Genomic DNA, 50,061 nt, shown 5'->3' with positions numbered 1-50,061 from the left:
TCAGAGATGTGTATAAGAGACAGGTAGTGGTGTCGTACGCCTCCATGTGAGCGCTTGCCATCTGGGCGTAGACGCCGGCGAAGGTGGTTCCGCTCATCCGTTCCCACTCGGTCTCGCCGCTGACGCCGAGCCACCAGCGCGTGTGGTCGGAGCTGGCGTCGGTCATCACCTCGTAGCCGCCCGCCAGCGCGACGTCGGCCATCCCCGATCGCACGGCGGTCACCGCCTGGCGAAAGGCGTAGCCGCTGGCCGCGCAGGCGTTCTCGACCCGCGTGGTCGGGACGCCGTGGAGGCCGAGATGTTCGGTCACCGCCGGCCCCGAGAGGCCGATCTGGCGCCCGCCGACGCCGAGCGTGCCGAGGAACGCCTCGTCGATCTCGTCGGGTGAGAGCTCGCCGTCGACGCTGTCCACCGCCGCGTCAAACGCGTCGTCGAACAGCGAGAGGTACGATCGTTCGGGGAAGGAGCCGAACGCCGACTGTCCGGCCCCGAGTACGTATGCGTCTCGCATGGACCGAACTATCTGCCGGGGTAACTTATAACTACCCACCGCCGCTCGAGCGGCGACTCCCGACCGTACCGGACGTTTTTTATCGGGATGTCCACAACTCCCACTCGCATGAGCTACGACGGTCCGACAGACCTGTTTATCGACGGCGAGTGGACCCCCGCCGAGGCGGGCGAAACGTTCGAGACCGAGGACCCGGCGACCGAGGAGCGCTACGCGACCGTCGCCGAGGGAGCCGAGGCGGACGTCGACCGCGCGGTCGACGCCGCGGCCGAAGCCGTCGAGCGCAACGCCGAGTGGCGCTCGCTGGCGCCCAAGGAGCGAGCCGCGCACCTCCGCGCGATGGCCGACGCGATCGAGGACCGCAAGGACGAGATCGTCCTGGTCGAGTCCCACGACAACGGGAAGACCCCCTTCGAGGCGACGCTGGACGTCGACATGGTGATCGACACGTTCCGGTACTACGCGGGCTGGGCCGACAAGGTCGAGGGCGACGAGGTCCCCGTCCCCGGCGATCGGCTGAACTACACCGTCCGCGAACCCGTCGGCGTCACCGGCCACGTGATCCCGTGGAACTACCCGTTCCAGCTCGCGGGTCGCAGCCTCGCCCCGGCGCTGGCTTGCGGGAACACGGCGGTACTGAAACCCTCGAGCACGACGCCGCTATCGGCGCTGTACTACGCCGTCGCCGCCGAGGACGCCGGCCTTCCGGACGGCGTCGTCAACGTCGTTCCGGGCCGGGGAAGCACCGCCGGCAACCGGCTGGCCGAACACCCCGACGTCGACCACGTCGCCTTCACCGGCAGCACCGGGGTCGGCAAGGGCGTCATGGAGCGGGCCGCACAGAACGTCACCGGCGTCACCCTCGAACTCGGCGGGAAGGGGCCGAACGTCGTCTTCCCCGACGCCGACCTCGAGGACGCCGCGGCGGGCTGTCACTACGGCATCTTCATGAACGCGGGTCAGATGTGCTGGGCGGGGTCGCGGCTGCTCGTCCACGAGTCGGTCCACGACGAGGTCGTCGAGAAGGTCGTCGAGCGCGCCGAGGCGACGCCGCTCGGCAGCGGGATCGACGACGACGGCCGAATGGGGCCGACGGTTAGCGAGGACCAGCAACGGGAGGTCCTCGACTACATCGAGACCGGAAAGGCAGAGGGCGCCACCGTCGCCACCGGCGGGGGCGTTCCCGCGGACAGGGACGTCGGCCACTTCGTCGAGCCGACGGTTTTCACCGACGTCACCAACGACATGACGATCGCCCGGGAGGAGATCTTCGGGCCCGTCCTCTCGGTCATCGAGTTCTCGGACCGGGAAGAGGCGATCGAGATCGCCAACGACTCGCCGTACGGGCTGATGGCGGGGATCTGGACCTCCGACCTCGAGACCGCACACGGGGTCGCCGACCGCCTGGACTACGGGATGGTGAGCATCAACGAGTTCCCGGTCACGCAGCCCCAGACGCCCTTCGGCGGCTTCAAGGAGAGCGGCTACGGCCGCGAGCAGGGCACCGAGGCGATCCACGAGTACACCCAGACGAAAAACGTCAACGTCAACCTCGAGTGAGCCGTCCCGAGCGATCCCGGTAGCGAGCGCTCGAGAACTTTTATAGTGGTGTGTGCCCCGTGTAGGGGTGTATGACGCTCATCGAGAACGCCCTCTCCGAGGAACACCGGGAGTTTCGCGACCGCGCAGCGACCTTCGCCGAGGAGGTCGTCGAACCCGAGGCCGAACGGATCGAGAACGACGACGAGTTCCCCCGCGAGGTGATCGAGGCCGCGGGCGAGCGGGGGCTGCTCGGCATCCTGCTGCCCGAGGAGTACGGCGGCGAGGGATCCGATTTCCTCTCGTACTGTCTCGCGGTCGAGGAGATCGCGAAAACGAGCGGTGCGGTCGCCGAGACGATCCAGGGCCACACGTTCGCGGCGCTGCCGATCGCGAACGTCGGCACCGAGGCCCAGAAGGAGGAGTGGCTCGAGGCGATGGCCAGCGGCGAGTCCGTCGGCGCGATGTTGCTGACCGAACCCGACGCGGGAAGCTCGCCGACCGAGCTGTCGACGGTCGCACGGGCGGACGACGACGGCGGCTACCTCATCAGCGGCGAGAAGTCCTTCGGTACGAACGCGGGCGTCGCCGACGTCCACCTCGTCGTCGCGCGCAAGCGACCCGCTCCCGAGGAGGGCCACGGCGTGAGCGTGTTTTTGGCACCGAACGCCGACGAAGCCGACGGGTTCGAGTTCGACCGAACGGAGTTCATGGGGATGCGCGGCCACGTCACCGGCGACTCGACGTTCGAGGACGTCCGCGTCGGCGAGGGCGCGATGCTGGGCGAGGTCGGACACGGCTTCCGCATCGCCATGGGAACGATCGACATGGCCCGGACCGGACTGGGCGCCATCGGGACGGGGATCGCCCGGGCGGCCTTCGAGGAGGCCGTCGACTACGCCGGCGACCGCGAGCAGGGCGGCCAGGCGGTCGGCGAGTACCAGGCGGTACAAGTGCTGGTCGCCGACATGGACGCTCAGCTCGATTCGGCCCGTCACCTCGTCTACGACTCCGCGACGGCGATCGCCGACGGCGAGGGCGACACGCGCAAATCGAGCAAGGCGAAGTACGTCGCCAGCGAGGCCGCGGAGTTCGTCACGCGGAACGCGATCCAGATCTACGGCGGGAAGGGGTACCGGACCGATCTCCCCCTCGAGCGCTACTACCGGGACGCGAAGATCCTGAGCATCATCGGCGGCACGACCGAGATCCAGAAGACGACGGTCGCGGGCGAGGCGCTAGGGCTGTAGCCGTCCGGCGGTCGCGACTCGCCGCCGCGGGACCGTTATCACGCGACTATCGCGAACGCTCGAGGAACTACCGCTCTCGAGGCCGCCCTCGATCGCCTCCCTCGAGTGTCGTCCGATCCCGGCCGTATACGATCGCTGCATACGCTATCTGCTCCCGACGGTTGCCCGGAGACCGTTGCTGCTGGGGCGCGTAACCGGTTAGATGTGCGGTTTCACGGCGAACGCCGTCCGCGGACGATCCTACGTGGGCGACACGAAGTCCTCCGGCAGCGGAGAAGTATAGTCGGATCCCTCCGATGCGGCCTCGAACTCCCGGGTAGCGTTTTCGAGGATCGTTTCGTCCCGAAAGAGATCGATCGCGGTACTCGCCAACACTTTCGACGCGAAGCGCATCGCCTTGTATCCGATCTCGGAGCCGCTCGCCGCCGTCGATTGCCAGGAGTGAGCGGAGACCCCGATCGGCCACGCCGCCGCGGTGAACTGCCCTAGCGGGACGTTCCAACTCACGTCTCCGACGTCGGTCGAGGCGGGAAACTGCTCCCCCTCGTCGTAGATCTCGTCGACTGGCGTCCCGTGAAGCTCCGTCTCGATGATGTCGTCGGGGACTCCCTGTCGGCTCATCGCCTCCTCGACGTCGTCCACGGTTCGTCTGAGACCCCGGGCTAACTCGTACTCCTCCTCCGAGAACCCGACTTCGCCGATCTCCTGCATGTTCTCGAGGATCGTCGACCCGAGAACTCCGTTCGGAAGCGTGTCGTAACAGCCGGCGCGGTACTCGGTCTCGACGGTCGTCTCGGTCATCGTCGCCGCCCCCTCCGCGACCTTCTCGAGACGCTCCGTGACGGACTCGACTCGCTGCCGGCTCGGAGCTCTGACGTAGTACCAGACCGCCGCCTCCTTCGGGACGATGTTCGGCTTTCCACCCCTCTCGACGATCGAATAGTGGAGTCGCACGGGATCCGGAACGTGCTCCCGGAGGTAGTTCGCGCCGGTGTTCATCAGTTCGACCGCGTCGAGCGCGCTCCGTCCTCGCTCCGGTGCGGCGGAGGCGTGGGCCGAGGTGCCCTCGAAATTGAACTGAACGGAATTCATGGCCAGGCTCTCGGCCATCCACGGCGCGTTCGTGTTCATCGGGTGCCACGTTAGCGCGGCGTCCAGATCGTCGAACGCGCCGTCTTTCGCGAGCAGCACCTTGCCGAGCAGCGTTTCCTCCGCGGGACACCCGTAGTAGCGAACCGTTCCGGAACCGGTTCCGGCGTCGAGAACGCGCTTGACGGCTATCGCGGCCCCGACGCCGGCGGTTCCGAGGAGGTTGTGTCCGCAGCCGTGTCCGGCACCGCCTTCCTCGAGCGGTTCCTCCTCGGCCCGCACCTTCTGTGACAGCCCCGGCAGCGCGTCGTATTCGCCCAAGATTCCGATAGTCGGCTCGCCGGATCCCGCCTCCGCGACGAACGCCGTCGGGAGACCCGCAAGCCCTCTCGTCACGTCGAATCCCGCCCTTTCGAGGACGTTCGCCTGTAGCCCGGATGCGAACTCTTCCTCCAGTTCCACCTCCGGCCGCTCCCAGATCTCCCGGGCGACGTTTCGCAGGTCCTCGTAGTTCTCGTCGACCCACGCTCGAGCCTCGGTCTTACCCTTCGCCATATGTTCAGTAGTGTCATACGCTGGTTAGTTAAAGCTACTGGGGCGCCGGTGTCGCTCCGATTCGGCGCCGTCCGCCGTCCGGAAGTTACGGGAGAAACGACGCCGCTCGAACGCGTGCGTGGGATCGCCGTCCGTCGATTCCGGCACAGCCGCGACCCGGAGCGGTTTCGCCGGCGACTCGGAACGGCGGTCCGTCTCTCTCGACTTCCTCTAACGCCGTGCGCGTTGACCGTTGCGCCGGTCGCGCGTGCAAGACGGCTTCGCCGAGAGGCGGACGACGCGTCACGAGTCGGGTTCGATCATATCGTTCTCCCACATGACCTTTGCAGCGTATATCGTCCCGAACACCGAGACGAAGATCACTGCGTAGAGCGGGACGCCGGGGAGGAAAGCGAGAAGTCCGAACTCCATTAGCAGCGTCATCGCCAGCGCGATACAGAGTCCGACGGCGGCTACCTTGGGGTAGTCCCTGCCGAACTGGGCGAAGATGGCGCCGAAGATGGCCGGAACGAGGTAGGACTCGAGGGCGTTCCGACCGAATTCGGGAAGTGCCTCGAAGACGGGGACGAGCGCGAAAACGCCGACGGTCAGTATCGTGATGTTGACGAAAATCGACCCGGCGATCGCGATCGTGGAGATGATGCTCCCCTGTGGCGTTCCCGCGTCGACGTCGGCGCTCTCCTGTGCCGCGGCGGCACAGGGCAAGCGAAGGTTCGAGATGTTCCCCGAGAGGAACGCCATGTACGTTCCGGGAATGCCGAGCACGGGGTAGTACGAGATCGGCTCGATGAACCAGATGAGGCCGAACGTGACCGCGACCGACAGGAACCCGCCGACGATCGCCCCGGCCGGGGGAACGATATCGAAGATCGCGAGCAACGTCAGAGCCGGCCCGAACGAAAACGCCACGGCGAGCAGACTCGTTATCCTGCCCCACCTGTTGATGTACGGGATGAAGTTGGACTCGTACACGCTTTCGCTCGAGTCGGACGGGGACACGGTCTCCCCCGAACTGGACGGCGACGACACCGTTACCACCCCCCTCCAGCCGCCGCGTGAACCACCATCCCGACGACGAGACCGACGGCCATCGCGCTACCCAGCGCCCACTCGCGTATCCACTGCACGTCCCTCTCGTCGGCTAGCTTCAGCAGCGCGAGCATAACGAGTCCGCCGACCGCGGCGGATCCCGTTTCGGGCGCCCCGGACGTGATCTCTCCGGACACGAAGTACGCGAACGCGCCGAGCATCGCACCCGAGGTGACAATCGGGAGGAGCGTATCTCTCCCCCCGACGATTCGTTCCCTCGCCTTCTCCATGTGCGGCGTCCCGACGGCTACGACGAGCAACCAACCGATACCGCCGAGCGTCATCGTCCACACCGAGGTCGCGAACGCCGTTTCGGTGATGCCGTCGTCGCCGAAGCCGTATCCCAGCTGGGAGATACCGATCTCCGCGGCCGGCAGTTCGAAGGCGACCGATCCGATCACCGAGAGGCGCATCCACGCGACCGGTCCGCCGATGGTCGCGATCAGCGCCAACATCGCCGCGAGTACCGCTATCGCAGGCCCGATGGCCGAAATCACCCCCGTCTTCAGGCCGCTTCTGAGCTGGTCGTCCGACAGTCCCATCTCCTGTCCGTTTTTCCACGCTCGCCGAAGGAACAACCCCGCTTGAAGGAGGACCATCAGGACCACCGGCGTTGCGGAAATCCAAAGCCAGTTGCTGTTTGCGACGTCCATATAGGCCGGTGCAACAGCTGTATTGGAGTACCATTCCATGCTAACTGTTATCCTATGATGCAACATTATAAATATACGGGGTAAGGCGAACGGCCGATAGCGAGATCTCCGTCGTCGTGCCGATCGCTCGGCTCCGTGCGGGACGAGCCCCGCCTTCGGAGACTGAGAACCGGGGTATACAGCAAACGTGTACGCGTAGCCGGAGAACCGGCTTTAAGTAGAGTATGGGACAAGACGGAGTATGGAACCGAACGGAGGCGGCGATCGGAGGAAAACGACGGCGACGTCGCTCCGAGTGGTCGATGCCGTGGACGAGCTGGGCGGCGCTCGACTGACGGAGATCGCCGAGGAACTCGATCTGTCGACGAGTACGGTGTACACGCACCTCAACACGCTAACCGACCACGGGTACGTCGCCAAGATCGGCGATCGGTACGAACTCGGATTGAAGCTTTTCCACCTTGGGGAAGAGGCGCGGCGGCGGGACGATCGGTACGATCTCGCGAGGGAGAGCGCGCGGGAGTTGGCAAATACGACGGGCGAGGAGGTGAACTTTGCCGTGGAAGAGAACGGGAGAAGCATCATCCTCTTCGACGAGGTTAGCAACCCTTCGGTAGAGGGATTTCAGGTCGGTCACCAGTTCTACATGCACAACTCCGCCAGCGGGAAGGCGATGCTCGCCGAACTTCCCGACGAGTACATCGACGACGTGATCGACAGGTGGGGGTTGCCGAGGGAAACGGCGAACACGATTACCGATCGGGACCGGCTGTTCGACGAGATCGAGGAGATTCGTTCGCAAGGGTACGCAGTGAACGACCAGGAAGCCTTCGAGGGTCTGCATTCCGTCGCAATCGCCGTAGAGAACCCCGATGGGACCGTTTTTGGTTCGCTAGACGTTTCGGGGCCTCCCTATCGCCTCCCCTCCGATACCGAGTTGGTCGAACTCCTCCGACCGGTCGTCTCCGAGTTAGAGCGCGAGTTAGCGTCCTCCGAATCGAACTGAGAGGGCGTCTACGGAACGGTCCGCTATTACACCTGTACTCCTGTAACCCACAGGGGGCTGCTCCAGGAAACGCAACACGGCTCGTGGTCTCTATCGCCTCTCTCCCACCAGGAGCCGTCGTATCGCCCCACAAATCACGATACCGGTCGCGTCGATATCGATCTCGAGACGGCGAGCACCGCCTGGACGTAGTCATTAATTTTGGATCGACCCATCGAAATTTTCCCCACAATAGAAACAGCAGCTCGTCGTCGACCTCCGCCCCGAATTCGGAACACGTTCGGTCAGTCCGCGGCCGTCGAGTTGTGATCCGCCCTCGGCGTACTGAGTCACCGGAGTAGCCTGCTCCCGAAGCCGGGTAGTAAGACCTCGCCTATCGGCGTAGATCCGTTCGGGACTCTTCCGACTGCATAGTCCTTCAGTACGCATTCGTACGAATGGATCCCGCACTGAATATGCGGCTGGTCCGCCACTTCCTCGTTCCCCAGTACACGAACGATCCGACGGCGCGTTCTCTCGGACGATTCCCGATCCAGCACTAACGTTATTACGCACCAGTGACGGGTAGTGTACGAAGACACCGCAATGACCCGCGACAACCGAGCGCCGACCGTATCAGTTTCCGATATCGAGCGTGCGCGCGAGCGACTGGACGAATCGGTCGTTCAGCAAACGCCGATAGAAACGAGCAGATCACTCGAGGAAGAAACGGGTGCAGAGGTGCTGCTCAAGATGGAGCATCTCCAACGAACCGGCTCGTTCAAAACGCGCGGCGCGTACAACAAACTCGTCCAGGTCGTAGAGTCGGATCCCGAGGTCTCGCGCGCGGTTGCCGCGAGCGCCGGCAATCACGCCCAGGGAGTCGCGCTCGCCGCGACGAAGACGGGGCTGGATTCGACCATCGTCATGCCCCGGAACGCGCCGCAGGCGAAGATCGACGCGACGGCGGGGTACGGTGCCGACGTCGAACTCCACGGACGCGATTTTCAGGCGGCGATGAAGCACGCACAGTCGCTCGTCGAAGAGGGCTCGGTCTTCGTCCACGCGTACGACGACCCGGACATCGTCGCCGGACAGGGGACGCTCGGCATCGAGATTCTCGAGCAGGTCCCCGACGTCGATACCGTGATCGTTCCGGTCGGCGGCGGCGGGCTGCTGAGCGGAATCGCCACCGTCGTCGGCGAACGGGCACCCGAAACGCGAATCGTCGGCGTCCAGGCGACCGGGGCGGCGACGCTTCCGCGAAGCCTCGAAAAGGGCGAACCGCAGGGGACGGAGTCCGTCCAGACCATCGCGGACGGAATCGCGACCGGGGGGATCTCACAGCTCACGTACGACTGCATCGAAACCTACGTCGACGAGGTCGTCACCGTCTCGGATACGGAGATCGCCGAGAGCCTGCTGTTCACGCTCGAGCGGACGAAGCAGATGGTCGAGGGTGCGGGTGCGACGACGATCGCGGCCCTCCGCAGCGATCGGGTAGACGTCGACGGCGAGACCGTCGTTCCGGTACTGTCCGGCGGGAACCTCAGCATGACCGATCTGCAGACGATCCTCACCCACGGGCTGACGACCCGGGGTCAGCTCGTTCGGTTTCGGGTTCACATCGTCGACGAGCCGGGACGGCTCGAGCGGATCTCGGAGATCGTCGCGGAGCACGGCGCAAACGTCCGCAACGTGCGACACGAGCGATCCGTCGAAAACGTAGACGTCGGCGAGGCGTACCTCTACTTCCGAATCGAGACGAGCGGGACCGAGCAAACCGACCGTATCATGAACGCGATTCGCGATGCGGAGTTCTCGGTTACGCGCATCAACTAGCGTCGACCGCGGCCGTCTCGAACAGTGGACTTTATGTGATTCGTCCCGGATCGTACCAGACGTGACGTCTCACAAGCCACCTCTGTACCGGACTCATCGGAGCGCCGGGGCGGACTTCACCGACTTCGGCGGGTGGGAGATGCCCGCCTCGTTCGATTCGATACGCACCGAACACGGCGCAGTGAGGGACGCGGTCGGACGCTTCGATATCAGCCACATGAGCGAAGTGGTCGTGCGCGGACCCGACGCGGCCGCGCTGACGAATCGCCTGACCACGAACGACGTGCGCGAACTGGAACCCGGCGACGCGCAGTACTCGTGTATTCTGAACGACGAGGGCGTGATACTGGACGACATCGTCGTCTATCGCTACCCGGAGCGGGACGGGTACCTCTTCGTCCCGAACGCGGGGCACGGGGAGCAGATGGCGACCCGGTGGGAGGAGCGGGCGTCGACGCTCGAGTTCGATGCGACCGTCGAAGACCGGACCGAAGAAACGGGAATGCTCGCGGTTCAAGGGCCCGACGCCGTCGAGGCAGTCGAGTCCGTTACGGCCGACTCCGTGGCGGACCTCTCCCAGTTTACGGCGCGACGAACGGAAATCGACGGCGTGAGCTGTCTGGTCGCCAGAACCGGGTACACCGGCGAGGACGGGTACGAGATCGTCTTTCCGGCGGCCGACTCCGAGACCGTCTGGGCCGCGTTCGACGGGATCCAGCCGTGCGGGCTCGGCGCTCGAGACACGCTCCGATTGGAGGCGGGACTGCTCCTCTCGGGTCAGGACTTCGATCCCGATAGCGAGCCTCGCACGCCGCTCGAGGCCGGGCTGGGGTTCGTCGTCGACTTCGAGAAACCGTCGTTCGTCGGGAAAGCGGCGCTCCGCGAACTCGAGGAGACGGGCGTCGACGAGCAAATCGTCGGGCTCCGAATCGAGGACAGGGCGATCGCGCGACACGGGTACGCGATAACGGACGGCGACGACGAGGTCGGGCACGTGACAAGCGGCACGATGAGTCCGACGTTCGACGTGCCCCTGGCGCTCGGATACGTCGATACGGAGTACGCCGCGGACGGAACGGAACTCGGCGTCGAAGTTCGTAACCAAACCGTGGATGCGACGGTGGTCGACCAGCGCTTTCTGAACACACTCGAGGCCGATACCTGATACGATGGACTTCGAAATACCGACCGAACTACGATACGCCGAATCACACGAATGGGCGGACGAGCGAACGGACGCGGTGCGAGTCGGCGTCAGCGACTTCGCACAGGACGAACTGGGCGACATCGTCTTCGTCGAGCTTCCCGCCGAAGGGGCGGAGCTCGGAGCGGGCGAGGAGTTCGGCGTCCTCGAGAGCATCAAGGCGGTTTCGGATATCTACGCCCCCGTCGCCGGGACGGTCGTCGCCGCCAACGAGGCGGTCGTGGACAGCCCCGAACTCGTCAACGAGGATCCGTACGGCGACGGGTGGCTGATCGAGGTGGAACCGGCGGGGGATCTCGAGCACCTACTCGACGCGTCGGCGTACGAGGAGACGATCTGAACCGATGAGTTACCACACCCAACTGTCGCGGACGGAGGAAACGGAGACGGAATCGACCGGGAGCCCGTTCGCGCCCCACACCGAAGCCGACGTCGAAGCGATGCTGCGGGCCGTCGACGCGGAGTCCGTCGAGGAGCTCTTCGACGTTCCGAACTCGGTTCGGTTCGACGGCGAGTTCGGCATCGAAGCCGCGTCGGAACGGGAGGTCGTACGGAGCGTCGTGGAGACGCTCGGCCGGAACGAATCGGCTACCGAGTTTCTCGGGCGGGGACACTACGATCACTACGTTCCGTCGCTGGTCGACCACCTGGCCGATCGCTCGGAGTTTCTCACCTCCTACACCCAGTACCAGCCCGAGATCACGCAGGGCTTTCTGCAGGCGCTGTTCGAGTACCAGTCGCTTCTGGTCGAGCTGACCGGTCTGGAGGTCGCGAACTGCTCGATGTACGACGCCGCAACCGCACTCGGCGAGGTAGCGACGCTCTCCCGGCGCGCCCGGAGCGTCACCGGCGACCGCGTGCTCGTTCCCGACGCGCTTCGCGACGAACGGCGAGCCGTCCTCGAGAACTACGTCGGCGGAACCGCCCTCGCCGTCGAGGAGTATCCGACCGCCGCCGGCGTCGTCGACCCCGACGACCTCGAGGACGCCCTCGACGACGACGTCGCGCTCGTTTACGTGGAGAACCCGACGACGACGGGGCTCATACAGGACCGCCTCGAGGCGGTCGGGGAACTTCTGGCTGCCGACGACGTACTGTTCTGTCTCGGCTCGGATCCGATCGCCCTCTCGTTGCTCCGGACTCCAGCCTCGATCGGCGCCGACGCGGTGATCGGCGACGCGAGCGTCCTCGGGCTGGGCACGGCGTACGGCACGAGCCTGGGGCTGTTCGCGTGTAAGGAGGAGTACCTTCGGCAGGTCCCCGGTCGGCTCGTCGGCGCGAGCCGCGACGAGAGCGGCCGCCGGGCGTACACGCTGACGCTTCAGACGCGGGAACAACACATTCGCCGCGAGCGGGCCACCTCGAACATCTGTACGAATCAGGCGTGGGTCGCGCTCCGAACCGCGATTCACGCGGCGGTTCTGGGGCCGGACGGACTCCTCGATCTCGCGAAGGAGTGCCACCGGTTGCCGGAGGTCCTGGCGAGGGAACTGGACGCGATCGAAGGCGTCTCGGCGCCCGTTCGGGACGGATACCACTTCCGCGAGTTCAGGGCGACCGTCGAGCCCGATGCGACGGAGCTCGTTTCGGAGCTGTACGCGGAGGGGTTCGCCGTCCACGCGATCGACGCCGATACGATCCAGGTCTGCGTGACCGACGCGAACGAAAATCGGGCGGCGGAGCTCGTTACGGCGATTACTGAGGTGTTAGACTAGTGCAACGACACGAGCAGGCGGTCTGGAACGAGACCAGTTCGGAGGGGTACGAACCGCTCCTCTCGGAGAAGGATCGAACGACGATCGACGTCGAATTCGAGGAACTACCCGACGAGCTTACCAGAGAGTCCCTCGAGCTGCCGGCGCTCTCGGAGCCGGAGGTCGCTCGCCACTACACGCGGCTCTCGCAGATGAACTACGGGATCGATAGCGGTCCCTATCCGCTGGGGTCGTGTACGATGAAGTACAACCCCAAGTTTACCGAAGACGTCGCGGCTCGCTCCGAAGCCGCGGTACACCCCGATCGACCCGAAGAGGCCGTTCAGGGGACGCTACAGCTCTATCACGAACTGCAGGAGTACCTCGGACGGATCGGCGGAATGGACGCGGTGACGCTGCAGCCGCCGGCCGGGGCTGCTGGCGAATTCACGGGTATCCTGGTGGCCAAAGCGTATCACGAGCGAAACGGCGACGGGGAACGACGGTCGGAGGTGATCGTTCCCTCGAGCGCCCACGGGACGAACTTCGCCAGCGCGGCGATGGCCGGGTACGACGTCGTCGAGCTACCGGGCGACGACGACGGCCGCGTCGACCTGGAGGCGCTGCGATCGGCCGTCGGCGAAGAGACCGCCGCGCTCATGTTGACGAACCCGAACACGCTCGGTCTCTTCGAACGCGACATCGAGGAGATCGCGAGCGTCGTCCACGATGCGGGCGGACTGCTGTACTACGACGGGGCGAACTTGAACGCCCTGCTCGGTCGCGCTCGACCCGGCGACATGGGGTTCGACATCATGCACTACAACGTCCACAAGACCTTCGCGACGCCCCACGGCGGCGGCGGTCCGGGGGCCGGCCCGATCGGCGTCACGGAGGAGCTGGAACCGTTCCTCCCCAGTCCGCAAGTCGAAGCGAGAAACGGGACGTACGAACTGGTCGAACCGGAGCACTCGATCGGGAAGGTCCACGGCGCGATGGGGAACTGGCTGGTGTTGCTCAAGACCCACGCGTACATCCGCCGACTGGGCGATGCGGGGCTGAGAGATACCAGCGCCAAGGCGGTCCTCAACGCGAACTACCTCGCTTCGCAGATCGATCTCGAGATCCCGTTCGGACCGTTCCACCACGAGTTCGTCGCGAGCGCGGGCGAGCGAGACGCGGCGGAGTTCGCGAAGCGGATGCTCGACTACGGCGTTCACCCGCCGACCACGAAGTGGCCCGAGATCGTCCCCGAGGCGCTGATGACGGAGCCGACCGAGGCGGAGAGCAAGACGACGCTCGATCAGTTGGCCGCCGCGTTCAACGCCGTCGCCGACGAAGACGAGGAGACCATCGCGGCCGCGCCGGAGACGACCAGCGCCCGCTACATCGACCAGACGAGCGCCGCCCGGAGCCCGCGGCTCTCCTGGCACGCGCTGTCCGACGACGCGTAGGAACGGATCCGTCGCCCTTTTCTTGCCGTCGAAGGCAGGAACCGGGCGCCTCGAGGGCGTCCAAACGCTCCGGTCGCCGTGACCGAACGGAGCGACGCCGTTCGACGGCGAGAGCGCCCGTGGTGACGAACGGTCCCGTTCGATCCGCTTCGCGAGGTCGGCGAACCGCCAGTCTCGATCGATCACGAGCGCTCGAGCGATAGCCTCGGCCGAAGGGGTGTCGTACCGAAACGTGTTTGAAAAATTTCTGTTCGTCGTATTTCCAATACTACTGATGTGTACTCAGGGTGGCGAGCGAAAGACGGCGCGATAGTTCCGCGATCACGAGAGAAAACGCGCTGCCGAGCCTGTACTTCAGTTATATCGGCCGAAGTCGGCTCGAGAGCCGAGAACGATCGAACGGGTCGAGAACGGGGACCGAGCGGGACCCGAGCTGCGCCACACCAGTGTCTGAGATGCTCTCAGTGGATCGTGTCCGCGCGTAGCGCGGAACTTCTCGTCGGACCCGATTACCGACCACGATTCGGAGTTTCACTACTTACATATCGAATCGTAGTATACTAGCTATCGAATATGTTCTAATACCTACGCGGTGTGCAGCGAGAAGTCGGATTCGAGAGCGACGCGGTCGTCGAGCGTCCCGGGAAAGAACGGGGGCTGTGGCGGGCGGTCGATCGACCGGGGAGCGCCGCCGATACGAGGGCACTTAGGTCTCTCTCGAGAACACCGACGCATGCAGCTACCACCGATCGGACTCGGTACGATGGGGATCGAGAACCCCGACACGATCGCGACGGCGCTCGAGTGCGGCTACGGACACCTCGATACGGCCCAGATCTACGGGAACGAGGCCGTCGTCGGGGAGGGGCTGGCCCGCAGTTCGGTCCCCCGCGAGGACGTCGTCGTGGCGACGAAGGTGTGGGCCGACAGCCTGGCGCCCGAAGACGTCCGCGAGACGACCGCGGAAAGCCTCGAGCGACTCGGCCTCGAGGGCGTCGACCTGCTGTACGTCCACCGTCCGATCGAGGCCTACGAGCCCGAGCGAACGCTACCGGCGTTCGACGACCTCTCTCAGGAAGGGACGATCGGCGCCGTCGGTCTGAGCAACTTCTCGGTGTCCGAACTCGAGACCGCTCGAGAGACCCTCGAGGCCCCGATCGCGGCCCACCAGGTCGAGTACCACCCGCTGTACCAGCCCGAGGAACTGCTCGCAGACGCCCGGGAGAACGGCTACCCGCTGGTCGCGTACTCGCCGCTGGCGAACGGCCGCGCGGGCGAGATCGACGCGGTCGTCGACGTCGCGAAGCGCCACGAGACCAGCCCCGAGGCGGTCTGTCTCGCGTGGCTTGACGCCAAAGAGGGCGTCGTCCCGATCCCGAAGGCCAGTAGCCGCAACCACCTCGAGGCGAACCTCGCGGCGCTGGAACTCGAACTCGAGGACGACGAACTCGCGCGGATCGACGCCGTCGAGCGAACCGAGGAACTGTTCCCGGAGTAGTCTCTCGAGGGTCGGTCGACCGACGTGCGGTAGCACGCGCCGTACGGCGACGAGTCCGCGTCAACCGTCCGGGGAGCGAGCGAACGGGTTGGCGGGGGTCTCTCGCCGCGAACGCGCGCGTGGATTCGTCGATCGTACCAGAATCCCTACGTTCGCTCTGGTCGACTCCGGTACCATGTCCGAAGAGACGCCCGCGACACGGAGCGTTCGTAACGCGTTCGACCGCCGTCGATTCCTCAGCGGAACGGCCGGGATCGCTGCCGGTGTGGCTGCCGTCCCCGCGCTCAGCGGCGTGGCAGCGGCGCACTTCCCGGTCGAGCTGGATATCGACGTCCAGCCCGGAAACGAAGACAACGTCGTCGACCTCGACGAACACGAGGACGTTTCGGTCGCGGTCCACCCGTCGACGTTCTTGAACTCGGACGGCGAGCGAGAACGGTTCGATCCGACCGAGCGGGAGGTCGGCTATCGCTTCGGCTCTCGAGGCGCACTCGACGACGGGGAGGGCGCCCGACCGGTCGACGACGGCGAGGTCACGACGACGGAGCACGGCGACCGGGAGCAGACGACCGACGTCCTCACGCTATCGTTCCCGGTCGAAGAGACGGGGCTCACCAGCGGGGACGACGACGCCTGGCTCTACTGGGAACGCGACGAGTCGGGCGAACACGGCTACTCCGGCGTCGATACCGTCTCGGTGCACGGCGGCACCCCGTCATTCGAGGATCTGCTCGAGCTCCTTCGACGACTGTTGGGAACCGGACGCTGATCGCCCCGCTCGACCGGGCGGCGTTCCCGGGAATCCAAACCCTTGTTTCCTCGCGGTCACTCGAGACGAACGATGACCGACCTCGCCGATTCGCCGGCCGTGCGCCGGCTGGCCGACTGGGACCACGGGCGACTCGAGGGCCTCGCCGACGAGTACGACACGCCGCTGTACGTGATGGATCTCGACCGCGTCAAGGAGAACTACACGCGCTTCGCCGCGGCCTTCCCCGACGCCGAGGTCATGTACGCCGCGAAGGCCCACACCGGGAAGGCGGTCCTCGAGGCGGTCCTCGAGGCCGGCGCCGACATCGAGTGTGCGGCCTGGGGCGAACTCCAGCGCTCGATCGACGCCGGCGCGGACCCGAACACCTTACAGTACACCGCCGTCAACCCGCCGGATCACGACCTGGACTACGCCGCGGACCTCGCGGAAGAGGCGCCCGGGCTGACGATCACGATCGGCGCGACCGACACGCTCGACCGACTGGCCGAGCGCGGTTACGACGGCCGGATCGCGATCCGCATCAACCCCGGGATCGGGACGGGCCACCACGAGAAGGTCGCCACGGGCGCGGACGCGAAGTTCGGCATCCCCTACGAGCGGGTGCCCGAGGTCGCCGACCGCGTCCGCGAGGAGTTCGAGCTGGTCGGGCTCCACGCCCACGCCGGCAGCGGCGTCCTCACCGAGGGCCTCGAGGAGCACTGCCGGGCGATCGAACGGGTCGGCGAGATGGCCCGCCGCGTCGGCGACGACGAGCTGGAGTTCGTCGACGTCGGCGGCGGCTACGGCGTTCCCTACCGCGAGGACGAAGAGCCCCTCGACCTCGAGCGGACCGCGGAGATGGTTCGCGAGGCCGCCGGCGAGCTCGAGGCGACGCTGAAACTCGAGCCCGGACGGTACGTCGTCGCGGACGCGGGGCTCATCCTCAGCGAGGTGAACACGATCAAGGAGGCGCCCGACGCGACGGTGGTCGGCGTCGACGCCAGCCTGGCGACGCTGATCCGCCCGGCGATGTTCGGCTCCTACCACCCCATGCTGAACGTCAGCGCGCCCGACCGCGATTCCCACCCCGTCACGGTCGGCGGCCCCGTCTGTACCAGCGCGGACGTCTTCGCCCACGATCGCCCGGTCGCCCGGCCCGAGCGCGGCGATATCCTCGCGATCGGCAACGCGGGATCCTACGGCTACGAGCTGGCCAGCCAGTTCCACTCCCAGCCCCGACCTGCGGAGGTCGCACTGGAGAACGGCCAGTCTCGCGTCGTCCGCCGCCGGGAGAGCCTCGAGGACGTGACGCGGGTCGAGCAGTAGCGACTGCAATCGAAACCGGACTGTCGACACGTCCTACCGGTCGACTGATAGCTTTAGGCGACTGGAGCCCGTAAGTCGGCGTATGAGCACTGTGACCGATCGACAGTCGAGTCGAGGGACGAGGCTCCCGGTGCCCCGGGTGGCCGGGCTCGCGGCGGTGCTCGGCACCTGGATCTTCTGGTCGGGCGTGTTCTTCACGGGCTTCGGCTGGATCGTCACGAACAACGTTCTCGTCGGAGCCGTCATCGCCACGCTGGCGGCCTACACCGCGGCCCGTCCGACGGGCGGGCGGCTCCCGAGCCTGGCGGGCCCGGTGGTGATCGCGATCCTCGGCGTCTGGACCGTCGCGGCGCCGTTTTTCTTCGGGGTTCCGAGGGACATCCTGTTCTGGAGCAACGTCGTCGCCGGCGCGCTCGTCGTCGTGCTGGCGCTCGTCGGCGTCTACGGCGTCGTCTCGGGGACGGGTACCTGAGCCCCCCGTTCGATCGCGATCGCGGCGCCCGCCCGGTCCCGGTCGCCGTTTCGCACCGCGAAGGCGTGAGCTTATGTCCCGACGTTCGAAACGTGTCGGTAGCGACGAACCGTCGCTCGAGGACCCATGAGCTTCGACATTCCCACCTTCCACGCCGAGGCGGTCCGGACCCCCTCTCACGAGGACGTCTCGGCGATGCGCGACCTGCTGCTCGAGACGCTGCGCGAGGCCGGCCACGAACCCGACGTCGACGCCCGCGGCTCCGTCCTCGCGACTCGGGGGGACGACGACGGGCCCCACTACGTGCTCAACACCCACTTCGACACCGTCGCGCCCCACGTCCCCTACGAGCGCGACGGCGAGGTCGTCTCCGGACGGGGCGCCTGCGACGCGAAGGGGCCCCTCGCCGCCCTGCTGGCGGCCTTTCTCCGCGCGGAGCCGACCGCGGGACGGCTCACGCTAGCGCTGACCCCCGACGAGGAGACGCTGATGACCGGCGCGGCCCACCTCGAGGAGACGCTGTCGGCGGACGGCTACGTCGTCGGCGAGCCGACGGGCCTCGACGTCTGTGTCGCCGCCCGCGGACAGTGCGAGGGAACCGTGACGGTCGAGGGCGAGGCCGGCCACGCGGCGAGCGTCCCCGCCGAGCGCAACCCGGTGTTCGGCGTCGCCGACGTCCTCGCGGCTCTACGGCGCTACGACGATGACGTCGGTCCGGACCCGGACCCGGTGCTCGGCGAGCCGAAGCTCACGCCGTCGGGGCTCGAGGCCGGCGACGCGCCCAACCGCGTCCCGGGGCGCTGTCGGATCACGTTCGACCGACGGAACGTCCCGCCCGAGACCAGCGACTCGTTTCGCGCGGCCCTCGAGTCGTATCTCGCGGCGCACACGCCGGACGAGCTCTCGACCTCGGTCGAACTGATCCGCCCGGATACGCCGTTTCCGGACCCGTTCGTCACCGACGAGGACGATCCGCTGGTGCGGGCGCTCGCGGACGCCGGCGGGGGCGAGGTTCGCCCCTTCGGCGCGGCGACGGAGGCCTCCTTCTTCGCGGCGGACGCCCCGACGGTCGTCTTCGGGCCGGGCGTGCTGGCCGACGAGGCGGGCGCGGTCGCCCACGCCCAGCGCGAGTACGTTCGGCTCCCCGAACTCGAGGCCGCGGCCGACGCCGTCGAACGGACCCTCGAGACCCTCCTTCGGTGAGCGGTTCGGACACGACACGACTCGCCGTCGGGACCGGGAGCGGTTCGCGGGGCGCCGTCGCCGCGGGAGCGGACGACGGACGAGGCGCCGCTTACCACTTGATCGAGATGTACAGCAGGGCGATCAGACAGACGATCCCCACCAGAAACAGCAGGATCGTGGCGATCTCGGGAAAGAGATACTCGATCATGGCCGACGGTTAGCGACGCCCGCTCAAATCAGTACTGATCGGCGGGGTCGGCGACGAATCCCGGACGGAGCGCCTACTCCCGATCCTGGGCTCCGACCAGCTCGCTCGCGACGCCCGTGTAGTCGGCGGGGGTCAGCTCGCGCAGCTCCGCGCGAACCTCGTCCTCGACCTCGAGCTCGTCGAACAGCGCCCGGAAGTCCTCGAGCGAAACCCGTCGGCCGCGGGTCAGCTCCTTGACCCGCTCGTAGGCGTCGTCTTTCCCCTCCCGACGCAGGATCGTCTGGACGGCCTCCCCGATGATCTCGGGGGTCGACTCGAGCTCGTCGCGCATCACCCGCTCGTTGGGGACGACCTTCTCGAGGCCCGCGGCGGTCTTCTCGTAGCCGATCAGGCAGTGGGCGAGGGCGGCTCCCATATTTCGCTTGACGGTCGAATCGGAGAGATCCCGCTGGAGCCGCGAGGTCGTGACGTAGTCGGCGAGAAAGGTCAGGTCCGAGTTGGCCTTCGAGAGGTTCCCCTCGCTGTTCTCGAAGTCGATCGGGTTGACCTTGTGGGGCATCGTCGAGGAGCCCGTCTCGCCCGCGACGGCCTCCTGGCCGAGGTAGCGATCGGAGACGTAGAGCCACATATCCCGGTCCAGATCGAGCAGCACGTCGTTCGCACCGCCCAGGGCGTCGAACAGCGCCGCGAGGTCGTCGCAGGGGTTGACCTGGGTCGTCAACGAAGTGAACTCGAGGCCCAGATCCTCGACGAACGCCTCGGCGAAGGCGGGCCAGTCGACGTCGGGGTAGGCCGCGACGTGGGCCGCGTAGGTCCCCGACGCGCCTCCGAGCTTCCCCGAGAGGTCGTCCGCCGCGTTCCGGATCCGACCCGTCGCGCGACCGAGCCGCGCCGCGTAGACGGCCAGCTCCTTGCCGAACGTCGTCGGCGTCGCGGGCTGGCCGTGGGTGCGAGCCAGCATCGGCAGGTCGCGGTGCTCGCGGGCCATCTCGGCGAGCGTCTTTCGGACCCCGTACAGCGTCGGCAGCACCACCTCGTCGACGGCCTCGGCCAGCAACAGTCGGTGGGCGAGGTTGTTGACGTCCTCGCTGGTCAACCCGAAGTGGATCCAGGGGCCCGCGTCGCTGCCCTCCGGGAGGCGGTGGCGAAGGAAGTACTCGACGGCCTTGACGTCGTGGTTGGTCGCCTCGTACTCGCCGTAGCCGTCGGTCTCGAGGGTCTTGATCAGTCGCGCGTCCTCCTCGGCGAAGTGCTGGTACAGCCCGCGCAGGTGTTCGCGGTCGTCCAGCGAGAGCTCCAGGGGCGTCGCCTCCAGGTCGGCGAGGGCGATCAGGTACTCGACCTCGACGCGCACGCGAGCGCGCATTAGCGCGGCCTCGCTGGCGTACGGCGAGAGCCGCTCCGTTCGTCCCGCGTAGCGGCCGTCGATCGGCGAGACGGCGTACAGCGCGTTGGTGTCGGTCATCGTTCCGATCCTTTCCAGCGGGGTGGAAAAACGTATCGAAACGGGGAGCCACGACTGTGCATATTTCTTCGGTATGTCGAGGAAATGCTGCCGCAATAATACTCGATGATGTATAACTCGCCGATCGAGACCGCAACGGCTTTCCCGGTCGCGGGCGCGGATTCGACCATGACCCGAATCGCCGGACTGGCCGGCAACCGTGGGCGCAACCTGTTGAACGTCGCCGACCGCCGACCCGGCGGGGCCGAACTCGCCGTCGTCCTCTCGAACGATCCGGAGGCGCCGGTTCTCGAGGCCGCGGCCGAGCGCGGAATCGCCACCGAGGTCGTCCCGCTCGAGGACGGGATGGACCGCCGCGAGCACGAACGGGCCGTCACCGAGGCCCTGGCCGACCACGAGTTCGACCTGGTCTGTCTGGACGGCTACATGCGGATCCTCTCGGATACCTTCCTCGAGGCCCAGCCGACGACGCTGAACGTCCACCCCTCCCTGCTGCCCGCCTTCCCCGGCGCCGACGCCTGGGGCGACGCCCTCGAGGCCGGCGTCTCGGTGACGGGCTGTACGGTCCACGTCGTCACCGACGCGACCGACGACGGGGGCGAGGTCGTCGAGAGCGAGGTCGACGCCGGCCCGATCGTCACCCAGGAGCCGGTGCCGATCTACGAGGGCGACGACGAGGAACGGCTGAAGGAACGGGTCCTCCGCGAGGGCGAGTTCCGCGCGTACCCGCGGGCGGTGAAGTGGTTCGCCGAGGGTGCGGTCGATGTGGATCTCGAGGCGGGCGAGGTCTCGGTCGACGCGGACGTCTCGAGCGCCCCCGACGCCGAGGGCCTGCCGTCCCGCCGCATCGTTTCGAACGACCGCGCCGACACGCTGCGCTACGGCGAGAACCCCCACCAGGACGCCGCGGTCTATACCGACTCCACCTGCGACGAGGCCAGCGTCGTCCACGCCGATCAGTTGAACGAGGGCGCGAAGGCGCTGTCGTACAACAACTACAACGACGCCGACGGTGCCCTGAATCTCATCAAGGAGTTCGACGAGCCCGCGGCGGCGGTGATCAAACACACCAACCCCGCGGGCTGTGCGACGGCCGATTCGCTCGCCGAGGCCTACGAGCGGGCCCTGTCGACGGACCCGATGAGCGCCTTCGGCGGTATCGTCGCCCTCAATCGGGAGTGCGACGCCGAGACCGCCGAGCTGGTGATCGACTCGTTCAAGGAGGTCGTCGTTGCGCCGGGCTACAGCGAGGACGCCCTCGAGACCCTTCGCGAGAAGGAGAACCTGCGGGTGCTCGATGTCGGAGAGCTGGGGGAGCGAACGGACCGGTTCACCGAGAAACCGCTCGTCGGGGGGCGGCTCGTCCAGGAGCGAGACCTGCAGTCGATCACCGCCGACGACCTCGAGGTCGTCACCGAGCGCGAGCCGACGGACGAGGAACTCGAGTCGATGGTGTTCGCCTGGCAGACGCTGAAACACGTCAAGTCGAACGGGATTCTCCTCGCGCAGGGGACCGAGACCGTCGGCGTCGGGATGGGACAGGTCTCCCGGGTCGACGCGGTCCGGCTGGCGGCGATGAAGGCCGACGAACACGCCGAGGGGAAAGACGCCGAGGGCGCCGTGATGGCCTCGGACGCCTTCTTCCCGTTCCCCGACGGGATCGAGGAGGCCGCCGAGGCGGGGATCGAGGCCGTGATCCAGCCCGGCGGCTCGGTCAACGACGACGACGTGATCGAGGCCGCCGACGAGCGCGGGATCGCGATGGCGTTTACGGGGCAGCGGTCGTTCCGCCACGATTAGCAGCCGCGAGCGAACGGCGCGAGCGAGCGGTTTTTTGGCCCAGATTTTTGCGCGAGCGGCGACTGACCGGAGAAGGAGCCCGAGCGGAAAAAGGTGGACGCCGCGATGGCGTTTGCGGGCCAGCGGTCGTTCCGACACGACTGAACGGGCGGGGAGGCAGGGGCTCGTCGAGGCCGTTCGAGTGCTCTCGGTTCGCGGGACTCGAGGATCACAGCGACGATAGCGGTCGCTCGCGAGTAGTAGAGAGACGGGGTAGGCCAGTCAGCGGTGGCCGCGCGTGGAAACCACGCGGGCTGAAAGGTAGCCGACTGGCCGTGCCGTCTACCCGCACCTCTTCGCTATCGCTACAAAACACCTCCGGTACGCGGACGCGGCCAGCGTCGACGCCGAACCCCCGCGCCTGCGGTTATCGAAACCGATCCCGAAGCCGACGCCACAGCGCCTCCGGAACGGCCTGGTTTCGCTTGGCCATGATGACGGCGCCGTCGGCCTCTCGAGCGATCGCCTCGGGGACGTCGCCGACCAGCGCCCGCCGGAGGAACCAGCCCTCGGCCGCGCCGACGACGGTGACGTCGTGGCTGCTCGAGCGCTCGACGATCGTCTCGACGACCGACCCCTCGAGGACGATCTGTCGGACGGATTCGACGGCACCCAGCGCGGGCGCGGTGCGATCGAGCAGCGTCCGCGCCTCGGCGACCGTCGCCTCCTCGCGGTCGGGGACGACGGTGACGAGCTCGATCCGCGCGTCGTGGGCGCGGGCCAGCGCCCCCGCGGTCTCGGCGGCGAACTCCGTGTTGGGGCCGCCAGCGACGGGAACGAGGAGTCGATCTGTCGTCATCGGTGACGGTATCGTCCGCCGACCGCTTAACCGCCACCCACGACTCCGCGTCGGTCCGGTCGGCGCTTCGGGGCATCGACTCCGTCGCCCGATTCCGATCGATCGACTTTTAGGTTTTTAGGCTAGCCTAATTCGCATGGACGAAACGCGTTCGTTCGAACGAACCAGACGGGAACTCCTCGCGGCAGGTGTCGCTGTCGGTACCGGGGCGACGGCCGGCTGTGTCAGCGAGACCGAAGGCGGCGACGAGAACGGAACGGCGGCCGCCGACTCTCACACCGCGACGCTGGCCCCGGCGGGCGAAGTCGAGTTCGACGCCGTCCCCGAGGACGCCCTCGTCACGTTCCCGCAGTACACCGATATGATGGTCGCGCTCGGCCACGGCGAGGCGGCGAACTCGCTGTTTTCCCCCGAGATGGCCGGACCGACGATGAACGCCTTCTACGACCGCCTCGAGGGCGTCTCCTTCGAGTGGGAGGAGCTCCCGAATCCTCTCGAGCAGGGGCTCGTCAAGGAACAAGTCTACGAACTCGACAGCGACGTCCACTTCCTGGATCCGTCCTACGTCCTGACCACGGAGGACGGCTGGAGCGAGGCCGACCTCGAGGAGATCGCCGACGCGGTAGGGCCGTGGTTCGGTAACTTCCACAGCGGCGTCCACAGCGAGCCCGCCGACGCCTACGCCGACGGCTACGAGTACTACTCCCTCTGGGAGCTGTTCGAGCGCGTCGCGGCCGTGTTCCGGGAGGGCGAGCGCTACGACGCGCTCGCGGCCGTCCACGACGACCTGCAGTCGACCATCGAGTCGAACCTGCCGCCGGAGGACGAGCGGCCGACCGCCGCGCGGGTCACCCTCGGCGACGGCGAGTTCTACGCGTACCACCTCAACGCGGACGGCTTCTGGCAGGCCGACACGCGACCGCTCGGCGCGCGCGACGCCCTCGCCGACCGCGAGTGGTCGGGCGACTGGGGCGTCATCGATTACGAGGCGATGGCCGAGGCCGACCCGGACGTCGTCCTCCACCTCTGGGGGATCACCCCCCAGTACGATATCGCGAGCGTTCGCGAACGGCTCGAGGACCACCCCGTCGGCGCCACCCTGGCGGCCGTCGAGAACGATCGGGTCGTCGCCGGCGGGATGCGCTACCAGGGGCCGCTGATGAACCTGTTCCAGCTCGAGATGACCGCCAAGCAGCTCTATCCGGAGCGGTTCGGCGAGTGGCCCGGCCACTCGTCGGGCGAGTCCTACCCCGAGATCCCGGCAGAGGAGCGACTGTTCGACCGCGAGCGAGTCGCGGAGATCGTCGCCGGCTCGTCGTAGTCGGCTGGCTCGCGGCGCTTCCGATCTGGATCGGCGGAACCGAGAACGGCGTCAGTCGTCGGCGGGAACGGCTCGCTGGCTGTGGTGGCCGGCCATCGCGAGGACGTCGTCGAAGAAGTCGAGGGTGTCCTCGGGACCGGGGTTGGCCTCGGGGTGGTACTGGCGGGTGAGGATGTCGTGTTCGATCCCGTCGAGCCCCTCGGGCGTGTCGTCGTTGACGTTGACCTGGGTGACCTCGAGGTGCTCGCCCGGCTCCGCGACGGCGTAGCCGTGGTTCTGGGTCGTCATGACTACGCGGTCCGACTCGAGGTCGAGTACGGGCTGGTTGACGCCGCGGTGACCGAAGGTCATCTTCTCGGTACTCCCGCCCAGGGCCTCGGCGACGATCTGCTGGCCGAGGCAGATGCCGGCGATCGGCACCTCGCCGACGGACTCCTCGACGAGTTCGATCGTCTCCTCGAAGTTGACCGGGTCGCCCGGGCCGTTCGAGACGAACAGGATGTCGGGATCGACGGCCTCGACGTCCTCGACGCCGGCGTCGTAGGGCAACACGTGGACCTCGGCGTCGCGCTCGAGCAGCGAGCTGACGATCGAGCCCTTCGCGCCGCAGTCGACCAGGGCGACGGTCGCGCCGTCGTTGTCGGCGCCGTGGACCTCGACGTCGTCGACGCTGACCTGGGCGCCGATCTCGGTGTGTTCGCTCATCTCCTTGCAGGCCTCGAGCTCGGCCAGGGCGTCCTCCTCGGTGACGTCCTCGCCGACGGCGATGCCACACTTCATCGCGCCCTCGTCGCGGATATCGGTGACGACCTCGCGCGTGTCGAGGTGGTCCATCGCGGGGACGCCCTCGGACTCGAGCCAGTCGGCGACGTCGTCGGTCAGCTCCCGGGAGAGCACGGCCCGCGGGTGGACGCGGTCGTCCTCGAAGCGCTCCTCGCGGACGCCGTAGTTTCCGATCAGCGGGTACGAGAAGGTCAGCACCTGCTCCTCGTAGGAGGGGTCGGTCAGGCTCTCCTCGTAACCGGTGTACGCCGTCGTGAAAACCAGTTCGCCACGAGCCGTTCCCGGAGCGCGACCACGTCCCTCGATCACGTGGCCACCCTCCAGCGCAACGTAGGCAGCTGTCATTACGAACTACGTATTGGATAGCCGGGCATAAGTGTTGCCTTCGAAACTCAGTTACGAATTTCGTAATCGGTAAGTGCGGGTCGCCCGTAGCGACGCATCTCATGGACGAGCTGGACCGAGAGATCCTCGACACGCTGCGGCGGGACGCCCGCACGCCGTACACCGAAATCGCCGACGAGGTGGGAACGAGCGAGGGAACGGTGCGAAACCGCGTCGAGCGGATGATGGACGAGGGGGTGATCGAGCGCTTTACGATCTCGACGCACACGGGCAACGTGAAGGCGATGATCGAGGTCAGCGTCGCCGTCGACGTCGACACCAAGGCCGTCTCCGAGCGGATGGCCGAGTGGGAGGAGGTCGACTTCGTCTGGATGGTCTCGGGCGAGCAGGACATCGTCCTCGTCGTCGACGCGGCCGACACCCGCGGCGTCAACGACCTCATCACGAAGGCCCGCGACCAGGACGAGGTCGTCAGCACCCAGACGCGGCTGATCCTGGACGAACAGCTCGGTTAGTCGGGGCCGTCTCGAGGGTCGCTCGAGCCGTCGGTTCGAACCGGGTCCGTTCCCTCGTCGCCGTCCTCGCCGGGGGGCTCGCCGACGCCGGGCGTCGGCGATTCGATCGCGTCGATCACCCGCTTCTGGCGGTGGATCGCTCGATACCCTCGCCTGAGCAGCCGATCCAGCGGCGATCGCGAGACCCGTGCCTCGACGCGCCCGTCGCGGATCGCGTCGGCGACCGCCTCCGGGGTGAGCCGGTTTGCGTCGACGACGGTGTGGGCCCGGCCGACCTCGAAGGGGTAGTGCGCGTCGCTCCCGCCGACCAGCGGCAGCCCCCGGTCCTCGGCCAGCCGCTCGACGAGCGGGCGCGAGCGCGGGTGTTTGCCGTTGACCTCGATCGCGTCGAAGGGAACGTCCTCGACCTCGCGGACCGTGCTGTTGCGAAACGGGTGGGCGACGATCGCCGCGCAGCCCCGGTCGTGGGCCAGTTCCACCGCCTCCCCCGGCGTGAGCTCGCCGGGCTCGGTCTCGGCGGGGGGATCGGGACCGACGACCAGGACGTGACCGCGGTCGGTCGTGATCTCGATCCCCGGCAGCGTCGCGACGTCGGCGGGCGGATTCAACCGGGTGTAGTAGTCGTGGTTCGTCGTCGCGACCCCGTCGAGACCGCGGTATCGGGCGGCTCGAGCGAGCAGTCGAACACCCAGCGGATCGAACCGATCGCCCAGCTCCCGACGACCGTGGAAGAACCGCGTGTGCGCGTGCAGGTCTACGGCGTACATACGAGTGCATACGCCGGGGGGCCTCTTTTGCGCACGCCCGGCATATCTCGTCGCATGCACGTGGACGACGCGACCGAACGGGTGCTCGTTCTCAACCCCGTCAGCGGTAGCGAGGATCACGTCGAGGACGTCGTCGAGCTAGCGACCGAACGCGGGTTCGACGTGCGAAAAACCGAGGCGGCCGGCGACGGGCAGCGGCTCGCGCGCGAGGCGGCCGAGGAGGCCGACCTCGTCGCAGCCGCCGGCGGGGACGGAACCGTCAACGAAGTCGTCGACGGGCTCGCGAGCGCCGACGGACTCGAGACGACGACCGTCGCCGTCGTACCGGCGGGGACGGGCAACAACTTCGCGTCGAACATCGGCCTCGAGGGGATCGAGCACGCCTTCGACGTGATCGAGAACGGGCGACGGCGGACGATCGATCTGGGGACCGCGAACGACCGAACGTTCGTCAACTCCTGCGTCGGCGGGATCACCGCCGAGGCCAGCAGCGAGACCTCCGCGGAGGGGAAAGCGGAGTTCGGCGTCCTCGCGTACGTCATGAACGGGATCGAGACCGTTCGGTCGTTCGAATCGCTTCCCCTGCGGGTGGAGACCGCCCAGGGACCGAGCGGCGAGGTCGCCGAGTCCTGGACCGGCGAGGCGATGTTCGTCCTGGTGGGGAACTGCCGCCGATTCTCGGGGACGCGGACCGCCCAGGCCGACGTCGAGGACGGGCTCTTCGAAGTCACCATCGTCGAGGACGCCGGCGCGCTCGACCTGCTCGGCGAAACCGCCCTCGAGCGGCTGTTCGACCGCGGAAACGCCCACGTCGTCCGGCGGCGGACCCCCTCGCTCACGATCGAGAGCCTGCGGGACTCGGTCGAGTACAGCCTCGACGGCGAGATGCTCGAGACCGAAACCCTCGACCTCGAGACGGAGTCCGCGGCGCTGACGATCGCCGTGGGAGATGGCTACCGTCCGAATCCGGACGACGACGATCGGTGGCCGTTCGGCGCCTGATACCGCCGCGACGGCGCGTCCCGATCGGAGCCGATACTGGTTTCAAGACCCGCTGTGATTGTGCGGGTATGAGTACGTCACGGGACGAGGACCCCCACAAAAACGCACGACAGGACGTCATCGCCGTCGACGAGGACGACGCCGAACTCGAGCTCGTCAACCGCCTCGAGGCCCACACCGGCGACGGGATCCGCCACCGGGCGTTCACCTCGATGGTCTTCGATCAGGAGGACAACGTCCTGCTGGCCCAGCGCGCCCCCGACAAGCGCCTCTGGGGGACCCACTGGGACGGCACCGTCGCCTCCCACCCCGTGCAGGGCCAGAGCCAGGAGGAGGCGACCCGCCAGCGCCTCGAGGAGGAACTCGGCGTCACCCCCGACCAGTACGACGACCTGCGGGTAACCGACCGCTTCGAGTACAAGCGCTACTTCGAGAACGCGGGCGTCGAACACGAGGTCTGTGCCGTGTTGCAGCTGACCCTGTCGGACCGCACGCTCGAGCCCGACGAGGAGGAGGTCGCGGGCCTGATGTGGGTTCCCTACGAGCGGCTCCACTCCCGTCCCGAGTGGTACCGCCAGCTTCGTCTCTGCCCGTGGTTCGAGATCGCGATGCGTCGGGACGTGCGCTCGGAGTAGCGGCGACGGACAGTTTCGATTTTCGAAGCGGCGTTACGATCGGCCCAACCGCGTTCGGACGGCCGAACGCGGGTTAGCTGCGGCCTAGTCGACCGGGTCCGCCTCGAGCGCAACGCCCCCGGAGGCCCCGGTCGTCGGAATCGGGCGCTCGGCCGCGCGGGCCGAACCGGGGCGGTTTAGCGGCAGTCCACGCCGAAGTTCTGGGTCACGTACAGCCGCCCGTCGTCGGCGACGGCTGCGCCGATCCCCTCGGCGGTCCAGGACGTCGAGAGGATGTTCCGTCGGTGGCCGCTGCTTTCCATCCACTGGTCGACGCTTCGCCGCGCGGCCGCGGTCGGGGACTCGTCGCTCGCGTAGTTGTACAGGATGTTCTCGGCCCATCCACGGCAGTCGACGTCGAATCGGTCGTACCGATCGGTCATCGTCTCGCCCTCCGGGGAGGTGTGCGAGAGGTACCCCCGCTCGGCCATGTCCCGGCTGTGGGAGTCCGCGACCGTCGCGAGGTCCTCGCGAGCGGAGAGCGCCTCGAGCCCGCGCTCGGCGCGAACGGCGTTGACCCGGTCGTGGATCGCCGCCTCGACGGCGGCCTCGTAGTCGGAGTCGGCCGCGGCGGCTCCGCTCGTACCGGCGGCGCCGAGCGCGGCGCCCCCGAAGGCGAGGGTTGCTGCGTTGCGGACGAACGATCGTCGGGTATCGCGTACCATAGTTCCCCATCGATCGCTACTGAAGCTTTACTATATTCGAGCTAACATCAATGGGGTAACCATAAGATTCGACGATAGTTGCAACTCGGAGAAAGTGGCGGGTGCGACGGGAAGAGAAACGCGATCGGGATCGTCGACGCCTCGAGTCAGGGCCGGGTCGTCGCCCAGACGGCCGTCACGGCGAGCAAAATGGCCGGAGCCAGCGGCAGCGCGATCAGCGCGAACAGGTAGTCGGTGGCCGGGGGCCACAGCAGGATGATCCCCGGCGAGACGATAAAGGCGAAGAGAACGACGGCGACCAGCGTCCAGCCGCGCCAGTCGAACTCGCGGTCGGACGCCTCGGGGTGGGCGGGGTCGTCGACCCAGTCGGCGCCGTCGCTCCCCTCCCGGCGTTCGCTCTCGTCGTCGAAGCTCGAGGGGTCGTGAACGTAGCCGCCGTCGTCGCTCGAGGTCACAGTCGAACGTTTCGAGGCGACCGCCAAAGCAGTCACGGTTCGCGGGGGCGGCGCTTCCGGACCGTCAGAGCTCGCTGTCGGGGCGGACGACGACCTTGCCGAACCCCTCCCGGGACTCGATGATCTCGTGGGCGCGGGCGGTCTCGCTCATCGGGAGCACCTCGCGAATCGCGGGCTCGAAGGTGCCGTCCCAGACCAGTTCCATCACGTCGTCGACCTGACCCGGCGTTCCCATCGTCGAGCCGATGATCTGCAGCTGGTTCCAGAAGATCCGCGGGATGTCCGTCTCGGGGTTCCCGCCCGCGGTGCCGCCGCAGGTCACCAGCCGGCCGTTCTTCGCGAGGCTCTTGATCGAGTCGCGCCAGGTGCCCGCGCCGATGTAGTCGACGACGACGTCGACGCCGCGGTTGCCCGTCTCGCTGCGGACCCACTCCGCGAAGTTCTGTCGTTCGTAGTTGACGACGTGGTCTGCCCCGAGCTCGCGGGCGTGGCGGAGCTTCTCGTCCGTGCTGCCGGTGGCGTACACCTCCGCGCCCGTGTAGTCGGCGATCTGGACGGCCGCGTGACCGACGCCGCCGCTGGCGCCCAGTACGAGGACCTTCTCGCCGGCCTCGATGTCGGCGCGGTCGATCAGCAGCCGCCAGGCCGTCTGGAAGACCAGCGAGGTCGAGCCGGCGGTGACCCAGTCGACGCCCTCCGGCACCGGAATGAGGTTGTCCTCGGGGACGGCGGCGTACTCGGAGTGGACCCCGGTGACGTGCTCGCCGATCAGGTGGAAGTTGACACACAGCGTCGGATCGCCGTCTCGACAGAACTCGCAGTTGCCGCAGTTGACGCCGGCGGTGAGCGCGACGCGGTCGCCCGGCTCGAACCGGGTGACGTCCTCGCCGACCGTTTCGACGACGCCCGCCATGTCACTCCCCGGCACGTGGGGCATCTCGAGGTCGAGCGTCGGTAGCCCGCGGCGAACCCAGACGTCGAGGTGGTTCAACGCGCCCGCCTTCACGTCGACCAGCACCTCGTCGCGGCCGACCTCGGGATCGGGGTAGTCGCCGTACTCGATCACGCCGGTGTCGCCGTGCTCGGTGACTTTGACCGCTTGCATACACCACCTCCGACGGAAACGACCGGCATAACAGTTAGGCCAGCGGAACGAACGCGCCCGTTTGCGAGCGCTTTACCCGCTCCCGGCCGAACGGGACGCATGACCGAATCGGAGAACGGGACCGACCCGATCGGCAGTCCGGTCGGCGTCGGCCTCGTCACCGTCGCGACGAACCGCCCCGACGCCACCGGCGCGGGCGGAGAGGAGATCGCCACCTACTTCGAGGGAAGCGACTGCGAGGTCGCTATGCGGGAACACGTCAACAAGGACTACGACACGATCCAGTCGGTCGTCTCCCGGCTCGTCGACCGCGACGACGTCGACCTGATCGTCACGAGCGGCGGGACAAGCGTCGAACCCGCGGACGTGACGCCCGAGGCCGTCGAGCCGCTGGTCGAGAAGCACCTCACCGCGTTCAGCGAACTGTTCACGACGCTGGCCTACCGGGAGTTCGGGACCCAGGTCGTCGCCGCGCGGTGTTTCGCGGGCATCGCCGACGAGGTGCCGGTGTTCTGTCTCCCGCCCAGCCGGGACGCGGTCCGGCTCGGCCTCGAGGAGCTCGTCCTCCCGGAGGCGCGCCAGCTCGTCACGCTCGCTCGCGGGGACGAGGAGGCGTCCTCGGAACCCGAACCGGACGCCGTCGGACCGGAGGAAACCGATGCCGACGAGTGACGGCGCCGACGGCGAGAAGGGGGCGATCCGTGAGCGGATCTGGGACGACCTCGAGGACGGCGGCGTCGCCCGGTTCCCGTTCCCGCCCCACGGTCGGATTCCGAACTTCGCCGGGGCCGACGAGGCCGCCGACCGACTCGCCGACCAGCCCGAGTGGGCGGCGGCCGAGGCGATCAAGGCCAACCCCGACGCGCCCCAGCTCCCGGTTCGGCGACGCGCCCTGCGCGAGGGCAAGACCGTCTACATGGCCGTCCCGCGCCTGCGCGAGGAGCGGTGTTTCCTGAAACTCGACCCCGACGTCCTCGAGGACTACGACGCGGCGACGACGGTCTCGGGCTCCGCGGAGCACGGCGAGCAGGTCGGCCCGGAGGCCGTCGAGGAGATCGACCTGATCGTCTCGGGCAGCGTCGCCGTCACGGAAACGGGCGATCGGATCGGCAAGGGCGAGGGGTACAGCGACCTCGAGTACGCCGTCCTCCGGGAGCTCGGACTCGTCGACGAATCGACGACCGTCGCGACGACGATCCACGACCGACAGCTGCTCGAGGAGGGGATCTCGGCCGGCGACCACGACGTCTCGATGGACCTGGTGGTCACGCCCGAAACGGTCCGCCGACCCGAGGACGGCTCGCAACCCGAGGGGATCGACTGGGAGCTGCTCTCGGAGGAACGGCTCGCGGAGATTCCGGTACTGAAACGGCTGCGAGACGCTCGGCTCGAGGAGTAGCGTCGAGAGAGCCATACCGGGACACGGTGGGTGTCCCGAAAGCAACGCGACGGTGACGCGGGCCGGTGCAGGGAGCCCGCCTCACCCATCAAGCGGATAACGGTATGGCAATGTGGGGGAAGGGTGCTGTGGTGGGGTTGCTGGAAGTCACGGGGTTGGCAGATCGGTGCCACTTGGTGGGGTCTCCCGTCGACCTCCGTCCGTTCGTACCGGCGGGAACCACTTGAACGGGGGAGTCGGTATAGCCGTCTTACGGCCAGTTCCCGCAGGCTTAACTCGAGTTCATCCGCGCGGAATCGTCCGGGAGACCGTTTACAGCGGCCGCGGGCGAGTAAGCGGTCGTTACGGGAACGGTCCCGTTCGATTCGGCTGCGCGAACGGTCAGTCGACCAGCTCCTCGGCGACCAGCGCCGCGTCCATCAGCTGCGGGTCGATCGCCAGATCGAGCTGGCCCCGGACGAACTCCGGGACGGTTCGTTCGCCGTAGGCGACGGTGCGGATGTCGTCGTTGAGGTCGCAGACGATCGGGATCGTCGTCGCCTGGTCGACGTCGGTGAGGACGTACAGGTCCGCCTCGAGGGCGCCCGCCTCCTCGAGGGTCGGCCGCGAGAGCACGCCCCCGACCCGGGCGACGTCGACGCCCTCCGCCTCGAGGGCGTCGCCGATGCCGTCCTCGTCGGGGCCGGCGACGATTGCCGTCGTGCTCATTCGTACTCGATGGTCGCGGGCGGTTTGTGGGTGACGTCGTAGACGACCCGCGCGACGGTGTCGTTCTCGCCGGTGATCCGGGACTGGATGCGCTGGAGGGTCTCCCAGTCGATCTCCTGGGCGCGGGCGGTCATCCCGTCGCGCGATTCGACCGACCGAACCGAGACGACCCAGCCGTGGACCCGGTTGTCGCCTTTCACGCCCGTCGCCTTGCCGATGACAGCAGCGAGGGCCTGCCAGGGCTCGTACTCCTCGAGTTCCTCCTCGACGACGTGGCAGGCGTGGCGGGCGACCTCGAGTTTCTCCTCGGTGACCTCGCCGATAACGCGGACCGCGAGGCCGGGACCGGGGAACGGCATCCGTTCGGCGACGACCTCCTCGAGGCCGAGGTGGCGCGCGACGTCGCGGACCTCGTCCTTGTAGAGGTCGCGAACGGGTTCGACGATGCCCTCGAAGTCGACCACGTCGGGAAGGCCGCCGACGTTGTGGTGGGACTTGATCCCGCCCTCGCTCTCGATGCGGTCGGGGTAGATCGTCCCCTGGACGAGGTAGTCCGCGTCGGCGTCGGTGGCCTCGCGTTCGAACTCGCGGATGAACTGCTCGCCGATGACCGCGCGTTTCTCCTCGGGGTCGGTGACGCCGGAGAGGGCCTCGAGGAACCGGTCTTTCGCGTCGACGATCCGCAGCGACTCCATGTAGTCGAACGTCTCGCGGATCTGGCTGGTCTCGCCTTTCCGCATCAGCCCGGTGTCGACGTAGACGGGCGTCAGTCGGTCGCCGATGGCCTCGTAGGCCAGCGCGGCCGCGACGGAGGAGTCGACGCCGCCCGAGAGGGCGATGACCGCGTTCGCGTCGCCGACTTCGTTCTCGATCTCTTCGACTGCCTCGGGGACGAACGTGTGCGTATCGACCATCAGTGGGTTGCCTCGGTTTCGCTTGTGGTGCGATCGACCGCGGCCTCGAGCAGGCCCACGAACGGCGGGCTCGGCTGGCCGGGTCGAGACGTGTACTCGGGGTGGAACTGCGTGCCCAGGAAGTAGGGGTGGTCCTCGAGCTCGAGGATTTCCATGCGGTTGCCCGCGGTTCCGGAGAACTGCAGGGGCTCGCCCTCGAACCGATCGAAGTACTCGGGGTTGACCTCGTAGCGGTGGCGGTGCCGTTCCGAACAGGAAGTGTCGCCGTACAGCTCGTAGGCCAGCGTCTCGGGCTCGATCACCGTCGTGTGCTCGCCCAGCCGCATCGTCCCGCCCATGTCCTCGACCTCGTACTGCTCGGGCAGGATGTCGATGACGGGATGGGGCGTCTCCGCGTTCATCTCCGCGGAGTGGGCGTCCTCGAGTCCGAGGACGTTCCGGGCGTACTCGACGACGGCCATCTGGAAGCCCAGACAGAGCCCGAGGAACGGAACGTCGTTCTCTCGGGCGTACCGGACCGCCTCGATCTTGCCCTCGGAGCCGCGCATCCCGAACCCGCCGGGGACGATGATCCCGTCGACGTCGGCGAGCTGGCCGTCGTGGCCGTCGGCGATCTCTCCGGCCGCGACCCAGCGGACGTCGACGTCGGCCCCCAGTTCGAAGCCGGCGTGTTTCAGCGACTCGTGGATCGACATGTAGGCGTCCTCGAGGTCGTACTTGCCGACCAGCGCGACGTCGACCGTCTCCGTTTTCTCGGTCGTGACGATCTCTCGCCACTCGTTGGCGCGCTGGCCCTCCGGCAGCGCCTCGCTCGCGAGCCCGAAGTGCTCGAGGACGTACTGGTCGAGTCCCTCTTCCTCGACCATCAGGGGCACCTGGTAGACGTCCTCGACGTCGGGGTTGGAGAACACCGCGTCGGTCGGGATGTCACAGAACAGCGCGATCTTCTCCTTGGTCTCGGGATCGAGGCGGTCCTCGCAGCGCCCGACGATCACGTCGGGCTGGAGCCCGATCGAGCGAACTTCCTTGACCGAGTGCTGGGTGGGCTTGGTCTTTTGCTCGCCGTTTTTCGAGTACGGGACGAGGGTGACGTGGGTGAAGAGGATGTCCTCCTCGTCCTCTTCGTGGGCGAACTGGCGCAGCGCCTCGAGGTAGGGCATCCCCTCGATGTCGCCGACCGTGCCGCCGACCTCGACGATGCAGACGTCGGTTCCCGCCGCCGCCTCGCGGATGCGCCGTTTGATGTCGTCGGTGATGTGGGGGATGATCTGGACCGTCTTCCCCAGGTAGTCGCCGGCCCGTTCCTTCTCGATGACGTGCTGGTACGTCTTCCCGGTGGTGACGTTGTGGTCGGAGGTCATATCGACGTCGAGGAACCGCTCGTAGTTCCCCAGGTCGAGGTCGACCTCGCCGCCGTCCTCGAGGACGTACACCTCGCCGTGCTGGTAGGGGTTCATCGTCCCGGCGTCGACGTTCAGGTAGGGGTCGACCTTGACCGCCGTGACGTCGAACCCGGCGTTTTTCAGGAGGCGGCCGGTGCTGGCGGCCGTGATCCCCTTCCCGAGCCCAGACATAACCCCGCCGGTGACGAAAATGAACTTGTTCCCCAGCGAGGGATCATAATGAGTGTCCGATTCCGTCGGCATACCGAGTGTCCGCGCGAGCGGTTGAAAACCATTTCGGGACCGGATCGTCCCCGACAGCCGCTGTCAATGTCGCACGTGACAGATTCTCGCTTCGGTACCTCGAGCGGGCGGCCCGGGTGACTCGGGCAACGCACGCGGACGGCTACGGCTCCTCGTCCATCGTCGCTTTCCCCTGCGGGTCGTCCTCCTTGGAGACCTTGCCCTCGGCTTCCTCCTCCGGGTTCAGATCTTGAACCTCGACGATCCTTGACTGTTCGACGTACTCGATCCCCCCGCCCAGTCGCAGCTGGATCGTCCGCCCGGGGAGGTCCGGTTCGTCCTCGTCGGTCGGTTCCTCGGGCACGGAGACGGCCGTCACGCCGTCGATCGAAACGTCGCGGCGCTGGATCGGATCGTCCTCGTACTCGATGGTCTCCCAGGTCTCGAGGTCGAAGTCGTCGATGTCCTCGCCGAAGTACTCCTCGGGCTCCTTGTCGACCGAGTCCTCCGTCTGGGACTCGCCGGTCGTCCGGTTGTCGTCGAACTGGACCTCCTCGTGTTTGTACTGTTTGAGATGAACCAGCATGTCCCGATGCACCACAAACACGCAGTTAACCGTTGTAGTGGAAGGAGCAACCCGTTAATCAGTGGCGCCGCCCCGCCGCCGAACCGACCCGACCGACGGCGGCCGATCCTGCGGCGATCGGTAGCTCGAAGAGGCTCTCGCGGGACTTCCCGGACATGGACTCCCAGCCCGACCTCCGCGTCACGGTCGACGACCGCGAACTGACCGCGACCTGGACCGACGGCGCGCCCGAAACCCGGGCCGCGCTCGAGGACGCCCTCCCCGTCTCCGGCGACGCGAGCCGCTGGGGCGACGAACTGTACATCTCGGCGTCGCTCGAGGCGCCCCTCGAGGACGGCCGGGAGGTCGTTCCCGAGGGGGCGGTCGCCTACTGGCCCGCGGGCGAGAAGCTCTGTCTGTTCTGGGGGCCGACGCCCGCCAGCGATGCGAGGGCTGAGCGGAGCGAAGACCTCGATACGGCGAGCGGTGACGGAAGGAGCCGCGAGTCCGCCGGCGAACCCCGCGCCGCGGCACCCGTCACCGTCGTCGCGCGCGTCGGCGAGACGGCCCCGCTCGCGGGGCTCGAGGGCGGCGCCGAACTGCGCCTCGAGCGGGCCGACGAACCGTGATACCGTCCCGACACGTCACTCACCCATCTTTTTGCTGAACGGTGTCGTAGGATGCGTATGTCCCACGAGTACGGTCGGCCCGTTCCCGACGCCGACCCGCCCGACATCGGGTTTCAGGCCGCCTTCGGCTTCTACCTCGGCCTCGTCGCCGGCGGCCTCGTCGTCCTCGCCGGGCTGGTCGCGGACGCGACGACCGCGGCGCTGCTCGGTACGTTCCCGACGGTCGTCACCGCCGTCACGCTCGGCGGGCACGTCCTCGCGAAGCGCGCCCGCGGCCTGCCCGAACGGATCGGGCGTAGCCGGCGGCTGCGCCTCGTCTGTTACCTGCCGGCGGCCGGGTTCGCCGCCGCGGCCCTTGCGCCGAGCGCGGGGCTTCTCGAGCCGACGGCTCGGTACCTCGCCGCGACGGTCGCGCTCGGGGCGGTCCTCGCGGTTACGGCCGTCGGCCTCGAGCGACTCTGTCGGAACCGGTTCGTCGAGGCGGTCACGACCGACGAGCCGACCGCGACCTGGAGCTACCGGCCCGCGGGCGCGCTCGTCCGGAACGGGGTCTGGATCGGTTCCGTCGCCCTCGTCGCCGTCGGCGGACTGTGGACGCTCGGCCTCGGCGACCCGATCGGGTTGCTCTGGGTCGCCTACGGCGCCGTCATGCTCGCCTCGAACTGGCTCGAGTTCGATCCGGACGACGGCTGGATCTCGCGAACGTCGCCCGACCTGAACCGGGAGCGGGGCGAACTGCGCGTCCACGACCGCGGCGTCCGCTACGACCGGGGGCGATCGAGCAAGCTCGTCCCCTGGGAGAAAATCTCGGATATTCGACTCACCGACGACGAACTCGTCCTCGAGCGACGGTTCCGGAACCTCCGTTGCGATTGCTCGGCGATCGACGATCCCGAGGCGGTGTACGAGGCGCTCGAGGAGACGAACTCGCGCGCAAAACCGCGGGGCTGAGTCCGAAACGGCGGTCGCTACTTGCCCCAGAACGGATCGCGGCTGCGCTGCTTGTCGAGGTACATGTTCAGCGCCTCGAGCTCGTCGCCGGGAATCTCGCTCGAGAGCTCCTGTTCTAAGATTTTGGCGTGTTTCTCCGGCAGTTCGGTCCAGAGCTCGTCGTCCTCCTCGATCTGGCGGCCGACGGTGGGGCCGTCGATGGCGACCGAGACGCGGTTGCCCGCGCGGGCCTCGTCGACGTCCTCGCCCTGCTCTTGGATGCCCTTGACCTGACCGACCCGCTCGGGTTCGTTGCCCTCGAACTTGACGACGTTCGTGTTGTTCTGGATCGTTCCCGAATTGACCTCGACGCCGACGACGGCGGGGTCGTTCTGCCGGAAGGTGTGATCGGGCAGGATCCGGAACCGTGCGGGACGGACGATGTTCTCGAGGATGGTGTCCTGCTGGGCGCGCTCGAGTTCGTCGACGAACTCCTCGTACTCCTCGATCAGCTGGTAGATGACCTCGTCGGTGAAGACGCGGACGTCCTCGATCTCGGCCCGTTGCTCGGCGTCGCCGAGCACGTCGACGTTGAACCCGAGGATCACCTGCTCTTTCCCCTCTTCGGCCGTCGAGGCGACCGAGACGTCCCGCGGGGCGACGTCGCCGACCTCCGCGCGGACGATCGGTACCTCGGCCTCCTCTAAGGCGTCGGCCATCGCCTCGAGGCTGCCGAGGGTGTCGGCCTTGACGACGACGCCGGTCTCCTCGGTGTCGACGGCGATGCTCGCGAGTTCGTCCTCGACCTCCGCGATCACGTCCGCGCGCTCGCGGTCGCGGACGACCCGAACGGGCGCGCCCGCGATGGCGTCGCCCAGATCGGGCGCGGCGACCTTGATCCCGGTCGCGGCCGACACCTCGTCGACCTTCTCGAACCGGCTCTCGGTGCGGATCTCCTCGAGCGGGCGTGGTTGCAAGAGCGCGCGCACGTCGGTGACGATCGGCTCGTTCGTGCCGCCGACGACGATCGTGTCGTCGGCCCGCAGCGTCCCGTCGTAGAGGACGAGGTCGACGGTCTTGCCGAAGCCCTTCTCCTCTTTGACCTCGAGGACGGTCCCGACGCCGGGACCCGCGACGTCGATCTCCATCTCCTCTTTCATGTAGCGCTGGGAGAGGCCCATCATCACGGCCAGCAGGTCGGGCACCCCTTCGCCGGTCATCGCCGAGACGGGGACGACGCCGACGTTGCGCTGGAAGTTCTGGACCCGCCAGTACAGGTCCGCGGAGAAGCCCTCGTCCGAGAGGTTACCGATGATCTCGTAGAGGCTCTCGTCGAGGCGCTCGCGCACGCGGTCGGACTGGGCCTCGTAGGTCGCGTTGATCGGCGAGTCCTCGTTGGCGTTCCAGCCCGGGACGGTGTCGATCTTGTTCGCGGCGACGATAAACGGCGTCTGGGAGCGCTGGAGGATGTCCAGCGCCTCCAGCGTCTGGGGCTGGAAGCCGTCGTTGACGTCGACGACGAGGATCGCGATGTCCGCGAGCGCGCCACCCCTCGAGCGAAGCGTGGTAAAGGAGTGGTGGCCCGGGGTGTCGATGAACAACAGCCCGGGCAGGTCGAAGTCGTCGGGATCGACGAGTTCGCCCGCGATCGAGGAGATGACGTCCAGCGGCACCGCGGTGGCGCCGATGTGCTGGGTAATCGCGCCCGCTTCGCCCTCGATGACCGCGGAGCCGCGGATCTTGTCGAGGAGGCTGGTCTTGCCGTGATCGACGTGTCCGAGGACGGCGACGATCGGCGTTCGCAGAGATGTGGGGTCGTGTGTATCCGAATCAGACATGGTGACCACCCGAGAAGGTCTCGGGTAAACCGTCCGTAGGACGGTAGTTAAACCCATCGTCACGGTGATCGTCGTCGGCCCGACGACTCCCCGGGGACGATCACGGGAAGTCGCGCTCGAGCGCTCCCGGTCGGCCCGTGGAGTTTAATAGCAACTAGTAAGTACGGGGTAGCATGAGCGAAGTACTCGCGGAGAACCTCTCGGGGAAGTCCGTCATGGGTTCTGACGGAACGGAACTGGGAATGCTCTACAACATCACGACAGAGATCAAATCGGGGGCCCTCCACGACCTCGTCATCGAGCCCAACGAGGAGCTCTCGAACCAGACCGTCGACCTCGACACCGACGACGACGGCCGGTTTCGCGTGCCCATCAACCGCGTCCGCGCCGTGAAAGACTACATCGTCGTTCAGCGCTAACGGTATGCACGTTCTCGACTCCTCGGCTTTTATCCACGACTACCACACGACCGAACAGATCGCGACGATCCCGCTCGTCCGCGAGGAACTCGAAGACGAGAGCGCCTACCGCTACGACGCGATGGAGGGGTCGGGGATGCACGTCCACATCCCCGACGGCGACACGACCGAGAAGGTCCGTCGCGCGGCGAGCGAATCGGGCGATCTCGACGTGCTCTCGGACACCGACGTTCGGCTCGTCGCCGCGAGCTTCGAACTCGACGCTACCCTCGTCACCGACGACTACGCGATGCAAAACGTCGCCGAAAAACTCAACGTCGACGTCGAGGTGATCGCCCGGGAGGGGATCGACGAACAGCGAAGCTGGCTGTTCCAGTGCCAGGGCTGCGGTCGCGAGTTCGACGAACAGAAGGAGCGGTGTCCGATCTGCGGCTCGGAGCTGGCGCGCAAGAATCCGACCTAGAGGACCAGAACGAGCATCTGGATCGCGTTGTACGCGCCGTGGACCAGCGCCGGCACGACCAGGTTGTCGGTCCGCTCGTAGAGAAAGCCAAGCACCAGCGAGAGCCCGAACAGCACCACCAGCGTCGCGAGCACCTCTCCGGCCGTGCTGTTTACCCCGTACGCCGAGACGTGAACCGACGAGAAGACGACGCTCGTCACGACGACGGCGCCGTACCGCGAGAACGTCTCGTACAGCGACTTCTGGACGACGTTTCGGTACAACAGCTCCTCGAACGGCCCGACGATCAGCAACATCCCGGGGACGATCACGGCGATCAACTCGGGGTTCTGTTCGACCTGCTGGGTCGTCCCGTGTTCGGCCGTCTCAACACCGATGGCCGTCATCGCGAGCGAGATCCCGACCAGCGCGCCGAACAGCAGCGCCAGTCCCCCGACCGTCCAGAGCACCGCCCGCAGGTCGGGGACCTCGAGATCGACGAAGGTGCGGTCGTACCCCCGCATCGCCATGTAGATCGCCGCGACCGAACCGAGGCCGAGCGACGTCGAGAGGAACTGGAGGAGCTGGCCCTCGAGGTCGCCAGTTCCGAGCAACGGAGTGAAGACGATGCTGACCACCGCCATCCCGACGAGGCCGGCGAAACCGAGGACGACCATCGTCGAGAACCGAAGCGTGCGTTCGACCAGCCCGGCCGTCGAGACGCCGGCGTAGTCGGCGGCCGCGATCCCGATCGAGGCGCCCGCGGCCACGAACGCTAGAAAGATCGACGACACCGTCCACTCGAGTCCGGGGACGGTCGTCGGGGCGGTCGTTCCCTGGTTGAGGGCGTAACCGGTCAGCAACACGACCAGGAGGCTCGCGCCCGCGGCGGCCAGCGCGCCGGGCGTTCGCTCGAGCGCGCCGTGGCGACGCGCCAGAAATCCGACGACGGCCACGACCGCGAACGCCGCGGCCACCTGGATGAACGGATCGTCGACGCCGCTCCGAACCGGAACGAGGACGGCGGCCATCGTAACGGCGGCGAAGACGGCGCCGAGCGACGGGATCGCCGAGTCGGTGCCCGCCCTCTCGTCGGGCCGTGCTGTCTCGCTCATACCGGAGTGTTCGAGCGCGCGCCCATATGGGCTCCGCAATCGGTCGGTGCGGTTCGGCGCCTCGGCCGCGTTCGGGCGGCTACCGCTCGACCCGCAGCTCGGACTTCTCGGCGACGGCGTCGGCTTCCTCGAACTCGCCGCCCCCGAGCAGTCCGCGGGTCGCCTTTTTGGCCCACTCCACGGCGGGCTGTTCGAACGTGTTCACGCCGTAGAGTTCGCCCGCGAGCACGCAGGCGGCCTCCATCCCGTACAGCAACCCGCCGAGTTCGTACTCGTCGACGCGCTCGAGCTCGAGCCGGACGTTCGGTCGCCCCGCCGCGGCGAGGCTGGCCTCGGTCGCCTCGAACTCCGCGTCGAGCAACTCGCCGAGCGTCGCGTCGCCGAGGTAGGCGAGGTCCTCGACGTCGGTCTCGGGAATCGACCGGTCTGTGCCCTCCTCGGACGTGACGAACGTGACGAGCTTGTCCCGCGGGCCCGCGCGGTAGAGCTGGAGCTGGGAGTGTTGATCGGTCGCGCCCAGCGCGCGCAGCGGCGTCTGGCCGAGGTCGTCCTTGCCCAGACTCTCGGCCCACAGCTGGGCGAACCACTCCGAGTAGGTCTCGAGGGACTCGGCGTAGGGAACCATCGCGTTCATCCTCGCGCCGCGGGCGTCGAGGGCGTAACTGGTCGCCCCGTAGGCGTAGGCCGGACAGTCGAACAGCGAGCCCGACAGCGTCTCGGCCTCGGCCGCGGCGCCGGAGAGCAGGGCCTCGAGGTCGTGGCCGCAGACGGCGGCGGCGACCATCCCTACCGCCGACAGGGCGGAGAAGCGACCCGGGACGCCGTCGGGAACCGAAAGCGACGGCAGGTCGTGGCGCTCCGAGAGATCCCGGAGCGGACCGGACTCGCCCGTCGTCACGATCGTTCGCTCGGTCCAGTCGACGCCCGCGTCCTCGAAGGCCTCCCGGACGACGAGGAAGTTCGCCAGCGTCTCCGCGGTCGTTCCCGACCGCGAGACGACGTTGACGGCGGTGTTCTCGAGGGGCAGTCGCTCGAGGTGGTTCGAGACCCACGCGGGGTCGACGTTGTCGAGGGAGATCGCCTCGGTGTCGCTCTCCGCTGCGAGCGCCTCGGTGATCGTCGCCGCGCCCAGGGCGCTCCCGCCGATGCCGACGGTCACGAGGGCCTCGGCGTCGGCCACGGGCTCGACGGTCCGTCGGATCTCGTCGGGGTCGGTTCGGTCGGGGAGGTTCAGCGCCTCGTAGCCGTGTTCCCCGTCGGCCATTCCGGCCTCGATACGCTCGTGTGCGTCGGCGACCTGCTCGTCCAGGCGCTCCAGCGACTCCCGGGAGACGCCCGGGGAAGCGACCGACGCGAGCGCGTTGCCGATGTCGACGTCCATGCTCGAGAGGGCACCCGCCTGCGGTAAAGGCGTTCCGTCATGTGGTAGTGTTCCCGTCAGCGTCGATCACGGGAGCGACCGTCTCGGTCGCCACCCTCGCGGAGACGACGGTCGACGCGGCCGTCGGAGACGCCCTCCCCGCGATCCGAAACCCCGAAACCCGTCAGGCGCCTACCGCGGCCCATGAGCGAAAAGTCGGGCACGTTCGTCGTCACCCACGCCGAGGACGAGTCGGCCGTCGTCCGCGACGTCGAGACCGCACAGGTACACACCCTCTCCTCGAATCCCGGCCTCGAGGTCCACGACGTCCTCGAGGGCACCGTCGCTCCCGAGCCGCCCCTGGAAGTCGCCTGGGAGGTCGTCGACGTCGCCGAGCGGCGGTCGATCGAGGTCGTCGACAGCGACCTCGAGCCGACCACCCGCGAGAAGGAACTCGCGGCCGACGCCGAGGTCGGCGAACTGATCCAGGAGGAACGGGCCGGAACCGGCGAGATCCACGTCTTCAACCTCGAGTCCGACGTCGAGGACGCCGCGCGGGACGTCCTCGAGGACGAGGAGACGGTCGCCCGGGCGGCTCGACTCGAGGCGGTCCGCGTCGAGGTGCGTCGCTCGGCCGACGACGGCGTGCTGAGCGTCCGCTACCTGCCGGACTAGCTCCGTCTGGGTCCGCCCTCGCTCTGGACGCGCCAGCTGCCCCGGATGCCGCAGGCCTCGCGGACGTCGTAGACGATCTCGGTGTCGTCGACGACCCGCGAACCGCCCTCGACGGCCTCGACCCGCAGGGGGACGTCGAGGGAGTTGCCACAGCAGCCGACGCCGACGAACTCCTCCCAGACGTCGCCCTTCCGGGCTGCGTCTCTCGTCTTCCGGAGGAACGCCCGGAACGAGGGTTTCTCGACCTGGAACCGTCCCCACTCCGAGAGATCCGCGGGGTAGGAGACGACGATCCGTTCGGCGAAGGCGTCTCGGGCGGCGTCGGCGGGTTCCTCGACCGTCGCGGACGATCGGGGCGTTTCGGCGGTCATGGCTCGAGCTACGACCTCGAAGGATTTCAGGCCGTCGTCGGTCCGTCTTATTCTCATCGGAGATCGGCACAGAAATTAGGAAGGCTTACACGCCCCGACGGTCAGGTGGGTGGTATATGGGGTATTTCGACGTACCGGAGATCGATTACACCCGGTACAGCGACCGCCAGCTGGCGGCGGTGCCGCTCGCGGTTCTCGGAGTCGCACTGCTCGTGCTCGCCGGATCGTTTCTGCTGTTGGGAACGCCGGTCCAGCTCGGGATGGACTTCGTCGGCGGGACGGAGCTGACCGTCCAGACGGCGACGCCGGAGGAGGAGATCCCCGGCGCGTTCGAGGAGGAGCCCGAATCGATCCAGTCCGTCGCGTCGGCGGAGAACCAGTACATCGTCCAGTTCGTCTCGACCGATCAGGAGGGACTGAGCGAACAGGCCGAAACCAACCTCGAGCCGGCCGGGGGCGGCGAGGTCATCCAGCAGGTGTCCTCGACGTCGGCGAGCTTCGGCGAGCAGACCCAGCGGACCGCCCTGCTGGGACTCGCCGTCGCCTTCCTCGGAATGAGCGCGCTCGCGTTCGCGCTGTTTCGGACGTTCGTTCCCTCGATCGCGATCGTCGTGTCGGCCTTTTCCGACCTCGTGATCCCGCTCGCGTTCATGTCGCTCGTCGGAATCAGGCTCTCGCTCGGTACCGTCGCCGCCCTGTTGATGCTGATCGGGTACTCCGTCGACTCCGACATCCTGTTGAACAACCACGTCCTGCGCCGCGGCGGGGACTTCTACGAGAGCACCCACCGCGCGATGCGGACCGGGATCACGATGACGGTTACGTCGATGACGGCGATGCTCGTGATGGGCGTCGCCGCGTGGATCTTCGGCGTCGAGTTACTGTCGTCGATCGGTATCATCCTCTTCGTCGGACTCACCGCCGACCTGATGAACACGTACCTGCTGAACCTGAGCCTGCTTCGGTGGTACAAGTTCCACGGGGTGGCGCGATGAACCCGATCGCCTTCGTCAAGGAGTACTGGAGGATCCTCCTGCTGGTGGTATTCGTCAGCGCCGCGCTCGTCGCGCTGTTCGTCCCCGGCGGCGTCACTGACGACGACACGGTCGTCGAGGGCGAAAACGAGACGATCGACGCGGGGCCGACCAACCTCGAGTACGGCCTCGGCCTCGACGGCGGCACGCGGATCAGCGCGCCGCCCGTCGGGATGAGCGCCGACATCGATATCGAGTCCGGCCAGGAGCGGGAGGTCGAGACGACGCTTCGGGACGAACTCGGGATCGACGCCGCCGACGCGGTCGTCCGCTACCACGAGGACGACGATCGCTTCACCGCGGAGGTGTTCGCCGAGGAGGTCACCGCCGCGGAGTTCGCCGCCGCCCTCCAGGAAGCCGGCGTCGACGTCGAGGAGGGCGACGTCGACGACGAGGTCACCCAGCAGACCCGCGACGAGATCATCCAGACGATCGAACTGCGGATCAACGAGGCGGGGCTTTCGGGCGGCACCGTCTACCAGGAGGCGACCGTCGGCGACGGCTACTACATCGTCACCGAGGTTCCCGGGATGAGCCCGGGCGAGCTACGGGAACTGCTCACCGAGCGCGGGGACGTACAGATCGTCGCCTACTACCCCGGCGAGAACGGCACCCAGACCAACGAGACGGTCCTCCGGAGCGAGGACTTCGCCAGCGTCGGCTCGGCGTCGTACAACGATCGGCAGGGGTACCACTACGTCCCCGTCACCGTCGACGACAGCGAGGCCAACGACGGGTCCAGCCCCGCGGCCGACTACCAGGCGGCGATGAACGAGTACGGGTTCACCGGAGAGGGCATCGGTCAGTGCAACCCGAACATCCACGACCGCGAGACCGGCGAGTTCGACACCGACCACGACGCCCAGCAGTGGTGTCTGCTCACCGTGGTCGACGACGAGGTCGTCGACGCCCACAGCATGAGCCCCGATCTCGCCGACAGCATGGCCTCCGGCGACTGGGAGAACGACCCGGTCTTCCAGATGATCGTTCCGAGCCAGCAGGACGCCAACACCCTCGCGGTCAACCTCCAGTCGGGCGCGCTGACCGCGCCGCTGGACCTCGAGCAAGAGCAGACGTTCTCGCTCGAGCCCGCGCTCGCCGACCAGTTCAAGACCTACTCGCTGCTGATCGGCGTCCTCTCGGTGCTCACCGTCAGCGGGACGGTCTACCTGCGCTACAGCGACCGCCGCGTCGCCGCGCCGATGATCCTCACGGCGCTGGCGGAGGTGGTTATCCTGCTTGGCTTCGCCGCGGCGATACGGATGCCGCTGGATCTCTCCCACGTCGCCGGCTTCATCGCCGTCGTCGGGACGGGGGTCGACGACCTCATCATCATCGCCGACGAGGTGATGGACGAGGGCGACGTCAGCTCCCGGCGGGTCTTCGAATCGCGGTTCCGCAAGGCGTTCTGGGTCATCGGCGCCGCCGCCGCGACGACGATCATCGCGCTGTCGCCGCTGGCCGTGTTGAGTCTCGGCGATCTGCGCGGGTTCGCCATCATCACGATCCTGGGGGTCCTCGTGGGCGTGCTCATTACCCGCCCCGCCTACGGCGACATCCTCCAGCGCCTGCTCACGGACAGGTAGCGGCCGCCGAACCGCCGTTTTCAGGTCGGAACGACGCTCGAGATCCCGAGACTTTCGAGGACGAGCCACGCCACGAACAGCCCGTACGCCCCGAGCAAGATCCAGGCCTCTAGTCGGGACAGCAGCATTCCCGTCCGCGCGATGGTGAAGAAGACGCTCGTCGCCAGGACGAGAAACGCCATCATCGGTACGATGTGGGCGAACGTGACCGCCAGGGTCCCGGCGACCAACACGCCAACCGGAACGGCCACGAGCAGGTCGAAGATGTTGCTCCCGAGCACGTTCGCGAGGCTGACCGACGGTCGATCCGCTTTCGCTGCGGCGATACTGACGAACACGTCCGGCACGCTCGAGCCGGCCGCGACGACGGTCATCCCCCAGAGGAACGCGGGCGTACCGAACGCGTCGCCGAGCCCGATCGCCGCCCGGACGAGCCCCTCGACGCCGACGACGATGACGACCAGCCCCAGTCCGAACCACAGCCAGGTCCGGAGGCGGTCGACCGACGGGTCCGGCTCGGTCTCGTCCTCCGCGGCGTCTAAGTACTGGGTGAGCGCGTAGAGGCCGTAGAGGACGAGCGGGAACAGCGCGAGGGGACGCGACACCTCCCCCTGGAGGCCGACGCCGTCCACCGGGTTGTAGATCACTGCCAGCGAGAACGTCAGCAGGAGCACGGCGACCGAGAGCATGTAGAACAGCGACTCCTTGTAGACGAGTTCCCGGCTCGTCGAGATCCCGCCGGTCCCGACCAGGACGGCGAGGCCCGGGATCACGAGGAGGTTGAACACGGCCGAGCCGACGATCGCGCCGATGCCGAGTTCGAACTCGCCGTGGAGCAGCGTGGCCAGGAGGACGCTCACCAGCTCGGGCATGCTCGAGCCGACGGCGGCGATGACCGCTCCCTGGACGACCGGCGGAACGCCGTAGCCGACCGCGAGCTGATCCGCCGAGGACTCGACCCACCCGCTTCCCTTCCAGACGACGCCGGTCGCGACCGCCGCGAGCCCGACCAGTGAGACGATATCGAGCACGATGTATCAGCTCGGACGTAGGTCGGGACCGCGCATAAAACGGCGACATGCAGCCGACAGGGGCGATCGGTCAAAACTGCTCGAGTCCCGTCTGCTCGGCGTCGGCCAGCACGTCCTCGCAGGTCGACCACGACGCGCGAGCGAAGGGGGGAAGCTCGCCGCGATCGGCGACGTAGGACTCGAGGAACGTCCGGGTGGTCGGATCGCTCGGGTAGCCGCTGCCGACGGGGCCGTACTCGTCGGCCAGTGCGGCCATCGAAGCGTCGCGTTCGACCTTGGCGACGACGCTGGCCGCGCCGACGATCGGGTCCGCGTCGTCGGCGCCGTGTGCGGCCGCCAACTCGAGGTCGCCCTCGAGGTCGCAGGCGTCGGCGACCCGGCGGGCGAAGCGGTCGGCGTCGGTGTCGCAGGCGTCGCAGAGCCCGGACGGGGCCGTCGGTCCGTCGGCGGCCTCGAGGGCCGCCTCGATCGCCTCGGCGTGAGCCCTGACCGCCAGCGAGTTCATGTCGGTTTCGGGGTCGTCGATCGTCTCGGGCGCGATCTCGCTGACGCCGATGGCGATCCGATCGTCCTCGCGCAGGATCGCGGCCAGCTCCTCGCGGCGCTCCGGAGCGAGTCGCTTCGAGTCCGCGATCCCCTCGGGAAGCGCGTCGGGCTCCGGGACGCGGACGGCCGCGGCGAACATCGATCCCAGCGCGGGCCCCTTTCCGGCCTCGTCGACGCCGAAGGGCATAGCTCGAGGGTCGGACGGAGGCGAAAAAACCGTTGTGGAAGGGATCGCTCGAATTTCGGCCGACCGCCGAGAGCGAGGAGACGGCCACGGGACCCGTGGACGACTGACGAACGGTTCCCCTTAGTCCGGCGTCTCGGACGGCGTTTCCTGCGGCTCGCTCGGTTCGTCCCGGAAGAACGCCTCGAGCTCGAACGGGTCGTCCTCGCCCTCGACGCCGGTGACGTCCAGCGCCGTCACCTCGGCGTCGGTTTCGAGCAGCCCGGCCAGGCTCGGCTCGGTGCGGCCCTCGTCGCTGCTGATGAGTTCCTTCACGTAGAGTCCGCCCTCGCCGTGGAGGCGGATCTCGCCGCGGGACGGATCCTCCGGATCGAGGTCGCCGTCGATCTCGTAGACGGTGCGCTCGCGGGTCAGCCCCGCGCGACGGTGGTCGACCCGCTGGGGCGTGTACTGCTCGACGGTGGTTCCCGAGAGTTCCGCGAGCGCGGCCTCGAGGTCGGCCTCGCCGACGGGGTCGGCGAACGCGACGTCCGCGCGGTAGCGCTTGCTCGCGTCGTGTTCCTTGACGCGCTCGACCATCTCGTAGGTGGCGAGGCGCAGCCCATCGACCTCCACCGCGCCCTCGGCCGCGTCGTTGATCTCCCGCTCGAGGGCGGCGGGGTCGGGATCGCGGCGCTTCGGGCGCTTGACCTCGAGGACGAACGGCCGACCGTCCTCGAGCATCCGGGCGTCGACGTCCTCGCGGCCCGCGCCGTGGAAGGTGCCCGCCTCGCCGTCCATCGCCGCGACGACGTGGGGGCGAACGACCTGCTCGACGCTGGTGTCGTACATGTACCCCGAGCCGCCGCAGTAGTCGCAGGGCTCCTCGCCGTCCTCGCCCAGCTGGACGCCGCTGCCGCCACACTCTCGGCAGGGCCACTCGGTCTGGGGGATGTCACGTTCGAGCTTGCGGTAGCGCCCGTAGACGAACGCGGGGTTGATCTGGACGTCGACCGCGTGCCCGGTGACGTCCTCGCCGGCGAGGACGTCGAGGGGGTCGAACGCCTCGAGGTCGACGACCGCGAGCACGTCCGGGCGGTCGAAGTCGACCTCGGCGCCCGTTTTCGAGCCGACGCGCCGGCCGACCTCGCGGTTGGTCTCGCGTTTGAGCGACTCGCCGACGTCGGGCTCGAGGCCGGCGTCCTCCCGGAGGAGTCGCTCGTTCTCTTCGACCAGCGGCGGGACCCGGGTACCGACCTGGTAGGTCGCGAAGTCGACCCCCTCGAGCTCGTCGGCGATCGTCTCGGCGATCGCGTCGAAGGTCCCGCAGTACCCCTCGCAGACCCAGCAGGCCTCCGGTTCGGGCGGCTCGAAGTCGTCGTCGTCTTCGATCGCGATCGCGGTTCGCAGCGCCCGGCCGCGCTCGGCGTTGGTGAGTCCGAAGCTCCGTTCGGCGAACGGCCGGCCGAGACAGGAGTCACACACCGCCCCCGTCGAGAGCAGCTCGCGGGCGTCTTCCGTACTCATACCCGAGGAGTCGGGCGGCCGCGGGTAACACGCTTTCCCTTCGACCGGGTCGGCGCGACGGTCGTGGCGGTCGATCCCACGGCGTTCAAATACGTCGGGTCCTACCGGCCGATATGGACCAGCACCGACCGAGCCGTCGCGAGG

The 50,061-nt window shown here is 67.7% G+C and carries 50 protein-coding genes; 27 read left to right on the top strand and 23 right to left on the bottom strand.

The window, feature by feature from the left end; all coding sequences use genetic code 11:
* Positions 1 to 511: thiolase family protein (locus tag C492_RS19805; protein ID WP_008426922.1), on the bottom strand; the 511-nt coding region annotated here is incomplete at its 3' end.
* A 108-nt stretch (positions 512 to 619) separates the two neighbouring features.
* Here C492_RS19805 and C492_RS19800 point away from each other — a divergent pair.
* Both C492_RS19800 and C492_RS19795 read left to right on the top strand, forming a co-directional pair.
* On the top strand, positions 620 to 2,071 hold the full coding sequence (locus tag C492_RS19800) for an aldehyde dehydrogenase family protein (protein WP_008426921.1): 1,452 nt from the start codon (positions 620 to 622) through the stop codon (positions 2,069 to 2,071).
* A gap of 71 nt (positions 2,072 to 2,142) precedes the next feature.
* Entirely contained in the window at positions 2,143 to 3,300 is a 1,158-nt protein-coding gene (locus C492_RS19795) for an acyl-CoA dehydrogenase family protein (RefSeq protein ID WP_008426920.1), read from the top strand.
* Here C492_RS19795 and C492_RS25020 read toward each other — a convergent pair.
* The 4 genes from C492_RS25020 to C492_RS19780 all read right to left on the bottom strand — a co-directional run bounded on the left by C492_RS25020 (position 3,289) and on the right by C492_RS19780 (position 6,725).
* The gene (locus C492_RS25020; protein ID WP_204365623.1) at positions 3,289 to 3,441 is read right to left on the bottom strand and encodes a hypothetical protein; all 153 of its coding nucleotides are present in this window, start codon (positions 3,439 to 3,441) and stop codon (positions 3,289 to 3,291) included. The genes C492_RS19795 and C492_RS25020 overlap by 12 nt on opposite strands.
* A 99-nt stretch (positions 3,442 to 3,540) precedes the next feature.
* On the bottom strand, positions 3,541 to 4,944 hold the full coding sequence (locus tag C492_RS19790) for an amidohydrolase (protein ID WP_008426919.1): 1,404 nt from the start codon (positions 4,942 to 4,944) through the stop codon (positions 3,541 to 3,543).
* 282 nt (positions 4,945 to 5,226) lie between these two features.
* Positions 5,227 to 5,943, bottom strand: a complete 717-nt coding sequence (locus tag C492_RS19785; RefSeq protein WP_239643463.1) for a hypothetical protein — start codon at positions 5,941 to 5,943, stop codon at positions 5,227 to 5,229.
* A gap of 32 nt (positions 5,944 to 5,975) precedes the next feature.
* Positions 5,976 to 6,725: a DUF5058 family protein gene (locus tag C492_RS19780; RefSeq protein ID WP_239643462.1), complete on the bottom strand. Its 750-nt coding sequence runs from the start codon at positions 6,723 to 6,725 to the stop codon at positions 5,976 to 5,978.
* 202 nt (positions 6,726 to 6,927) lie between these two features.
* On the opposite strand from C492_RS19780, the gene C492_RS19775 reads away from it, so the two are divergent.
* The 11 genes from C492_RS19775 (at position 6,928) to C492_RS19725 (ending at position 19,115) form a co-directional block, all read left to right on the top strand.
* A complete protein-coding gene (locus C492_RS19775; RefSeq protein ID WP_008426914.1) occupies positions 6,928 to 7,692 on the top strand; it encodes an IclR family transcriptional regulator in 765 nt (254 codons plus the stop codon).
* A gap of 585 nt (positions 7,693 to 8,277) precedes the next feature.
* Entirely contained in the window at positions 8,278 to 9,513 is a 1,236-nt protein-coding gene (gene ilvA / locus C492_RS19770; RefSeq protein WP_008426912.1) for a threonine ammonia-lyase, read from the top strand.
* Between the two features lie 61 nt (positions 9,514 to 9,574).
* The gene (gene gcvT, locus C492_RS19765; protein WP_049893208.1) at positions 9,575 to 10,678 is read left to right on the top strand and encodes a glycine cleavage system aminomethyltransferase GcvT; all 1,104 of its coding nucleotides are present in this window, start codon (positions 9,575 to 9,577) and stop codon (positions 10,676 to 10,678) included.
* 4 nt (positions 10,679 to 10,682) lie between these two features.
* Positions 10,683 to 11,057, top strand: a complete 375-nt coding sequence (gcvH, locus tag C492_RS19760) for a glycine cleavage system protein GcvH (protein WP_008426908.1) — start codon at positions 10,683 to 10,685, stop codon at positions 11,055 to 11,057.
* A 4-nt stretch (positions 11,058 to 11,061) separates the two neighbouring features.
* A complete protein-coding gene (gene gcvPA, locus C492_RS19755; RefSeq protein ID WP_008426906.1) occupies positions 11,062 to 12,432 on the top strand; it encodes an aminomethyl-transferring glycine dehydrogenase subunit GcvPA in 1,371 nt (456 codons plus the stop codon).
* Positions 12,432 to 13,865, top strand: coding sequence for an aminomethyl-transferring glycine dehydrogenase subunit GcvPB (gcvPB, locus tag C492_RS19750; protein WP_008426905.1), 1,434 nt, complete (start codon positions 12,432 to 12,434; stop codon positions 13,863 to 13,865). The genes gcvPA and gcvPB overlap by 1 nt, the downstream gene beginning before the upstream one ends.
* A gap of 733 nt (positions 13,866 to 14,598) precedes the next feature.
* Positions 14,599 to 15,363, top strand: a complete 765-nt coding sequence (locus tag C492_RS19745; RefSeq protein WP_008426903.1) for an aldo/keto reductase — start codon at positions 14,599 to 14,601, stop codon at positions 15,361 to 15,363.
* A 175-nt stretch (positions 15,364 to 15,538) separates the two neighbouring features.
* A complete protein-coding gene (locus C492_RS19740) occupies positions 15,539 to 16,132 on the top strand; it encodes a hypothetical protein (protein WP_008426902.1) in 594 nt (197 codons plus the stop codon).
* Positions 16,133 to 16,204: 72 nt separating this feature from the next.
* Complete coding sequence (gene lysA, locus C492_RS19735) at positions 16,205 to 17,440, top strand: diaminopimelate decarboxylase (protein ID WP_008426901.1); 1,236 nt, start codon at positions 16,205 to 16,207, stop codon at positions 17,438 to 17,440.
* Between the two features lie 82 nt (positions 17,441 to 17,522).
* Positions 17,523 to 17,912: an SPW repeat domain-containing protein gene (locus C492_RS19730; RefSeq protein WP_049893207.1), complete on the top strand. Its 390-nt coding sequence runs from the start codon at positions 17,523 to 17,525 to the stop codon at positions 17,910 to 17,912.
* A 126-nt stretch (positions 17,913 to 18,038) separates the two neighbouring features.
* A complete protein-coding gene (locus C492_RS19725) occupies positions 18,039 to 19,115 on the top strand; it encodes a M20/M25/M40 family metallo-hydrolase (RefSeq protein ID WP_008426899.1) in 1,077 nt (358 codons plus the stop codon).
* A 263-nt stretch (positions 19,116 to 19,378) separates the two neighbouring features.
* Here C492_RS19725 and purB read toward each other — a convergent pair whose 3' ends face one another.
* Positions 19,379 to 20,770, bottom strand: a complete 1,392-nt coding sequence (gene purB, locus C492_RS19720) for an adenylosuccinate lyase (RefSeq protein WP_008426897.1) — start codon at positions 20,768 to 20,770, stop codon at positions 19,379 to 19,381.
* Positions 20,771 to 20,938: 168 nt separating this feature from the next.
* Here purB and purH point away from each other — a divergent pair, with 168 nt between their 5' ends.
* On the top strand, positions 20,939 to 22,570 hold the full coding sequence (gene purH / locus C492_RS19715; RefSeq protein ID WP_008426896.1) for a bifunctional phosphoribosylaminoimidazolecarboxamide formyltransferase/IMP cyclohydrolase: 1,632 nt from the start codon (positions 20,939 to 20,941) through the stop codon (positions 22,568 to 22,570).
* 406 nt (positions 22,571 to 22,976) lie between these two features.
* On the opposite strand, the gene C492_RS19710 is transcribed toward purH, so the two are convergent.
* Positions 22,977 to 23,408 carry a universal stress protein gene (locus C492_RS19710; RefSeq protein WP_008426895.1) on the bottom strand — a complete coding sequence of 144 codons (432 nt, stop codon included), beginning with the start codon at positions 23,406 to 23,408 and terminating at the stop codon, positions 22,977 to 22,979.
* 136 nt (positions 23,409 to 23,544) lie between these two features.
* On the opposite strand from C492_RS19710, the gene C492_RS19705 reads away from it, so the two are divergent.
* A complete protein-coding gene (locus C492_RS19705) occupies positions 23,545 to 24,729 on the top strand; it encodes an ABC transporter substrate-binding protein (RefSeq protein WP_008426894.1) in 1,185 nt (394 codons plus the stop codon).
* A gap of 51 nt (positions 24,730 to 24,780) precedes the next feature.
* On the opposite strand, the gene carA is transcribed toward C492_RS19705, so the two are convergent.
* On the bottom strand, positions 24,781 to 25,857 hold the full coding sequence (gene carA / locus C492_RS19700) for a glutamine-hydrolyzing carbamoyl-phosphate synthase small subunit (RefSeq protein ID WP_008426893.1): 1,077 nt from the start codon (positions 25,855 to 25,857) through the stop codon (positions 24,781 to 24,783).
* 101 nt (positions 25,858 to 25,958) lie between these two features.
* Between carA and C492_RS19695 the strand changes: the two genes are divergently transcribed.
* The gene (locus tag C492_RS19695) at positions 25,959 to 26,372 is read left to right on the top strand and encodes an Lrp/AsnC family transcriptional regulator (protein ID WP_008426892.1); all 414 of its coding nucleotides are present in this window, start codon (positions 25,959 to 25,961) and stop codon (positions 26,370 to 26,372) included.
* Here the strand turns inward: C492_RS19695 and C492_RS19690 are convergent.
* The gene (locus C492_RS19690) at positions 26,369 to 27,139 is read right to left on the bottom strand and encodes a PHP domain-containing protein (protein WP_008426891.1); all 771 of its coding nucleotides are present in this window, start codon (positions 27,137 to 27,139) and stop codon (positions 26,369 to 26,371) included. The genes C492_RS19695 and C492_RS19690 overlap by 4 nt on opposite strands.
* Before the next feature lie 54 nt (positions 27,140 to 27,193).
* On the opposite strand from C492_RS19690, the gene C492_RS19685 reads away from it, so the two are divergent.
* Both C492_RS19685 and C492_RS19680 read left to right on the top strand, forming a co-directional pair.
* Entirely contained in the window at positions 27,194 to 28,141 is a 948-nt protein-coding gene (locus tag C492_RS19685) for a diacylglycerol/lipid kinase family protein (RefSeq protein WP_008426890.1), read from the top strand.
* A gap of 68 nt (positions 28,142 to 28,209) precedes the next feature.
* Positions 28,210 to 28,776 (top strand): NUDIX hydrolase, encoded by a 567-nt coding sequence (locus C492_RS19680; RefSeq protein ID WP_008426888.1) that lies wholly within the window; start codon positions 28,210 to 28,212, stop codon positions 28,774 to 28,776.
* 176 nt (positions 28,777 to 28,952) lie between these two features.
* Here C492_RS19680 and C492_RS19675 read toward each other — a convergent pair whose 3' ends face one another.
* From C492_RS19675 to C492_RS19665, 3 genes are all read right to left on the bottom strand, one after another.
* The gene (locus tag C492_RS19675; RefSeq protein ID WP_008426886.1) at positions 28,953 to 29,480 is read right to left on the bottom strand and encodes a CAP domain-containing protein; all 528 of its coding nucleotides are present in this window, start codon (positions 29,478 to 29,480) and stop codon (positions 28,953 to 28,955) included.
* 146 nt (positions 29,481 to 29,626) lie between these two features.
* Positions 29,627 to 29,935, bottom strand: coding sequence for a hypothetical protein (locus C492_RS19670; RefSeq protein ID WP_008426884.1), 309 nt, complete (start codon positions 29,933 to 29,935; stop codon positions 29,627 to 29,629).
* Between the two features lie 64 nt (positions 29,936 to 29,999).
* Entirely contained in the window at positions 30,000 to 31,040 is a 1,041-nt protein-coding gene (locus C492_RS19665) for a zinc-binding dehydrogenase (RefSeq protein ID WP_008426882.1), read from the bottom strand.
* 99 nt (positions 31,041 to 31,139) lie between these two features.
* Here C492_RS19665 and C492_RS19660 point away from each other — a divergent pair, with 99 nt between their 5' ends.
* Together C492_RS19660 and C492_RS19655 are read left to right on the top strand one after the other, a co-directional pair.
* Positions 31,140 to 31,712 (top strand): MogA/MoaB family molybdenum cofactor biosynthesis protein, encoded by a 573-nt coding sequence (locus C492_RS19660; protein WP_008426881.1) that lies wholly within the window; start codon positions 31,140 to 31,142, stop codon positions 31,710 to 31,712.
* Positions 31,699 to 32,439, top strand: coding sequence for a 5-formyltetrahydrofolate cyclo-ligase (locus C492_RS19655; protein WP_008426879.1), 741 nt, complete (start codon positions 31,699 to 31,701; stop codon positions 32,437 to 32,439). Before C492_RS19660 ends, C492_RS19655 begins: the two co-directional genes overlap by 14 nt.
* A 381-nt stretch (positions 32,440 to 32,820) precedes the next feature.
* Here the strand turns inward: C492_RS19655 and C492_RS19650 are convergent, their stop codons facing one another.
* The 4 genes from C492_RS19650 to C492_RS19635 form a co-directional block, all read right to left on the bottom strand.
* Complete coding sequence (locus C492_RS19650; protein ID WP_008426877.1) at positions 32,821 to 33,147, bottom strand: DUF7126 family protein; 327 nt, start codon at positions 33,145 to 33,147, stop codon at positions 32,821 to 32,823.
* Entirely contained in the window at positions 33,144 to 34,061 is a 918-nt protein-coding gene (gene guaA, locus C492_RS19645) for a glutamine-hydrolyzing GMP synthase (protein WP_008426874.1), read from the bottom strand. Before guaA ends, C492_RS19650 begins: the two co-directional genes overlap by 4 nt.
* Entirely contained in the window at positions 34,061 to 35,707 is a 1,647-nt protein-coding gene (locus tag C492_RS19640; RefSeq protein WP_049893206.1) for a CTP synthase, read from the bottom strand. The genes guaA and C492_RS19640 overlap by 1 nt, the downstream gene beginning before the upstream one ends.
* A gap of 142 nt (positions 35,708 to 35,849) precedes the next feature.
* Positions 35,850 to 36,272 (bottom strand): hypothetical protein, encoded by a 423-nt coding sequence (locus tag C492_RS19635; RefSeq protein WP_008426871.1) that lies wholly within the window; start codon positions 36,270 to 36,272, stop codon positions 35,850 to 35,852.
* Positions 36,273 to 36,427: 155 nt separating this feature from the next.
* Here C492_RS19635 and C492_RS19630 point away from each other — a divergent pair, with 155 nt between their 5' ends.
* Positions 36,428 to 36,880: a cyclophilin-like family protein gene (locus C492_RS19630; RefSeq protein ID WP_008426869.1), complete on the top strand. Its 453-nt coding sequence runs from the start codon at positions 36,428 to 36,430 to the stop codon at positions 36,878 to 36,880.
* Positions 36,881 to 36,937: 57 nt separating this feature from the next.
* On the top strand, positions 36,938 to 37,831 hold the full coding sequence (locus tag C492_RS19625) for a hypothetical protein (protein WP_008426867.1): 894 nt from the start codon (positions 36,938 to 36,940) through the stop codon (positions 37,829 to 37,831).
* Between the two features lie 17 nt (positions 37,832 to 37,848).
* Here C492_RS19625 and infB read toward each other — a convergent pair whose 3' ends face one another.
* Positions 37,849 to 39,648, bottom strand: coding sequence for a translation initiation factor IF-2 (infB, locus tag C492_RS19620; protein ID WP_008426865.1), 1,800 nt, complete (start codon positions 39,646 to 39,648; stop codon positions 37,849 to 37,851).
* Positions 39,649 to 39,821: 173 nt separating this feature from the next.
* On the opposite strand from infB, the gene C492_RS19615 reads away from it, so the two are divergent.
* Positions 39,822 to 40,067, top strand: coding sequence for a PRC-barrel domain-containing protein (locus C492_RS19615; RefSeq protein WP_008426863.1), 246 nt, complete (start codon positions 39,822 to 39,824; stop codon positions 40,065 to 40,067).
* Positions 40,068 to 40,071: 4 nt separating this feature from the next.
* A complete protein-coding gene (locus tag C492_RS19610; RefSeq protein ID WP_008426861.1) occupies positions 40,072 to 40,530 on the top strand; it encodes an NOB1 family endonuclease in 459 nt (152 codons plus the stop codon).
* Here C492_RS19610 and C492_RS19605 read toward each other — a convergent pair.
* Together C492_RS19605 and C492_RS19600 are read right to left on the bottom strand one after the other, a co-directional pair.
* Positions 40,527 to 41,624 (bottom strand): CPBP family intramembrane glutamic endopeptidase, encoded by a 1,098-nt coding sequence (locus C492_RS19605; protein ID WP_008426859.1) that lies wholly within the window; start codon positions 41,622 to 41,624, stop codon positions 40,527 to 40,529. The genes C492_RS19610 and C492_RS19605 overlap by 4 nt on opposite strands.
* Before the next feature lie 79 nt (positions 41,625 to 41,703).
* Positions 41,704 to 43,005: a hypothetical protein gene (locus tag C492_RS19600; RefSeq protein ID WP_008426857.1), complete on the bottom strand. Its 1,302-nt coding sequence runs from the start codon at positions 43,003 to 43,005 to the stop codon at positions 41,704 to 41,706.
* A gap of 183 nt (positions 43,006 to 43,188) precedes the next feature.
* On the opposite strand from C492_RS19600, the gene C492_RS19595 reads away from it, so the two are divergent.
* Complete coding sequence (locus C492_RS19595) at positions 43,189 to 43,659, top strand: DUF5812 family protein (RefSeq protein WP_008426854.1); 471 nt, start codon at positions 43,189 to 43,191, stop codon at positions 43,657 to 43,659.
* Here the strand turns inward: C492_RS19595 and C492_RS19590 are convergent.
* Positions 43,656 to 44,030 (bottom strand): hypothetical protein, encoded by a 375-nt coding sequence (locus C492_RS19590; protein ID WP_008426852.1) that lies wholly within the window; start codon positions 44,028 to 44,030, stop codon positions 43,656 to 43,658. The genes C492_RS19595 and C492_RS19590 overlap by 4 nt on opposite strands.
* Positions 44,031 to 44,146: 116 nt before the next feature.
* Between C492_RS19590 and secF the strand changes: the two genes are divergently transcribed.
* On the top strand, positions 44,147 to 45,025 hold the full coding sequence (gene secF, locus C492_RS19585; protein ID WP_008426850.1) for a protein translocase subunit SecF: 879 nt from the start codon (positions 44,147 to 44,149) through the stop codon (positions 45,023 to 45,025).
* Positions 45,022 to 46,650 (top strand): preprotein translocase subunit SecD, encoded by a 1,629-nt coding sequence (locus C492_RS19580; RefSeq protein ID WP_008426849.1) that lies wholly within the window; start codon positions 45,022 to 45,024, stop codon positions 46,648 to 46,650. The genes secF and C492_RS19580 overlap by 4 nt, the downstream gene beginning before the upstream one ends.
* Positions 46,651 to 46,670: 20 nt before the next feature.
* Here C492_RS19580 and C492_RS19575 read toward each other — a convergent pair whose 3' ends face one another.
* The 3 genes from C492_RS19575 to C492_RS19565 form a co-directional block, all read right to left on the bottom strand.
* Positions 46,671 to 47,681 (bottom strand): sodium:calcium antiporter, encoded by a 1,011-nt coding sequence (locus tag C492_RS19575; RefSeq protein ID WP_008426847.1) that lies wholly within the window; start codon positions 47,679 to 47,681, stop codon positions 46,671 to 46,673.
* 70 nt (positions 47,682 to 47,751) lie between these two features.
* Entirely contained in the window at positions 47,752 to 48,414 is a 663-nt protein-coding gene (gene rnhB, locus C492_RS19570; protein WP_008426845.1) for a ribonuclease HII, read from the bottom strand.
* 120 nt (positions 48,415 to 48,534) lie between these two features.
* Positions 48,535 to 49,917: a tRNA pseudouridine(54/55) synthase Pus10 gene (locus tag C492_RS19565; protein ID WP_008426843.1), complete on the bottom strand. Its 1,383-nt coding sequence runs from the start codon at positions 49,915 to 49,917 to the stop codon at positions 48,535 to 48,537.
* Between the last annotated feature and the right edge of the window lie 144 nt (positions 49,918 to 50,061).

It is taken from the genome of Natronococcus jeotgali DSM 18795 (assembly GCF_000337695.1).
GTDB lineage: Archaea > Halobacteriota > Halobacteria > Halobacteriales > Natrialbaceae > Natronococcus > Natronococcus jeotgali.
This window is presented reverse-complemented; position numbering and strand designations above follow the sequence as displayed.

Coding starts and splice junctions, on each gene's coding strand:
- C492_RS19800 (WP_008426921.1), top strand. CDS start 620: ATGAGCTACGACGGTCCGACAGACCTGTTTATCGACGGCGAGTGGACC.
- C492_RS19795 (WP_008426920.1), top strand. CDS start 2,143: ATGACGCTCATCGAGAACGCCCTCTCCGAGGAACACCGGGAGTTTCGC.
- C492_RS25020 (WP_204365623.1), bottom strand. CDS start 3,441: ATGCAGCGATCGTATACGGCCGGGATCGGACGACACTCGAGGGAGGCG.
- C492_RS19790 (WP_008426919.1), bottom strand. CDS start 4,944: ATGGCGAAGGGTAAGACCGAGGCTCGAGCGTGGGTCGACGAGAACTAC.
- C492_RS19780 (WP_239643462.1), bottom strand. CDS start 6,725: ATGGAATGGTACTCCAATACAGCTGTTGCACCGGCCTATATGGACGTC.
- C492_RS19775 (WP_008426914.1), top strand. CDS start 6,928: ATGGAACCGAACGGAGGCGGCGATCGGAGGAAAACGACGGCGACGTCG.
- ilvA (WP_008426912.1), top strand. CDS start 8,278: ATGACCCGCGACAACCGAGCGCCGACCGTATCAGTTTCCGATATCGAG.
- gcvH (WP_008426908.1), top strand. CDS start 10,683: ATGGACTTCGAAATACCGACCGAACTACGATACGCCGAATCACACGAA.
- gcvPA (WP_008426906.1), top strand. CDS start 11,062: ATGAGTTACCACACCCAACTGTCGCGGACGGAGGAAACGGAGACGGAA.
- C492_RS19745 (WP_008426903.1), top strand. CDS start 14,599: ATGCAGCTACCACCGATCGGACTCGGTACGATGGGGATCGAGAACCCC.
- C492_RS19740 (WP_008426902.1), top strand. CDS start 15,539: ATGTCCGAAGAGACGCCCGCGACACGGAGCGTTCGTAACGCGTTCGAC.
- lysA (WP_008426901.1), top strand. CDS start 16,205: ATGACCGACCTCGCCGATTCGCCGGCCGTGCGCCGGCTGGCCGACTGG.
- C492_RS19730 (WP_049893207.1), top strand. CDS start 17,523: ATGAGCACTGTGACCGATCGACAGTCGAGTCGAGGGACGAGGCTCCCG.
- C492_RS19725 (WP_008426899.1), top strand. CDS start 18,039: ATGAGCTTCGACATTCCCACCTTCCACGCCGAGGCGGTCCGGACCCCC.
- purB (WP_008426897.1), bottom strand. CDS start 20,770: ATGACCGACACCAACGCGCTGTACGCCGTCTCGCCGATCGACGGCCGC.
- purH (WP_008426896.1), top strand. CDS start 20,939: ATGACCCGAATCGCCGGACTGGCCGGCAACCGTGGGCGCAACCTGTTG.
- C492_RS19710 (WP_008426895.1), bottom strand. CDS start 23,408: ATGACGACAGATCGACTCCTCGTTCCCGTCGCTGGCGGCCCCAACACG.
- C492_RS19705 (WP_008426894.1), top strand. CDS start 23,545: ATGGACGAAACGCGTTCGTTCGAACGAACCAGACGGGAACTCCTCGCG.
- carA (WP_008426893.1), bottom strand. CDS start 25,857: ATGACAGCTGCCTACGTTGCGCTGGAGGGTGGCCACGTGATCGAGGGA.
- C492_RS19695 (WP_008426892.1), top strand. CDS start 25,959: ATGGACGAGCTGGACCGAGAGATCCTCGACACGCTGCGGCGGGACGCC.
- C492_RS19690 (WP_008426891.1), bottom strand. CDS start 27,139: ATGTACGCCGTAGACCTGCACGCGCACACGCGGTTCTTCCACGGTCGT.
- C492_RS19685 (WP_008426890.1), top strand. CDS start 27,194: ATGCACGTGGACGACGCGACCGAACGGGTGCTCGTTCTCAACCCCGTC.
- C492_RS19680 (WP_008426888.1), top strand. CDS start 28,210: ATGAGTACGTCACGGGACGAGGACCCCCACAAAAACGCACGACAGGAC.
- C492_RS19675 (WP_008426886.1), bottom strand. CDS start 29,480: ATGGTACGCGATACCCGACGATCGTTCGTCCGCAACGCAGCAACCCTC.
- C492_RS19665 (WP_008426882.1), bottom strand. CDS start 31,040: ATGCAAGCGGTCAAAGTCACCGAGCACGGCGACACCGGCGTGATCGAG.
- C492_RS19660 (WP_008426881.1), top strand. CDS start 31,140: ATGACCGAATCGGAGAACGGGACCGACCCGATCGGCAGTCCGGTCGGC.
- C492_RS19655 (WP_008426879.1), top strand. CDS start 31,699: ATGCCGACGAGTGACGGCGCCGACGGCGAGAAGGGGGCGATCCGTGAG.
- C492_RS19650 (WP_008426877.1), bottom strand. CDS start 33,147: ATGAGCACGACGGCAATCGTCGCCGGCCCCGACGAGGACGGCATCGGC.
- guaA (WP_008426874.1), bottom strand. CDS start 34,061: ATGGTCGATACGCACACGTTCGTCCCCGAGGCAGTCGAAGAGATCGAG.
- C492_RS19640 (WP_049893206.1), bottom strand. CDS start 35,707: ATGCCGACGGAATCGGACACTCATTATGATCCCTCGCTGGGGAACAAG.
- C492_RS19635 (WP_008426871.1), bottom strand. CDS start 36,272: ATGCTGGTTCATCTCAAACAGTACAAACACGAGGAGGTCCAGTTCGAC.
- C492_RS19630 (WP_008426869.1), top strand. CDS start 36,428: ATGGACTCCCAGCCCGACCTCCGCGTCACGGTCGACGACCGCGAACTG.
- C492_RS19625 (WP_008426867.1), top strand. CDS start 36,938: ATGTCCCACGAGTACGGTCGGCCCGTTCCCGACGCCGACCCGCCCGAC.
- infB (WP_008426865.1), bottom strand. CDS start 39,648: ATGTCTGATTCGGATACACACGACCCCACATCTCTGCGAACGCCGATC.
- C492_RS19615 (WP_008426863.1), top strand. CDS start 39,822: ATGAGCGAAGTACTCGCGGAGAACCTCTCGGGGAAGTCCGTCATGGGT.
- C492_RS19610 (WP_008426861.1), top strand. CDS start 40,072: ATGCACGTTCTCGACTCCTCGGCTTTTATCCACGACTACCACACGACC.
- C492_RS19605 (WP_008426859.1), bottom strand. CDS start 41,624: ATGAGCGAGACAGCACGGCCCGACGAGAGGGCGGGCACCGACTCGGCG.
- C492_RS19600 (WP_008426857.1), bottom strand. CDS start 43,005: ATGGACGTCGACATCGGCAACGCGCTCGCGTCGGTCGCTTCCCCGGGC.
- C492_RS19595 (WP_008426854.1), top strand. CDS start 43,189: ATGAGCGAAAAGTCGGGCACGTTCGTCGTCACCCACGCCGAGGACGAG.
- C492_RS19590 (WP_008426852.1), bottom strand. CDS start 44,030: ATGACCGCCGAAACGCCCCGATCGTCCGCGACGGTCGAGGAACCCGCC.
- secF (WP_008426850.1), top strand. CDS start 44,147: ATGGGGTATTTCGACGTACCGGAGATCGATTACACCCGGTACAGCGAC.
- C492_RS19580 (WP_008426849.1), top strand. CDS start 45,022: ATGAACCCGATCGCCTTCGTCAAGGAGTACTGGAGGATCCTCCTGCTG.
- rnhB (WP_008426845.1), bottom strand. CDS start 48,414: ATGCCCTTCGGCGTCGACGAGGCCGGAAAGGGGCCCGCGCTGGGATCG.
- C492_RS19565 (WP_008426843.1), bottom strand. CDS start 49,917: ATGAGTACGGAAGACGCCCGCGAGCTGCTCTCGACGGGGGCGGTGTGT.